The sequence below is a fragment of the Natrialba taiwanensis DSM 12281 genome (assembly GCF_000337595.1).
Taxonomy (GTDB): domain Archaea; phylum Halobacteriota; class Halobacteria; order Halobacteriales; family Natrialbaceae; genus Natrialba; species Natrialba taiwanensis.
The window spans coordinates 111916-167346 of the sequence record NZ_AOIL01000013.1 but is presented as its reverse complement, the minus strand read 5'-3'; the positions used below and the strand labels follow the sequence as shown (position 1 = coordinate 167346).

The window sequence follows — 55431 nt, the reverse complement described above, 5'->3', positions numbered from 1 at the left end:
GAGTTTTGAACCGTCTCCGCGACGCCGAGTGCGTCGATCGAGACGGCGACGCCGCGACTTCGCTCGGTGTAGGCCTTTACTGCCTGCGGAACGTCGTCGACGGCCGTCGCGTCGACGGTCTCGACGGCACCGACTTCCTCGGCCATGGCGAGTTTGTCGGCGGCGATGTCGACGGCGATTACGTTCGCTCCGAGCGCGCTCGCGACGTGGATCGCGGAGAGTCCGACGCCACCGCAGCCGTGGACCGCAACCCAGTCGCCGGCAGTGATGTCCACGCGGTGAACGACGCCGTGGAAGGCGGTGGCGAACCGGCAGCCGAGTCCCGCGACTTCCGCGGGGTCGACCGAGTCGGGAACCTGAACGAGGTTCTGGTCGGCGTTTCGAACCGGGTACTCCTCAGCGAAGGCACCCTGCTGGAACGGGACGAAGCCCATCGGCACGGACCGCTCGCAGATGTTCGCCCGTCCCGCTCGGCAGTGCGGACACGTCCCGCCGCTCAGGTTGAACGGATTCGTCACGCGGTCGCCCTCGCTGACGCGGTCGACGTTCTCGCCGACCTCGACGACGCGACCGACGGGTTCGTGGCCGAATATCAATCCCGGCGACGGAACCAGTCCGATCCAGTCCCAGTCGCCCTGCCAGGCGTGCCAGTCGCTGCGACAGATGCCGCAGGCCTCGGTCTCGACGACGACGCCGTCCGCCTCGCACTCCGGCCGATCTACGTTCTCAACCGCGAGCGGTTCATCCACGCCCTGGAACACGACTGCTTTCATAGCCGGTCACACGAGGCCCGTACCCATAAAATTAATTATTTATTATTATGTAATGGCCGAAGCTATCGACGCATCGTAACCGCATCACCCCAGGCGAGTCGCCGACCGCTAGCGTTCGGTCAGCCCATCTTCGGAACGCCGCCCAGATTCACCTTCACCGTCTTCACCTGCGAGTACTCCGCGAGCGCCTCTTCGGCGAGTTCACGTCCCGTCCCGCTTTCTTTGTAGCCGCCGTGGGGTGCCGGATCGAAGAGGTCGTTGTAGGTGTTGATCCAGACCGTCCCCGCCTCGAGTTCGGCGGCGAACTCGTGGGCGGTTCGGAGGTCTTCGGTCCAGACGCCCGCGGCGAGGCCGTAGGACGTGTCGTTCGCCCGGCGAAGGACGTCCTCGCGGTCGCGCCACTCGAAAACGGAGAGTACGGGGCCGAACACCTCCTCGCAGCCGATGCGGTCGTCGTCGCCGACGTCGGTCAGCACCGTCGGCCGGACGAAGGGCGCTCCCTCGAGTTCACCTTTGACCATGTCGGTTCTACCGGCGGCTACCGTTGCGCCCTCGGCGACGGCCGTCTCGACGTACTCGCGAACGCGCTCCCGGTGAGCGTGGTCGATCATTGGTCCGATGTCCGTTGTGGGGGCGAGCGGATCGCCGACGGTGAGGCTGTCGATGGCATCGCGAAGGCGTTCGATGAACTCGGCGGCGATGTCTTCGTGGAGGTACAGCCGCGAGCCGGCGGTACACTGCTGGCCGGAGTTAAAGAAGATACTTACGAGCGTTCCCTCGATCGCCTGCTCGAGGTCGGCGTCGGGGAAGACGATGTTCGGACTCTTGCCGCCGAGTTCGAGCGAGGTCGGCGTGATCGTCTGTGCGGCGTTCTCGAGGGTTGCGACGCCCGCCGCGCGCGAGCCGGTCAGACTCAGTTTGTCGATGTCCTCATGGGAGGTCATCGCTTCCCCGACCGCGTCGCCGGTGCCGGTGACGACGTTGACGGTCCCCGGCGGCAGCACTCGGTCGCAGATTCGCGCGACCGCGAGCGAGGAAAGCGTGGCTCGCTCGGAGGGCTTGAAGACCACCGCGTTGCCGGCCGCAAGCGCCGGGCCGAGCTTCCACGCGACGAACATCGCGGGGAAGTTCCACGCGGAGATCGCGCCGACGACGCCGTATGGCTCCCGGTGCGTGAAGACGCGTTTTTCGTCGCCGGTCGGCACGACGCGCCCGTCGTCGGTCGAGCGCGCGAGCGCCGCGAAGTGGCGGAACTGCTCGACCAGCACCTCGCAGTCGACGAACAGCGCGTGGAGGTTCGGCTTCCCGGTCTCGAGGCTGTCGAGTTTCGCGATTTCCGTCGTCCGGTCTGCAAGCCGGTCTGCGATCTCCCCGAGGCGGTCGGCCCGTTGTCCGGGCGTGAGCTGTCCCCAGCTCCCCTCGACGGTGGCCCGTGCGGCCTCGACGGCCCGGTCTACGTCTTCGGGGGTGCCGCTCTGTACGGTCGCGAGTTCAGCGCCCGTCGTCGCGTCGATGGCGACGCCGTCCTCGCCCGCCGCGGCGTCGATCCACTCGCCGTCGATCAGGTGCCCGTACCGCTCGCGCGAGACGACCGTCTCGGCCGCGGCCTGGTGGCGCTCGCGGACGGCGTCGCTCACCTCGTAGCGCGTCCGGTCGTAAAACTGCTCCTGCATCGACGATCACCAGCCCTCCGGCACGCGGCGGTCGCGGATCGGTGCCGGTTCGAGCGCGGTGATTGCCCAGCGTTCGGTTCGTGGTGGCTGTGTGGGAATCACATGCATCTATAGACAAGTCATCGTCGCTCCTGCTCGTCAGCGTGATCCCTCGGAAACGCGGGACTCTTTAAACGGGAATCGACCGCCTCACCGGATCGCATGCTCAATGCGACAGCGGTCGGCGACAGACGGCTCACAGCGCGTCGAGGCCGAGCAACTCGTTCTGGACGCGCTCGCCCACCCGAATCTCGCAATCCGCTCGCGGGGACGAACAACACAGCAGCACGTAGCCGTCGGCCTCCTGGTCCGGTGTGAGCGCCGTCCCGTCGCCGTCAAGGTCCCCCGCGAGCAGTTCGCCGGCACACGAGGTACACATGCCGTTCCGACAGGAGTGGGGCAGCTCGAGGCCGGCGCGCTCGGCCGCGTTGAGGACGAGCTCGTCGGGGGCGACCTCGATCGTTTCCGTCCCGTCCTCGAAGTGAAACGTGATCTCGTACATCTCCGTTTAGATCCGCTGGCGGAGCTTGTACAGTTCCAGCGCCTCCAGGCGCGGATCGCCGGTCCCCACTTCGTCGTGCTCGAGACTGGTGCCGCTGATACTCTCGTTGAACGAGGTGCTGACGCCCTCGTCCTCGAACGTCGAATCCATGATGTAGGCGACGTTCTCGCGGACCTCGTCGGCGCTCTGGCCGAGTTCGGCGGCGGCGTCCTCGATCGCCTTGGCCACCTCCTCCTCTGCGGCGGTGAACTCGGCTCCGCGCGCGAGTTCGGTGAGTTCGGTCGGATCGGCGTCGGTCGTAGTGGCGGCGTCGGCTGATGCGTCAGTCGCGTTCGTCGAGTTCGTGTCGTCCGTCATGTTATCGCCCTCCGTCGGCCGCGGCTTCGACGCCGCGCTTTCGCTGGTACAGGTCGCGATACGTCCGAACCGCATCGTCGATGTCTTTCTCGAGACACTCCTGGTGGCGGTCGGCGACGCGGCCGACGACGGTCCGGTGGTCCATGTCGAGGTCGAGCGCTTCGTTGAACTGGCCGTCGATGAGGTGGCCGACCCGCAACAGGAGGTCGTTAAAGTTGATCTCGAGGGGATCGTCGACGGCGTCCGTGAACATGTAGCCGAAGTCCGCGACCGCCGGGACGTTCTCGTACAGCACGTCGACGATCGCCTGGCTGACTCCCTGGAACTCGGGTTCTCCGGCGCGTTCCTTCGCGATCAGTTCGGAGAGCGCTTCGACGCCGTGGGTCATGTGTCGGCCCTCGTCGGTGCTGATGAACTTGAACCCATGATTCAAAAGCGGCAGCGGTGCGTTCTGGGAGAGTTTGTTGATCGAGTAGAAGCCGCCGCGAGCGAGCAGTCCCTCGACGATCATGTGGTAGACCGTCAGCGCCTTCGCGATGTCCACCGGATCCCTCGAGTGGGCGGCCCTGGCCGTGAGTTGGCCCTGCCGATCGAAGATTTCGCCGAGGCCGGTCGCTTGGACGATCGGAATCCGAGCGCCGCCGCGCTTCGGGTTGAGGTCGGCGAACACGTCCTGCTCGCCCATCACCTCGTGCATGTACACGTCGAGGAACTGCGTGTGCTTGTGCTCGGTCAGGGTGAACATCGTCATGTACATCTCCATCTCCTCGTTGTCGTCGAAACACGGCGCGCCCGCGATGCGCTGGAGGTGGTGACTCGCGTCTTCGCCGACGGCGAACTCGCCGTCGAGGAATCCCGACAGCAGGTATCGAATCTGCTTTCGCTCGCCAGGCTCGAGCGACGCCCAGATTTCGCGATCCTTCTCGAAACCGACCTCGTCGAACAGCTTTTCGACGTTCCACGTCCCGAGTTCGACCCCTTTCTGAAAGAGGTCGTACCACTTACTCGAGGTATCGATCCGTTCGGCCTGAAATCCTGATTGTGTGGTAGCTTGTGGCACAGGAACGCTTCGCCGCAGTTGTCAATGAGCGTACCCGCTCGAATACGCGGGAGTTGAAGTCCTCCCGCTCGCGTCTCTCCTTCGCCTCGCTCGACTGGGCGAGGGCTGTCACTCGTGCGGTGAGGGCTATGCGAGCGAAGAGCACGGGCGGGACACACGACGACGTGATCCACCGCGGTCCGCCGCTTAGAGCCGTTCAGAACAGGTACTGCGCGTCGGTCTCGCCGGCGACATCACCCATTGCCGCCGCCGCATCCCCGTAGTGAAGCACTCGCGTTACGTCCCCGTCGAGTTCCATCTCGTTCGACATCACCGACTCGATCACGTCGGCACCCGCGACGAGTTCGGTCCAGGTCTCGTAGGGCGCTTCGAGTTCGAACCCCGGGTCCCGGGCCGACGGGTCGGCGACGAGTTCCGCTCGCTCGCAGTCGCCGTCTTCGAGCGCGAGATGGGCGTACACCGTCGATCCGTCGACGACGTACTCCTCCAGTTGTGCGAGCAGTGACTCGAGATCGCCCCGGATATGCGTCTCGAGCGCCGGCCAGACGACGGTCGGCACGTCGGCGAGCGCGACGGTCGAGAGTGCCCGTCGGAATCGCGCTTGTTCGTCGTCGCCGTCGGCGGCGGCGAATCGCTCGTCGAAGGCCGGCGTCGCCGTCTCCCGTAACTGATCGAACTCGTCGGCAGAGAGCGCGTCGATCCGGTCGAATAGCTCGGCTGTCAACGCGTCGGGAAGGTCGCCGAGCGTCGTCTCTTCGAGGGGAAGGTGCGTCAGGACGAAGCAAAAGTCGCCGTCGAACTCGACGCCCCAGCCCTCGCTCGCCGCCGCGTACGCGTCGTCTTCGGCGAGGTTCCTGCGGTAGCTCTCGAGCCATTCTTCGGACGGAAACCAGTCAGCCATGCGTGTACGCACTGCAGTCGATCGCTTCAGCGTTCGTCCGCGAATCCGAGGGCGTATATATCGGTCTCCCGGGCACGACTGACGAGAGTAACGAAATGAGGTACGAATTGATAGGAGCAGCGAACGGAGTGTACGGACTGGCAGGCGGCGCAAACGAAGTCTACGGGCACCGTCCGTGATAAACCCCCTCGCATACCCGGAGAAATCACAACAAGCGTTCACAATGAGCACCGTTCTAGATCGGGTCCACCGTGGCCCGGAAACCCAGATGAGCACGCAACAACGCCGACCGATCGAACAGTACTTTCCGACGGAGCCGTGGCTCGAGCAGTACCGAACAGCGATCGACGAAAACGATGCCTACGCCGACCACTCGGCCGGCTGGGGCGTCGACTTCGACGGCTCGTTCGTCTTCCAGATCGAGGCCGTTCCGCTCGACTCCACGACGGTCGCTGACCTCCCATCCGAACTCGTCGAGGCGGTCGAGGACGACCTCTCCGCGCTCTCCGCCGACCGACTGGAAGCGATTCTCGAGAAAGCGCCGGCAGCTGATCGCGAGCGTATCGAATCCCGCAACGGGTCGCTCGAGGAGCGCGTTACCGCCGAGGTTCGAGGGACGACGATGGCGGCGCTTCCCGATCGTACCTGGCCGGCGCTCCGGACGGAACTGCCGGCCATCCTCGACGAACTGATAACCCAACTCGAGGAGAACGTGGCCGACGACGGCACGATCTACGCGTATCTCGAACTCTACGACGGCGAGTGCGAATCGGTGGATACGATGCTTGACCTCGACGACCGAGAGCACGGCTTTCGGCTCATCGGCGACTACGACACCTGGACCGACCTCGTCCGCGGCGAGGGCGACGTCATCAACATGCTGATGTCCGGCGAGTTCGAGATCGACGGCGACATGCAGAAGATCCTGCAGTACTCCGACGCGGCGGTCGATCTCGCGGAGATTGCCGCCGACGTCGACACGCGATTCATCTTCTGAGCCGGAGACGCGCCTCGTGCGTTCAGGACTCGAGAATCAGCCCGTACACCAGCCCGAGCGTCCCCCCGTAAATCGCCCACGCGAGGACGACGACGACACTGGCGACCGTGGCGTTCGAAAACGGCGTCGAGACGCCCATCACGACCGGGAGCCAGCCCGGGACGAGGAACAGGGAACTGACCGCACCCACGACGATCCCGTATCCGTTCCCGAGCGCGAACGTGGTCGTCGCGAGTGCGGACCGCTTGAGAAGCGGCGTGAGGAGCCGACGGAGGGACTCGTTGCGGCTCGAGAGCGCCATCACTGTCCCGATGAACGAATCGATCGACCGCGAGACGACCAAGCTAAACGGGAGCGCGAACAGCACGCCCAGCGCGAACATCGCGAGCCAGCCGCCGTCTAACGTCGGCGAGCCGAAACCTCCGCCGATCCGTCTGATCGCGTCAGTATCGTACAGCTGGAGCACCAGCGCTGCCTGAAACCCGCCCGCGAGACCACCCGCAACGGCGGCCTCGATCTCCCGCACGCTGAACTCAAGGGATGCGAGCCACTCGTCGATCGAGTTCAGGACGATGCGATACGGCGGCGCATCGGTGTCGGTGGTCGAGGCGGCCGGGGCGGTCGTATCGGCGTTAGAACTCGATCCGGCGTCGTGACCGGCACTGGTGTCTCCATCTGCCATACCCTGCTATCATGTTCGACGGTACCGCGCCTCAGTATTGTTCCGCGTATCCGGGGTCGTTTATACGGTGCAGTCCGATTCCGGATCGGCCCAAAAAGCGCCGATCGGCGGTTCTCACACCGGGACGCCCGCACTGGTTCAATAGCTCGCCGGACGTCCCCGACCATCCGAGTCGTCACGAGTGTCGTCCGACGACCGCAATCGTTTACTATCGGGATGTGGGCCCGAGAAGGTATGGACGAACTATTCGCACAGGACCTCGGCGGAAAGACCATCGTCGGAACCGACGGTACCGCGTTCGGCACGCTCCACACCATTACGATCGAACCCAAGTCCGGCGCGCTCCGCGATCTCGTCGTCGATCCTGGCGACCACTCCCCCTCGTCGATCACGCCCCGCACCGACGACGACCGGCTGCGAATCCCCGTCAGCCGGATCAAGCGAGTGAGCGACCAAATCGTCGTCCGCCCCGACGACGACCGCGGGCGGTGAACTCGCGGGACCGCCGGCCGATCAGTACGCGCTCATTCCGGTCAGTTCCTTGCCGACGATGAGCTTCTGAATCTCGGTCGTTCCGTCCGGGATCGTCATTACCCGGGCGTCGCGGTAGTACCGTTCCATCCGGTTCTCGAGATCGAGCCCCGCGGCACCGAGAACCTGGAGCGCGTCGCTCGTCGCTTCGATCGACTGCTCGCAGGCGTAGCCCTTTGCGAGCGACGAGAGCAGTCGAGCGTCGGAGTCGCCCTCGACGAGGGCTTCGGCGGCGCGCCGCGAGAGACCCCTCGACGCTTCGATCGCCGCCCGAACGTCGTAGAGTTTCTCCTGCACCAACTGGTGCTGCGCGATCGGGTCGCCGAACGTCTCCCGATCCTGGGCGTAGGCGAGCGCGTCGTCGAACGCGGCCTGCATGATCCCGACGGCCATGAACGCCATCCCCGTCCGCATGAACGAGAACATCACGTTCAACGGCTTGTGCTCGAAGAAGAGTTGACTGACGCTCTCCGGGAACGGAACGATTTCGGAGATGTCGTGGCCGTCGGCGATGGCGTCGCCGAAGATCGTCGAAAAGCGGTTTTCGACCGGAACGCGAACGTTGTCGAAGACCATGCGGCCGTTCGGGACGCCCTTCCAGCCCAGTTTGTTCATCTCCTCGGTCTCGAAGTCGGCGTTTGCCCGATCGACCAGGAACATGTCCTGGGCGTCCTCGGAGGCGTCGCGGGCGATAACAAGCGCGACGTCGGCGATCTGGGCGTTCCCGACCCAGACTTTCTCGCCGTTCAGCACGAACTCCTCGCCGTCCTTGCGCGCGACGGTGTTCGGGTGGGCCGTGTCGCTCCCGCCTTCGGGTTCGGTCACCGCGAGGCAGCCGATACACCGGTTCGCTTCGAGTTTCGGGAGCATCGCCTGGCGCGTCTCGTCGGCCGCAAACCGGACGAACAGAGCCGGAAACGACATCTGCAGGGCGACGTTCAGGCTCGGCCAGACGCGGCTGATCTCCTCCGAGGCGATGACGAACCGCCAGACGTCCCCGAAGTATCGGTGAACTGTATCCGGTGTAAAGCCGATCCCGAGTTCTTGCAGATCCTCGAGGTAGCCCACGAGTTCGTCTCGGGTCATCGGCCCGTTGCGATCCGCCTCGTCGACGATCGGCTCGATTTCGGTCTCGAGGTACGTACGGAGCTCGTCGCGAAACGCCGTCTGGTCGTCGGTCAGGCGCATTTATGACTCCGCGGATGCGGGAACCTGGTCGGACAGCGAGTTCATGATCGGTGCGAGGCGGGTGCCCTTGTGGACCGGGCCGTCCATCTGGTACTGCTGTTGCATGAACCCCTGAATCGGATCAACGCGGCCGACGATAAGCCCGACGAGCGTGTCCGCCGGGCCGGTGATCTCGAGCATCGGGTCGTCGAGCGTGCCTGCCCCGCCGGTCATCGTCTGCTCGGTTCCGTCGACCTCGAGGTGGCCAGCCATCGGGCAGTCATCGGCCTCGAAGGTGACGGTGATGTCGTCGTCGATGCTCTCTTTCACCTCGGGTGAACTCTCGACGAGGACGTTCATGCCGGCCCAGAGTAGTTCCTGGAACTGATCCGCAGTCTCGGGGTTCTCGGAGACGAACGACGCGATGTCCATCGTCTCCATCCGCGCTACCACGCGGCCGAACGTTTCTGGGTACTCGCGGACGAGATCCTCGGTCTGGCCCTCCATTCGTCCGAGCAGTTCCGGGAGGTCGTCTTCGAGTTCGTCGTCGGATTGCTCGAGCGATGCGTCGATGTCCTGAATCAGGTCGGTGTCGGTCATGGGTATCGATTCGGGCTCACCACGCGGATGAGTCCCGCTGATAGTGAATAGGGAACAACCGACGAACAGTGTGATCCGTGGAATGCGCGGACGTTTATAACGGTCCGTGCGACGGTCGGCGAGCGGTCAGTTGTTTCGGGAGCGACTGTCGCCGGACGGGGGTCGGAGATCGTACTTCCAAAGCCGGTCCGTTCCTGGCAGGTGGCTCCCGCCGACCTCGACGACCCCGTGTTTGGTCGCGAGGAGGTAGACGAACAGGGCCCCGAAGAACGTCGCCGGCGTCAACGCGAGGTGCCACCACAGCGACGATTCGATCTCGTACCCGTTCGCGACGAGCAGTTCGCCGACCGTTTCCAGTGCGAACAACACCGCAGGGTGGACGACGTAGACGCCGACGGCGTACTTTCCCCACGACGGTAACGAGGTCGACTTCCCGAGGGACGGCCGCGAGAGGAGAAACGCGAACAGCGAGAGCGTGACCAGTACGGTGACGACCGAGTAACTGGCTGTGTAGACGCCGTGTGCGAACGTCTCGTCGCCCACGACGTACCCCAGGACGTAGCGTTCGCCGACGTGGAGCGCGCTGAAGAGGACGGTCGCCCCGAGATAGCGCCTGCTCCGCTCGGGGGCCGGCTGCCAGTCTCGCGAGGCGATGTAATACCCGAGACTCGTATAAAAGAACCCGAAGAACAACGCATCCCTGATCTCGAACGGAACGTCCACGAACATCGTGTAGCTCGCCCCGAGCAGCCCGACGACGTGGAACAAGACCGAGATCGGCAACAGGTACGACGTTTTGTCCGCGAGCACGAACAGACAGATCAATCCGAGCGAAACCAGGAGCGCCGGGAGAAACCACAGGATTTCCGACACGGAATTCCCGTAGTAGAACAACGCCACCGGCGACGTGAACTCGAACAGTTTGCCGACAACGCTGGTCGCGACGGCGCGATCGTCGATCCCGGCGCGCGCGGCGGTTCCCGCGAGAAAAACCGGTGCGGAAAGCAACAGCCCGAACACATAAATCGAGGCGATCGTTGTCGCTCGTTTCACGAAGTAGCTGACGGGATCGCGATTCGCCGTCTTCCGGGCGAAAAAGTACCCCGACGTCACGAAGAAAAACGGGACTGCGAATCTCGCCGAGCTGTCGATTGCGAAATTTATCATATTTCCATATATAGTAATATTCCTGAATAGATTTGTATGAATGGCGACAACGAACAGCATCGCAATTATCCGCATCGAATCGATACTATAGATTCGTTCGCCCATAATCCGGCTATCCACATTTCTACCTATGATCCTTTTGCCTCAGGTAAACGGTTCGTCGACTTGTAATTTTGTCATCTATAGAATCATTCTGTGTATATTAAAGACATATGATATTCACCATGGCCGCTGCATCATGCGACAAACCGATTACTGAACTCGACTCGAGTTCAGCACGAATCGAGAGCAGTCGCTGAGACGGACTGTTGGCAATCAGTTTCGGCACATCCACGACCCGGTCCTGGGTTGTGTCGGGAAACCGGGACAGCAGATCGACTGAAACGACTCAGGTGTCTGCTTCGGCTGCTGTGCCCTCCCGAAGCGCCTGCTTGTCCGTCTTTCCGATATCAGTGAGCGGGATCGACTCGACGAACGTTACCGTCGACGGGAGCGCGTGTTTTGGTACTGTGCCCTCGAGATGGTCGCGAACGTCCTGTTCGGTTACGTCCGCATCCGGTTCCGGTTCGATGAAGATGCGGACGCGCTCGCTGCCCGGCCGCTCCGGATCGGGGACGCCGACCGTGGCCGGTCGTTCGACGCCCTCGAGACCGTAGAGGATCTCGTCGACTTCCTCGGAGTAGACCTTCAATCCCGAGACGTTGATCATGTTCTTGATGCGGTCGACGACGTAGAACCGACCGCTTGCGTCGACTTTCGCGATGTCACCCGTGGCGACGTATCCCTCCTCGTCGAACGGGTCTTTCTCCTCGTCGAGATATCCGGTCATCCGCTGTGGCCCTTTCACGAGGAGTTCGCCCTCGAGTTCGTCGTCGACGGCGCGGTCGATCGGAATCGCCTCGCCGGAGTCGATATCGCGGAGTTTGACGCTCGTGTCGGGGACCGGAATTCCGATGGTCGGATGGTCCAACCCGTTGTCACTCTCACCACCGGCGAGGAGTTCGTAGAGCCCGTGAACGTCGAAGTGAGTGATCGGGGACATCTCCGAGAGGCCGTAGCCCTGGGACACGCCGCCGGCCTCGCGTTCGAACTGCGACTTCGTCTCGACCGCGAGGGGGGCGGAGCCGGAGATGCCGACGACCGAGGATGCGACCTCCTCGTCAACCAGTTCCATGAACTGGGTCGGCACGCCGAGCATGAGCAGCGGTTCGTGGTGCTCGACCAGTTCACGCATCTGCACTGTATCCCTGGCGTCGGGAACGACCAGCATATCGAGTCCGAGCTCGAGCAGGCTGTTCGTGATCGAGTAGCCGTAGGCGTGATACATCGGCAGCGCCATCACGGCCGCCTCGCTGCCGCGCATCGCCGCTGCTAACTGGGACTGCACGGCGACGCCCTGGAGCGCGTTCGCCACCAGATTCCGGTGGGTCAGCAGACACCCCTTCGGCAAGCCGGTCGTCCCGCCCGTGAACAACAGCGTGTGCACGTCCGTTTCGACGCTGAACTCGACGGTGGGCGGGTCCGGTTCCGTCGCGTCGATGACCGGGCGGAGCCATTCGGCTCCGTCGATCGCCTCTCGGTCGCCCTCGTTCGGCGGGTCCGCCGAGTAGTCCTCGAGCGACGTCAGGAGTACGTGCTCGAGTTCGAGTTCAGTTTGGAGCGACCGGATGAGATCGAGGTGTTTGTCGTGGCCGATCAGTACGTCGGGATCGCCTTGCTCGAGTCGGTAGACGAGGTCGTCCTCGGCGTCGAGGAAGTCGTTCGGGATGTGGACGCCGCCGGCCCGCGAGATGGCGTGGGTGGCGACGACGAACTGGACGGATGTCGGGAGGATCGTTGCGACTCTGTGGCCCTTCTCGATGCCGCGCTGGCGCAGCGCCGTCGCCAGTCGGTCGACGTCCTCGCGGATGTCGGGGTAGGGGAATCGTTGGCCTAACTGGACGATTCCCTGCGCTGGATGCTCCTCTGCAGCGTCGTACAGGAACTGATGAACCGGTTCGTCGGGATAGGGTTCGAGCGATTCGGGGATGCCGAACCGTTCGTACGCCGCCGTCCAGGGTGTCGCGTCTCGGGACATTCGGTCACGCTATCACGCCTGCGTTGCTAAAGCGTACTCGCTGGGATACGCGGTCGTTGAAGACCGAAGCGGGAAACGGTCGCGGTCGGATAGTCGTGCGAGGATCCGTAGCCGGTCGACTGCGCGGTACCGGCCGCCTCCACACTGATATAAATCGCCTGCGATCCGTCGAAAAACGCCCTTCGTCGTCGCCGGTGGGGCTTACCGTATGGATTTCGGACTGGACGAGAAGACCGCTCTCGTGACGGGAGCGGGCGGGCGCATCGGCAGCGTCGACTGCGAGATACTCGCCGCGGAAGGGGCCGAGGTGATCGCGCTGGACATCGACACCGACGCGGCACGGACCGTCGTCGACGACATCGAAGACGCCGGCGGGACGGCGCGCACGCTCGAGTGCGACCTGACCGATCGTGACGCGGTCGCGGAGACGATTTCGGCGGTCGACGAGGACACCGGCGGGATCGACGTGCTGATCAACAACGCGGGGCTGGTCGACGCTCGCGACAAGGTCGAGGACTTCGACGACGAGATCTGGGACCGCGACGTGGCGGTCAACCTGACGGGAACCTACAACGTCACCCGCGCCGTCTATCCGGGGATGAAAGAGCGCGGATGGGGCCGCATCGTCACCATGTCCTCGGTCGCCGGCTGGCACGGCGGCTTCGGACAGGCGTCGTACTCGGCGACGAAGTCGGCGCTGATCGGCTTCGGCAAGACGCTCGCCTTAGAGGGCGCACAGCACGGTATTACGAGCAACGTCGTCGCACCGAGCATCGTCGTCGGCGCGCTCGCGGACCTCCCTCTCGAGCAGCTCGAACAGGTCGACGAACACTTCGCTCGAATCGCCGAGGCAACCCCGATGCGACGACTCGGCCGGGAGGAAGACGTCGCGAACCTGGTCGCGTACCTCTGCTCGGAGCAGGCCGATTACGTCACCGGACAGGTCGTCGGCGTTACCGGCGGTGTCGACCTCTTTACGTTCTGAGAGAGTGAGAGAGTTGACGCCGCATCCCGTCGATTTCAGCCATCACGGAACGATCTGAGCCAGCAGTTTCGATTCGATCTTTCGCAGGTGCCCCCCAACCGTTCCGCCAGTACAGCCGAGTTCATCACCGATATCCGCGTGTGTCACCTCGCGCGGCACGTTGTAGTAGCCCATATCGACTGCGGTCTCGAGAATCTCCTGCTGTCGCTCGGTGAGCTGTGAGAACAACCGATCCGTGTTCGGCTCGTAGGTCCCCGTCTTGAGGAGTTTGATCCGAATCCCGTCTGGAACGTCCGGAATCGCCTGCTGAAAGCTCCCCACGTCGCCGATCATCGTTACGCGCAACCCCCCGCGTCGCGTGTACTCGAGGGGCGTATCGAAGATGAACTCGAACTCGCGGAACATGCTCAAGAGTCCCACGAGCCTGTCGTGGGCTTCGACGTGGATGTAGGCGTGGATTGCGTCATCCGCTTCCGAAAGATGGTACATGCGAACCATCGACGAGTCAGTCAGAATCGACTCGAGCGCCGTTGCATCACCGGACAGTTGATAGAGCGTGACGATCGTATCGTCGGCGAGGAGATTGACGTTGTGGAGGAGTTCACGCGCGATATCGGGATGATCTGCAATCTGCTGGTCAACGGGGTGTAACCCCTCGTTGTCCGGGATAACGATGCACTTTGCGTATCTCATCTCGTGAGAGTCACCTCACTGTGAACATACTTCTTGGTATCGTTTGACAGAGTGTGTGACATCCAGGGTTTCGAATAGAAACCGAACGCGGGACTGGAAGCGGGACGAACACCTCTCATCGGCCGGCGGTCTTCACCTCGAACTCGACGGTTGCACATCGGCGAAACACCCCCATCACGCCGGCAACTCCGCAGTGAAGTCACCGTGCACTGCGAGTCCGCGGTCGAGAACGTCGTACTGGTGATAGAGCGTCACCCCCTGGTTGACCGACGAATCACTTTTCACACCCAGTGCGGAGGCAGCCTTAAGAAGCGGCGTGACGGCACGCGAGAGCCACCGTTGACGGCGGGACGACGGCATAATCCGGTCGTAGTGGTCGTCGAACGTCACGTTCGTAAAGCCGGCCGCTTCGAGTTCAGTTCTGAACTCGCTGACGTGTGCGAGTTCGGGAACGGCCCAGCCGTCGAGCACCGTTCGGACCGTCTCTTGCTCCGGCGCTGTCAGCGCCGTTCGGCTCATGTAGCCGTCGGAGAGCAGTACGCGTCCGCCCGGCGCGAGGACGCGGCGAATTTCCTCGAGTACGCGGTCCTTTTGCGCGGAGTGACAGACCGTTTCGATACCGGAGACCGCGTCGAACGTGTCGTCGGGGTATGGAATGTCGTGATAGGTGCCGACGCTGAACGCGGTCGATGCCGCCACGTCGCGTTCGCGAGCGTTCGCCCGGGCGTCGCGGATGTGGGACGGGTCGATATCGATGCCGTGAACGTCGGCGTCGCGTTCGGCCGCGATGTGGACCGGCAGCCCGCCGCGTCCGGTCCCGATGTCCAGTATCGTATCCGTCTCGTCGGCGTCAAGTTTGTCGGCGTAGACGCTGTTCGAGTTCGTCATGGCTTCTCGATGGCTCGTGTGTGCGTCGTCGTAGAAGCCGTAGTGCAGGTTGACCTCGCTCCAGAAAAACCGATACTCCCACGCGGTCTCGTTGTAGAACTCGATTATATCAGTAGTACTGAACGATTTCGGTTGCATACCCCGACACGCACCGGTGTAGCCGATAGTATTTCTCCCGCGTTTCCGCGTGTCTTTATACGTGCCCCGTGCTGACTGTCTCGGTCTTCGAACAGTAGTCAAAACGCCGACAGAACCCCTCACACTGGTAGTATTGAGACGAACAGTACTGTGGCCAATTGCGGCCGGAATATAAATGACACCGTATACGAGGAGGAAAAATGATTACAAATCATGTTGGGTGTGTGCTTGTGACACCCAACAACCACCGACAACGCGGACGAACTGTAAACGACGGCACGGGGCGGTCCCTGATTGACGGCGAAGGGGAACCGAACAGCACCGGAAGAGGTGCCTAACATGTACAACAAGAAACGGCTGCTGACCGGCACGGGTGCGTCGTTTCTCGCCGTCGCGTTCGTCGCGCTCATCGTGCTGTCATCGGGGACGGCCTACGCTGCGCCGTTGGCCGCCGGCGGCTTTACCATCGAGGCCGACGAGATCAGATCCGACGAGTTCCTCCTGTACCCCGGCGTTGGGGAGAGTAGCGAGGCCCAGGCGACGCCCGTCGTCGTCGTCGAACAGCGAGGCGTCGAGATCGACGGCCTGGTGCTGACGAAAGAGCAGTCCGTCGATAACCTGCCCGGGATCGACGGGACGATCGAGATCTCCTTTACCACGGACGAAACCGTGGAAGCGGACGAACAGTACATCAAGTTGACCGGGCTGAGCGCGGAGGAGGCGACGTTCAACGGCCAGGTGATAAACGACCAGTACAGCGACGATCCGAACCAGCAGTTCCAGCAGGCGGCCGGGGAGAACGCCGAACCCGAAGAGGGGCTGCTCACCGACGTAAGCGGTGACGCGCCCGGAATGGTGCAAGAAGATGTCGAGATCGAGATGGTGTATCTCGCGTCGAACGAGATCAGCCTGCCCGGTCTCGATGTCGATGTCGAGTACACGGACGAAGAGACGTGATCACTCATGGCAACCAAATCTAGCTACGACGACTCCACGAATACGACTGGACGGATCAAACGCCGTTGGGATCGATTTACCGCCTGGCGACTCCGGCGACCGTTCCTGGGTGGCATCCTGTTGTGTCTGGCCGGGATCATCATCACCTGGGTCCCGATGCAAATCCTGCCGGACCTTCTCTTCGTCGGCGGCGAGCTGACCGGCTTTCTCGCCATCGGCGTCGCGTTCGGCGTGTTGGTGTTCCTGACGGGCGTCTTCGCGCTGTACAAACCGGCCCACTCCGACGTGATCGGCGTCATTGGCATCGCCCTGTCGATTCTCTCGCTGGTCGGCTCGCTCGGCGGGTTACTGCTCGGGCTCCTATTCGGCATCCTCGGCGGTAATCTCTGTCTCGCGTGGAAACCCGACGAAGACCGCGTCCCCGACCACGTCACTGAACCGAGCCCCGTCGACAACGCTGTCGCGGGCGCTCGCAAGCGCCTCCGGGCTATCGTCGGTCCGATCGTACGCAGACTCCGTGACCGTCTCGCGGCCGCGACCGAGACCGGGTCCGCAGAACAGGGAAACGACCGATGAGTGAGAGCCATCGCCGCGGCACAACACGCGCCACCGAGCACCGAACCCGCGAGACGATCATCGCGAGAGAACACTGAGACGTGAGCTGACATGCTATGACTCGAACGACGTCCCTCCTCGTCGCACTCGTCGTCCTCGCCAGCGTCATCTCGGGAATCGGTACCCTTCCCGTGGCCGCCCAGGAGACGAACGACGGCACCGTCACGGTGGAACTGGGATCGATCGAGGACGCGACCGTTTGCGCCCAGCAACTCACCTCCGGCACCAACGAACTCCTCGTTCGGAACGGGAGTTACGACAACACCACCGTCTACCTCGGCGAGAACAGACGCGTCGAACTCGAACAGACCCGGCCGGATGCAACAATGCTGCTCCGTACCGGACATCAGAGCGAGGCGCTAGACAACCTCTCTGCGGCCGGCGACTGTCTCCCCACCGAGGAGACGAATCTGACGATCACCGCTACGTCGATTACGACGCAGGGTCTGTCGGTCAACGGCTACTCGATCGAAGTCGGGCCGGACAACGAGACGCCCGGAGCCGACGGATTCGGTGAACTCGATCTCGGTTCCCTTGAGCAGGACGAGGACTCCTCGAACGGTACCGACGACACTAACTCCTCGAACGACTCGAACGAGAGCGATGACGAAAGTGACGAACCCCAGCCCGATGACGACGACCGAGATACTGACAGCCGAAACGATTCCGGGGACGATACCGACAACTCGGACGAAGAAGACGAATCGAACGACGGGAACGATACGCCGACCGATGACGAGGAACCCGGGTCAGACGACGGTGACGGGAACGACACCGGCGAAAACGAAGGCGAGGACGAGAGTGGAGACGAGGGTGAAGACGAAAACGAAGGCAAGGACGAGAGTGGAGACGAGGGTGAAGACGAAAACGAAAGCGAACACGAGAGCGACGACCAGAACGACACCGAAACCGATCCGGTCACCGACCCCGCTAACGAAACGCTCAACCATACCGAAGAGACGGCAGCGGACACGCTCAATCACACCGAGGAAACGGTCGAGAGCACCCTCAACCACACCGAAGAGACGACCGAAGACACACTCGATCACACCGAAGAAACAGTCGAGGGAACGCTCGACCACACCGAGAACACCACTTCCGACGTAACGCAGACGATCGCCGAGAACCCGAACGAAACGGACGACCAACTCGAAGAATCCCTCGAAGAAACCGGTGCGCACCTCGAAGAGACGATAACCGAAACCGGAGATCACATCAACGAAACGGTCGCGGACACCGGCGAGCACCTCGAAGAGACGAGCAACGAGACGGGCGACCACGTCGAGGAAACAGCCACCAACAGCACCGAGTTTCTCCGGGAAACAACCGAAGAAACGACCGGCCTCCTCGCCCCGTGATCCGGAGTGTATGCGTCGAATCGATCACGAATCGCCACAATGCGAGGGCGATGACGACCACCGACGATGAGTAGGAAACACCGACCATGAGTGAGGACCACTCGTCCACTGCCACGGCTTCGGCGTTCCGCGCTGAACTCGACATGCAGATCCTTCTCGCAGCCGTCATCGCCGGCGTTCTCGTCGACCTCACCGCGCTGTTGGTGCCGTTGCTCGGACGTCTCGGTGGTGGCGTCGTCGCCGGATTCGTCGCCGCATACGCCACCGGACGGATCATATCGGGACTCATCCACGCGATACTCGCGAGTTCACTCGTTGGCATTGCTGCAGGAACGGTTACGGGAACGCTCGGTGCCGTTCTTGGATTGTACAACGAGCCGCCGCTGCTGGTGTTCGGTTCGATCGGCCCCGTGAGTCCGATGGTTTCGGGGCTCGGATTCGCGAGTATCGTCCTGCTCGCACTCCTCTTCTCGCTCTTGACCGTCGCCGACGGCGTGCTTGGCGGCGTGGTCGGCGGTGGGCTCCGGACGCTGCTGCCCCGGTGACGGACAGGAATCGCGGTCGCGGTCTCAACCCTGGTGGGTGCGGGTGTCGGCACCGTCGGAAAGCCGTCCAACCGTCACGAAGAACGGGACGGCTTCCGCTCGGCGATACTCTCTCTCTTCCATCTGGTCGATCACGTCCCGTCCCATCGACCGCCATTCGCTTCGCAATTCGTCGTATTCCGCCGCCGTCAACGGTCCATCGAGCATCGTTTCCCGGTCATCGGCTAACCCTGCTCCAGTCGCCTTCCGACGCGCAGCACGCACTGCACCGTCACTATAGGGTGGTTCGATCGTCCGAACGTGATCGTATCGGCGCGTCTCGAGAACCTCGAGTGTCGCGTCGTCGAAGGCCTCGCGGGCGTCAGCACCGAGCGCAACGTCAGTATCGATCCCGTCGAGGTAGGCGTCCCTGGCGCGTCGCTCGAGTGCGCCCTCGGCACGGACGCTCGATTCGATCTCGACGGCCTCGTTGTTCGGTTCGACGGCCGCGACGAGGTCCGTCGAGACGCGAGCGAACTCATCGAGCGCAGCCGCAGGGTCTGGCAGGTTGATCAACAGCGCCTGACAGACGACGAGATCGAAGGTGTCGTCGGGGAACGGCAACCGATGGGCGTCCCCAGCGACCGCCGGAACGAACTCGCCGGCAGCCCGCAGCAGTTCGGGATCGGCGTCACAGCCGATCACCGCACCAGGCGACTCCGCCGCGAGAACGCGGCTCAGTTCCCCCGTTCCACAGCCGACGTCGAGGATTCGCTCGCGCGAGTCGAGTTCGAGCGGGGAAAGCGCCGCCCGGGAATCGTCCCACATGCCGGCCCGGGTCCGTCGCAGGTAGTCTTCGGAGAACTCGCGCACGAGCCCCGATAGGCCGCTCGGGGGTAAAAGCAGGTCGATTTCGGCGACGAGGCCGGAAACGTGGCTCATACTGTCGGACAAAACGATTCACACGTCGATCGCACCCGAACGGTCGTCACCACAAGCGACGATCCGTGAGACGCGATCGAGTGTTCACTGACTTTTGTCCGGCAGTATCAGTCGTCGCGCAGTTCTTTTACTTTCTGGATGTTCCAGGCGAAGCCGCGGCCGTCCTCCGTCGGGGTCTCGAGCGCGAAGGGCAGGTCGCGCAGGTCGGGGTGGTTAACGATCGCCTGCATCCCGTCTTCGCCGATATAGCCCTCCCCGATGAGGGCGTGCTCGTCCTTGTGCGTGCCAACGTCGTGTTTCGAGTCGTTCAGGTGGATATACTGCAGGTACTCGAGGCCGACCTCGTCGTCGAACCGGGAGACCGTTTCGTCGACGGCTTCGGGCGTCGTGAGGTCGTTCCCCGCGACGAGCGTGTGGGCGGTATCGATGCAGATTCCGATGTCCGTCTCGGTCCGGTCGATGATGCCCGCGAGATGAGCGAACTCGCCGCCGAGTTTGGTACCGCTGCCGGCATCGGACTCGATGAGGATCTGTACGCCGTCGGGAACGTCGAGTTCGTCGATGAGGCTCGCGGCGTTGTCCAGGCCACCCTCGACGCCGGCCCCCGTGTGGGCACCGAGGTGAACGTTGACGTACGGAATGCCCAGCCGGGCAGCGGCGTCGAGTTCAGCCTGCATGCTCTCTTTCGATTTTCGGCGGAGGTCGTCCTTGGGGGTACAGAGATTGACGAGGTAGGCCGAGTGGATGACCCACGGCCCCTCGAGCTGGTCGTCGCTTTCCGCCCGAAATCCGTCGGCAGCCTCGTCGCTGATTTCTGGCTGTTGCCAGACCTGTGGCGAGGTTGTAAAGATCTGGCCGCAGTTCCCGCCGAAGGCGAGCTGTCGGTGGACAGCATTGCGAACGTCGTTGTACGGCGGTGTTTCGTCGTCGGAGGAGACGCGCGAACCGGAGATCGAAACGTGTGCGCCGACCTTCATGGTCATGGATTCTCGTCAGTACCGGTCCGTGATATGTATACCGGACCAGTGCGGACGGCGTCATCGCTCGGGAGCCAGCGATCGAAGATTTTCGAGTTGTACCTCGAGTGGCGGATGATGCCACCGGAGTCCGGGTGTCTATCGGAGCACGTCCCGCGGGTCCGACGATCACAGCTGAACTCTGCAGGCAACCGTCTGGAAAGCGGTCCGTATCGGGTGATTCATCGGCGCGTTCAGCGCTCAGGCGCGTCTGGTGCCTCTCGATTTCGAATCCAGGCGTCGGCTCCGTACTTCCGTGCCGCGAGTTCGCGAGCGTCCTCGAGTTCGTCCTCGTGCCACCCTCCGTTTGCGGCGTCACACCAGTCACCGAGCGCTGCGGAAAGCGTCTCGACCGCCTCCTCGCGATCGATACCAGCCTCTTGGCGGATACTCGTTACCCGGTCGGTGAACGTCTCCGTCTCGAGTTCGGTATCGAACGCACCGACGTGCCGGGTGGGCTCGCGGTCGTAGCTCAGCGACCCGTGCTGGATGACGACATCGCGCTGGCGGTACTGGGCGTTGCCGCTGATCTTTCGCGCCCGTGTGGCGTCGCTCGCTGGGGCGACGATGTCGTGTGCCGGATTGATATCCCGCAGATAGCACGACGGTTTGTAAAGCGACGACTGCTCGGTGCCGGCGAAATCGGCGTCGACGCCCATTCGCTCGAAGGCGTCGAGAATCGGCTCGCAAAACAGCGCGTAGCAGTCCATCAGGTCTCCCGGGACCTCGTCAGCCGGTGCGACGATCGTATAGGAAATATCAGCGTGCCGGTCGTGATAGATGCCGCCGCCACCGGTCTGTCGACGAGTCACGTCGATTCCGTTGCGCTCGCAGAACTCCCAGTCAACTGTTTCTGCCTCCTGGCGGTATCCGAGCGAGAGTGTGCTGGGTTCCCACGAGTAAACGCGCACCGTTCGAACGCCGTCTTCGATCGCCGTCCGGGCGGCGATCTCCTCGAGAGCCATCTGGGTCGGGCCGTCGCGGACCTCGTCCGTAATGAGTCGCCACTCGCGGTCGGCAAGTGCTGTCATACGCTGTCACAGAACGGCATAACGGAAAGCGATTCCGCAGTCACTCGACCGATGTGTGGCTGTCGAACTATACTACACTACTACTCTACCAGTAACGAGAAACCAAGCAAATGGTCGGGATGCTCCGACGGGGATTCGAACCCCGGTCATTGCCTCGAGAGGGCAATATGATTGGCCGGACTACACTATCGGAGCACGTCGCGGTTCGTCGCGAGTGCATCCTGACGTAGCGCAGTACGATGTTTAAGCATTCCGTTTCGAATCAGGAATGTCTCACAGTCTCACGCCGATAGCTCACTCTTCGAACGGCGACTTCGTCGCCTCCGGTTCGAAGCCATCGAGGCTGATAATGTTCTCTCGCCCGACACGTAGTTTGCTTATCGTTCCGTCGTCTTCCATCTCGGAGAGGAGCATACTCACCTTTGATTTGGACCATCCCGTCTCGTCGACGATGTTGACCTGCTTCATGCGACCACCGTTCTCCTGGATGAGTTTGACGACGCGATCCTCGTCGGTGAGCAGTTCCTCCTCCGAGAGCCCCACCGGCGTGGCGTTCGGGTCCGCCTCTGTATCGGGCTCCGTGGCACCCACACTACCCGCTGATTGTCTCTCCGAGTTCTGCTCGCCGGTCGCAGGCGTCTCGGATGGGGTCGCTGTGTTGGCGTGTGACCGTGATTGTGACCCCGACTGCGAGTCCGCTGTAGACGGTGAGTTGGCGGTGTTATCGCGCCCGACAAAGGGAATCACACCGGCCAATCCACCACCTCGAGACCGATATCGGACGCTGGCAAGGCCGAGCCCGAAGCCGACGACGAGCGTGAGAACGAGTGCGAGGACGAGAACGACCAGCGGGGAGGCAAACGCGTCCGTGCCGTCCTCGAAAACGCCCTCGAGAAAGCCGGTGTTCGAGGTGCCAGCCCCGCCTCCGGACCCCACTTGGTCGAAGACGACACGCGGCTGGCCGGGATAGAACTCTCGTTCCCCGCTCCAGCGAACGGATGTCCCCGTCGACGGCGAGCCGTTGACGACGTACTCGGGTTCGGGCTCAGCCTCCTGGATGGTCAGCCCATCGTCCGAGCGGATAACGAGCGATTGGTCCTCCATGATGTTCATCCCCTGGAAGACATCACCGACAACGAGCGTGCCGTTATCGGCTGCAGCGAACCCATGCCAGGTAAACGAGAGTTCAACGACGCCCGTCGGGTTGATCTGGTCCCGGACGAACGCCCGCCGCTCGAAATTCGAGGCGTCCATTTCCCGATCGGTGACGGTGGTGCCCGTTTGGACCAACGAGTTCGATCGATTGACGAACCGCTGGTAGAACTCGGTTTCCTCGGATTCGAACTCGTCGGCGAACGTTTCGAAGTTTTCGCGGGTAGCGGTCTCGCTTTCGTTTTCGTTTCCGTTCCCAGTCCCGTTCTCGGTATCCGAGCTCTCTTCGAGCTGTTGTTCGTAGCGAAACGTCCAGGTTGCGCTGCCGTTTTCGTGGACCGTAACCTCGAACGTCGTGTCGTCGAAGTTCCGGGAGTTGAACTGATGCTGCTGTGATTGGGGTGCTGTCGCTGTCGAACCGGACATCTGGTTCTGGCTCTGGCTCTGGATCTGACTCTGGTAGTCGAAGCCCTCGAACTGCGAGGTGGCTGTCGTGTCCGAAGCGGTACCGGTTCCGACGGGTCCGGCCGGGAGTCCAGTCATCGCGAGGCCGCCGCTGACACTGATAACGGAGAGAACGATGATAACGACGAATCCGACGGAAACCGGCCGATTCATTCGTCCGTCACTACGTGCCGGAGCTAAAAATGCTTGTGAATATCGGACCGTACAGGACGAGTTCGTATCACCGCGCAAGCAGAACTCGCCGAGGCGGTCCCTGTCGATACGCACAAACCCCTCGGTGGTGTATCCCGCGTATGGTCGTCAACCTCGCACAGGATGTGCAGGCGTTTACGAGCAACGTCTTTCTCGTCACCGGTGATCGAACGGTACTGATCGATGCCGGAGCGAACTTCGATGTCGTGGAGATGGTCCGCTCCCGAGTCGACGGACTCGATGCGGTCGTCCTCACGCATACTCNACTGATCGATGCCGGAGCGAACTTCGATGTCGTGGAGATGGTCCGCTCCCGAGTCGACGGACTCGATGCGGTCGTCCTCACGCATACTCACCCCGACCACGTCGGGAATCTCGACACCGTTACGAGCACCTTCGATGTCGATACCTGGGGGTACGATACGACCATCGACGGTGTGGACCACGCCATCGCGGACGAAGGAACCGTCGAACTCGGCGACCACGAGTTCACCGCGCTTCATACGCCCGGCCACAAGGATGACCACCTCTGTTTCTACGCTGCAGACCCGGGCATCCTCTTTGCGGGCGATCTGATCTTCCAGAACGGGGGTTTCGGACGGACGGATCTCGAGGAAGGGGATCGCGAGGCGCTGATCGAAAGCATTGATCGCGTGCGCGAGTGGATCGACGGGGAGTTCGAAGCGTTACACGCCGGCCATGGGCCGAGCGTGACGACCGATCCGTTCGAACACGTCGAACTCGCGGGGCGGATGGCACGACAGGTGTGAGTGCGGTGGCAGCCGAACTCGTCCTCAGTCGCCCTCGAAAAGGTGCGCATCACCGGGATCGAACCCGACCGTGATGTCGGTGCCGGTTTCGGGAACCGCTGGAAGCCGTAAGACGATCGGTGTCTCGTTCCACCGTCCGTGGACGCGCACGCTCTCGCCGAGGAACTCGGTCGTCTCTACGGATACTTGAAAGCGGTTCTGCGAGGCAGTCTGGGATAGTGCGCCCGGCCGAACGCAGAACCCCAGTCGCGTCGCGTTCGCGGGAACGTCCGCGAGTTCAAACGTGGCGGCCGTCCCGCGTGTTCCGTCGGTAACGGCGACCGATGCTCGCCCTTCCCCTTCGTCTCCGGTTCCGGTGCGGTCGACGACCGCGCCGTCGAAGACGTTGTTATCGCCGACGAACTCGGCGACGAACCGGGTTGCGGGTTCGCGATAGAGACGCTGTGGCCGCCCGATCTGCTCGACGTGGCCGTTTCGCATGACTGCGAGTCGATCCGAAATCGCGAGCGCTTCGGCCTGGTCGTGGGTGACGTAGATCGTCGTAATGTCGAGTTCGGTCTGAATCCGGGCGAGTTGTCGGCGCAAGGTCTCCCGAAGTCTGGCGTCGAGCGCGCTCATGGGTTCGTCGAGCAGGAGCAGGTCGGGTGCGGGCGCGAGTGCGCGAGCGAGTGCGACCCGCTGGCGCTGACCGCCCGAGAGTTGGTCGGGGGAGCGGTCGCCGTACCCCGCGAGATCGACGAGTTCGAGCAGTTCGGTAACGCGTTCGTCGACCGTCGTCCCCGCCGGCGGAGTTCGGAATCGCAGCCCGTAGCCGACGTTTTCGGCGACGGTCATGTGCGGAAAGAGGGCGTAACTCTGGAAGACGACGCCGACGTTTCGCCGCTCCGGCGGCACGCCGGCCATCGACTCCCCGTCGAAGGTGACGCTGCCGGCCGTGGGCTCCTCGAAGCCCGCGATGGTCCGCAGTGTCGTCGTTTTGCCACAGCCCGACGGCCCGACGAGCGTGAAGAACTTGCCGTCGTTCACGGTCAGGTCGACGTCCTGCAGTGCAACGGTCCCCGCCTCCGCCCCCGCCCCCGCATCGGCAGCGGTGTCGGTGCTCCCCCCACTCCCGCCGTATCGCTTCGAGATGCCGGACAGCCGAAGCGTCGTCACAGTTCGTACCTCCCGCCGACGCGGTCGATGACGACGAAACTCGCCGCCGTCACGGCTAACAGGAGCGTCCCCATCGCGATCGCCGGACCGGAGCGCCGGCCGAGATAGCGTTCGACGGCGACGGGCATGGTGTAACTGCCGTTGCCGGCCGCCAAAATCACCGTCGAAGAGAACTCGCCGATCGAGATGGCGAAGGCGAACGCCGCGCCCGCGACGATGCCGCTCGCGACGAGCGGGAGTTCGATATCGAGGAGCGCCCGGAATCGCGATGCGCCGAGTGCGCGCGCGGATTCGACCATCGCCGAGTTCAGGTTCGCGAGCAACGGCGAGACGTTTCGGGTGACGAACGGGTAGGCCGCAACGGCGTGGGCGACGACGATCGCGATCGGTCCCGTCACCTGGAGTCGCCAGCCGCCGGGCAGCGGGAGGCCGAAGACGAGCCCCTGCAGGAGGCCGATGCCGAACACCACGCCGCTGACGGCGAGGGGAAGCATCGCGAGCGTGTCCACGAGCGTGCCGCTACGGCCCGCGCGGACGGTCAGCACCGAGATCACGACGCCCATCGGCACCGCGACGACGAGCGTCGCGAGACCGAACAAAAGCGAGTTCCGGATCGCGGGCCAGGGTAACGCCTGGTACTGCTCGCCGCCGAGTTGGCGCTCCAGCAGGAACGTGTAGTTGCGAAGGGTGAACCCGCCGCCGTCGGTCACGCTCCCGACGACCAGACTCGCGATCGGGCCGACGAAGAGGACGAGTGCGAGGAGGCCGTAGCCGGCGATCGCGAGCCGGCGCGGCGACAGCGCCGTTTGCAGATCGGGGAATAAGGGCTCGGTCGGCGGTGCGGACGCCGCCTGCGAGAGTCCCGACCGGGCCGACTCGTACCGCAAATACGCGTAGGTCAGGCCGAGCGAGAGCAGCGTCTCCAGGACGGCAAGCGTTGCGGCGTCGGCGTAATCGAGGTTCTGAATCCGGTCGTAGATCCAGACCTCGACGGTCGCCAGTTGCAACCCGCCGAGTGCGAGCACGATCGGGAATGTCATGAACGTGAAGATGAACGTCAGGAGCGCGCCCGTGAGGACGGCCGGCGCGAGCTGCGGGACGACGATGTCACGGAACGCACAGCGCTTGCTCGCCCCGAGACTGCGGGCGGTTTCGACGGCCCGAACGTCGACGGACTCCCAGGCGGCGACAGTAACCCGCGCGACCAGCGGCGCGTTGTAGAACGCGTGTGCCAGGATCACGACCGCGAGCGGACTGGTTTCGATGAACGCGAACGGACCGATTCCCACCGCGCCGAGCACCGAGTTCAGCGTGCCCGTCCGGCCGAACATCGCGTAGAAGCCGACCGCGACCATGATTCCCGGCAGGACGAACGGCAGAATCGTCAGCGAGCGCAGCGTCCGCCGCCCGTAGAACTCGTAGTTCGCAAGGATGTACGCCGCGGGAAGGCCAATCGCGACGCTCGCGACCGTCGAAAGCGCCGCCTGGACGGCCGTGAATCCGAACAGTCCCTGCCGCACGGGCGGGACCGAAAGTGCGAACCAGGGGATCGGGACCGTACCGTCTACAACTGGAATCGGAACGCTGAACGCGACCGTCAGCGACACCGAAATCGCGGCGACCCAGCCCGCAAGCGACCGCAGGTGCGCTCCGATCGCAAGCGGGTCCGCGAATACGTCGGCCAGCACGCCGACGTAGAACGGGTCCGTGAGAACCCCGGCGATGTGGGCAAGCGTCGGCCGTCCGTTCTCGAGGACGGCGTTCACGAAGACGATCCCCGTCGGCACGTACAGCATCACGACGAGAACCGCTGCCGTACAGAGCGCAGTCAGCGCGAGCGCGTGCCGTTCGAGCCAGGTACGAAACCGGGACCTGATGGAGTCGGTGCCGGGTGGCCCCCTCGTCGTGAGGTGACCGTCGGTCGACCGGTCGGCTGAACTCGCTGATGCCGCGGACTCCGCGGACTCCGTTGACTTCGCCGACTCCGCCGAGTTCACCGACTCCCGTGACGATCGGTCCAACAGTTCCCGAAACCCCACGCGAACCACCTACTGACTCGCGAAGTCGCGCGCCCAGTCGTCGACCCACCCGTCGAGGTTGCCACGAAGGTCCTCGTAGCCGATCGTCACCGCCTCCGGCGGTTCGTGGGCGTACTGATCGAACTCGTCGTCCAAATCGACGTGATCGTCCGCGACCGCGGGGAACTGGACGTTTCGCTCGGCAATTTCCGCCTGGGCCGCATTCGAGAGCGCGAAGTCGACGAACTCGTAGGCGAGATCGACTTCGTCCGCACCCTCGAATATCGCCATCCCTTCGGGATTCGCGTACCCCTGGTCGTTCGGGAAGGCGGTCTGGTGTCGACTGAGGTCGTTCCCCTCCGCCGAGGCGAACACCTGATCGGTCGAGTACGAGACGATCATCGGACGCTCCTCGTTCATGTACGCTCCGTAGTAGGACTCAGTCCAGTCGTCGAGCACGCGAACGCCGTTGTCCGTGAGGTCCGCCCAGTACTCGAGGTAGCCGTCCTCGCCGAAGGCGTCGATCGTCCACAGCAGAAACGCCTGGCCGGGGTCGGAGGTCTGGGCGTTCTGGGCGATCAGCGCATCCTCGTAGGCCGGGTCGAGGAGGTCCTCGAACGTCTCCGGTTCGTCGACGACGGTTTCGTCGTAGACGAGACTGATGTAGCCGGTGTCGTACGCGAGGACGCGGCCGTGCGGATCGCCCATGTCGAGTCCGTCGCGGATGCGATCCGACCGCTCGATCCGGTCGAGATTGAGTTCGCGAAAGAGGCCGCCGTCGTCTAAGTTGTCGTCGACGGTCACCAGGTCATCGATGTTCAGACCGAGATACACGTCGGGATCGATCGCCCCACCCTGGGACGCCCGAGAAATGTAGTGATTGATCCCCTGGTCCGGCAGGAGCGTCCATTCGAGTTCGGCGTCGGGATAGGTCGCTTCGAACTCGTCTTTGAGCCACGGTCCCGCGGGGGTTTCGCCGTCGAGCATCGACTCGTAGGTGACGACCTCGAGTGTGCCCTCGAGATCCGGGTTGTCGGGTTCGGGGTCGGTCGTTGCGTCCCCGTTTGCCTCCTCGTTGTCGTCTCGCGTGAGACAGCCCGCGAGTCCGGCCGTGAGTCCCCCACCGAGTGCCGTAACGAACGGTCGGCGTTTCATTACCTGGTTGTTCCACTGCGTGGTTTTAAGCGCATCGTTCGCTTCGCCGACACCAGTGGGCGAGCGAACGGGACGGTGCAGTCGCTTAGTCCGCCGTTCCCGCACGCCGCGCCGCAGCGAGCAACGCGTCGTAGGCCGCCGCGTACGCATCCTCTATCCCGGCGGGATCACGTCGGTCGTCGCTCCCGAGCGGCGGGAGTTGCACCCGGTCGATGGGGTCGAGATACTCGAGGACATCCGGCACCCGCTTTTCGAGCGCGCCGTCTTTCGGACTCGAACTCGCGATTTCGCAGGCGCGACAGTACCGATCGCCCGGGTAGATCCGCGCGCGACCCGGCTCGACGGCCGCGACCGCGGTGACCGCCGCCGGATCGAGCGACTGCAACGGCTGGGCGATATCGCTGTAGGACTCGACGACGGCAACCTCCGCGGCCTCGAGTTCGTCCGCGAGTTCGGCGAACGCCGGGACGTAGCGCCGTTCGGCGAGGTCGTTGAACTCGTCGACGCTCTCGACGGGAATCGCATTCGCGAGCGGCAGCGCCTCGGCGACCGCCGGCGGCACGTCGGCGGTTGCGTTGCGCACGAACGTCGCGTCCTCGCCCCGCCCGAGACGGTCGACGATGAACTCGCGGTCGCGCTGACCGAGGAGCCCGGTTCCGCTGCCGGGCGTCGGTCGCCAGAGGCGGTGGACTGGATTGAGCCGTTCGGGCGTACGACCGCGTTCCTCCGCCCTTGCGAGTCTGCGCGCGTCCTTGCCGTAGAGTCGACCCTCGGCGAGTGCACGCCGGCAATCGTCGTGGTCGAACCAGAAGTCGTTGCCGGCGCGCGGTTTGTAGCCGCGGGCACCGGTTCGTTCGAGCAGGCCGACCGAGAACGTGGTCTTGCCGGCGTCGACCCGGTCGGCACCGACGACGAGGAGAATCATCTACTCGCCCGTTTTCAGCCCGTAGTAGCCGGGTTCGTCGTCGCTTCGTGGCTCGGCGACCACGAGTTCGGCCGCGTTGGTCATGATCCATGGGATGGCCCAGTCGAGCAGGATGGCTTCGGTCTCCTGTTCGATCTCCGCGTCGGGTTCGAGCCCCTGGAGCATGCGGGCGATTTCGTAGACGGTGTACATCTGGTCCGCTTCGAGCAGTTCCGCAGGGGTGTAGAAGTCACACGGCGGTAGACTGTCGAACTCGGATTTCGAAACGGGCATGATACTCGGGGGTACCGCGTTCGTACGCCTAAATCGTTCGCTCTCGGACTGCGCTTTCCCGTCCTGACCTGACCGGCTCCAGTTCGCACCGAAACAGTGGACTAGCGCTGGGTCACGTCGCCGAAAGAAGTCGAAATCGTCGCCGTAGCTGGGCGGTTCAGCGATTATTCGAACTGGTCAAGACACGTCTGATACTCGTCTTCGACCGACTCCCAGTTGATGACGTCGAAGAACGCGTCGATGAAACTGCCACGGTCCGGACCGTAATCATAGTAGTAGGAGTGTTCCCAGACGTCCAGTGCAAGGATCGGGTGGGAACCCCAGAGCGCGTGGAGGTCGTGGCGATCGACTTTCAGGTTGCGCAGTTGCTTTGCAACCGGATCGTACACCAGTAGCGCCCAGCCACCGGCAGCGCCCGCGGCGGCTTCGAACTCGCCCTTCCAAGCTTCGTAGGACCCGAAGTCCTCTTCAATGCGGGCAGCGAGGTCTCCCTCCGGCTCGCCACCGCCATTCGGGGACATGTTCTCCCAGAACAGCGTGTGCAGATAATGCCCACAGCCGTTGTGGGTCACGTTCTCCATCGCCGCGGGCGTCGACTCGAAATCACCGTCCTCGCGGTTCTGTTCGAGTTCTTCTTCCGCCGAGTTCAGGCCGTTGACGTAGCCCTGGTGGTGCGTGTCGTGGTGCCAGGTGAGGACCTGCTCGGAAATCGACGGTTCCAGTGCATCGTAATCGTACGGTAGTGGGGGGAGTTCGTGATCAGTCATGGATAACACCTGTGTATGATAGCAGTTCATTCCTGGAACGCGTACCGGAATGAGGGGGTATCATAGCGCACAGTTCTCGTCCGCGTACTGTTGCGTCCGAGTCCAGTTGCGTTGACACCGAGTATCGTGTTAAAACTTTCAGCGAACGTTCAGCGGTTCAGCGCTGGCGCTGGATCTCCCGGGTGAGGCCGTCCTCAACTACGATCGCTGTTCTTTGTGATACGCGTGTTCGAGCCACTCCTCCAACGTGGGTTGGGACCAGTAACGAACCGTCTCGGTACGCTGGTCCTGTTCAAGGACACCTGCATCCGCTAACTTTGGAAGGTGGACGTGTTGCAGTTCTGTTCGAACGAGCTGTTGCAAGTCATCGGTGGCCGTCGTCTCCGACGGTGTGAACTGTCGGTCGAACGCACAGATGCGATCCGTTAGTTCGTCGATCGTTGCGACACCGTCCGACTGCTCGTACAGCGTATACAGCGCGTATCGCCGCCGCCGGTTTGACAGCAGGTCGAACACGCGGTCGAGCGATGGCGTCGCTTCGACCGCTCGTTGTGTCGACTCCCGCTCCGTTTCACGCATCCACAGACCACCTACCGTATATTACCATTCGAAACCACCACGAGCCTATACTGCAGCCGGCACATTAGATGTTACGTCTACCTGTACCATACGTCGGACTAAATTCCTGTGCAAACGCCCCGAGTAGAACCGCTCTTTCCCCCGCAGATGACCGCTAGACTCATAACCCGGATCCGATGGCTACGCTCACCAGCGTTGATCGTTGATAGTTCCTGATCGACGAAGGACCCGCGTTGCCGCGAAAATCAGCCGAGTTCTGAAACTGCGTCTGAACTCGAACGGGTCGTCGTCGTTATTCGTAGAGCCACGTAGCGTCGTGCTGATCGTAGTCGATCAGTTCGGCGTCGTCGAAGTGGATCGAAATCTCGCGTTCGTTTGCGCCCTCGTCCTCGTGGTCGGCCGCGTGGACGACGTTGCGGCCGAGGTCGAGTGCGTAGTCGCCACGAATCGTTCCCGGTGCGGCTTCGAGCGGATCGGTCTCGCCGATCATCTGGCGGACCTGTCGGGTTGCGTCCTGGCCTTCCCAGACCATCGGGACGACCGGACCGCCCGTAATAAAGTCGACGAGGTCGTCGTAGAACGGTTTGTCTTCGTGTTCGCTGTAGTGTTCTTCCGCCCGGTCGCGAGGCATGTTTTCGACCTTGATACCGACGAGCTTCAGCCCGCGGTCCTCGAGTCGAGAGATGACCTCGCCCACGAGTCCGCGCGCGAAGGCGTCGGGCTTGACCATCACGAAGGTGCGTTCGTGGTCGCCCATCAGGCTTCACTCTCCTCGGCTTCGTCCGCTTCGGTCTCGTCGACGGTTTCGTCCCCGGCGGAAACGTCCGCTTCGTCATCCTCGGCGACTTCGGACTCGGTCTCGAGGTCCTCGTCTTCGCTGGCTTCGACGACCTCGTCCTGGTCGGCTTCTTCGCCGGCGGGCGTGTCGGCCTCGGCCGGGCCTTTGCCGGCACGACCTTCCTCGGTCCACTCGAGATCGCGCGGCTCGCGACCGAGTTTGTAGTTCTTCTCTGCCTTCGAGTCGACGAAGTGGAGCACGGTGCCGTCGGTCTTGACGTACATGATGCCCGTGCCGGGTTCGATTTCTTCGCCCGTGTAGTCGCAGGTTCGTTTCTCGACCATTGGTTACTGTCCTCCGATGGAGTCTGCCTCGCGGGCGGTCTCGCGAAGCTGGAGCACGTCCCCTTCGCGGACCGGCCCGAGACAGTTACGGGTAATGATGCGTCCCTGGTTCTCGCCCTCCTTGATCCGGCACTTGACCTGCATGGCTTCACCGTGCATGCCGGTCTTGCCGACGATCTCGATGACCTCGGCGGGCGTGGAGCCGCTTTCTTCCTCTTCAGCACTCATCTCTGATCACCTCAGTCGAGGTCCTCGACCTTGTCGGCGATGTCTTCGACGTCGCCTTCGGCCTCGCCCGTGTCGACGATCGCTGCGGCGGCCGAGCCGACCTCGAGACCGGCAGCGTGGCCGACGTCGTCCTGCGTCTCGATGAAGACGACAGGAATACCCTTCTCGTCTGCGAGTTCAGGGAGATGCATGACGATTTCTTCGGGGGAGACGTCCTCGGCGACGTAGACGAGATCGGCGTTGCCGCGCTCGATCGCCTTGGTGGTTTCGTTGGTTCCTTTCTTTACTCGGCCTGTGTCTCGTGCGACCTCGAGCGCCTCGAGGGCGTCATCTGCGAGGTCGGCTGGGATGTCGGTTGTGACGTAGACTGACATTGGTTGTTCACCTCTCCTACGCGTGGGCTCGCGCTCCCCTGCCTCGGGGATCCGGTTCGAACGCCGGTCCCGGATTCGATTTTGAGTTTCGGCATCGACTCCGGCTCCGGAAACCAGACCCCAGGCCGGGCGATGCCCGGCGGAGGTCCTGTAAGGCTAGGAGCATCATCAACCCCGCGTAGGGTGTACTACGTCAGTAGCGTTGCCCCCCTTAAAAGCGTGTTCAAAACGCTGGACGGTTGTGACCTCGACGCACAGTCGGCTCGGGCACGAAATCACACAGTATTACGGGTCCGCGTCCTAACCGCGAGTATGAACGTCGGCACCCTCGCAAGTTCACTTTCCCGCGAGGCTCGGGAGACGAACGAGCGGCGGGCGCTCGTCCTCGGTGGCGACCGTGAGCGGGGCTATGCCTGTCTCGAGGCGATCCTCTCGACGCTGCCGGTCGGCATCACTGACACAACGCTCGTCGGCCCCGAGGATCGGCTTCGCTGCGAGCAGATCAAACAGCCACATGCGGGAAGACTCCTCGGAACGACCCGGCAGGTGGTGATCGTCGACGCACACGAAGATCTGCAGCCGAACGCGCTCGGCCAGGTCGTCGGTGCCGTCGACGGCGGCGGTCTGCTGATCCTGCTCACGCCTGCAGCCGAGACGTGGCCCGATCGGCGAAACGGCTTCGACGAGTCGCTGGCCGTTCCGCCCTTCACGATCGACGACGTGACCGGCCGGTTCAGACGCCGACTGGTCGAGACGATCCGGGAGCACCGCGGCATTGCAGTCGTCGAGTTCAGCGACGGGGACACGGGCAGCGCCGAGCCGACGACTCCCGGCGATCCCACGGCGCTCGCCGAGGGCGAACTCGTCGAAACGGGATCGACGAACCCCGCGCCGATCCTGTCGTCCGCGGACACCGAACCCGATGCGAGCAGGTCGTCCGACGCCGCGTTTCCAGCGGCCGCCTACGACGCCTGCCTCACCGGTGACCAGGTCGGGGCGCTCGCCGCCTTCGAATCGCTCACCGAACCCGGCCGAGCCGTCGTCCTCGACGCCGACCGCGGCCGCGGCAAATCGAGCGCCGCGGGGCTGGCCGCCGGCTGTTTCGCGCTTGCAGGTGACTCGGTGCTCGTCACCGCACCGTCGGTTGCCAACGCGACCGAACTGTTCGCCCGCGCCGACGAACTCGTCGCTGAACTCGACGCCGAGGCAGCCGTCGCTGCGGATTCCCAGGACGTCCCTCGCGAGATAGACACGAGTTCAGGCGGGCGCGTCCGATTCCGTGACCCGTCCGCTGCGGTGAGCGAATGTGAGGCGGCGGACGTCGTCATCGTCGACGAAGCCGCCGCACTCCCGGTGTCGACGCTCGAGTCGTTCCTCGCCGCCGACCGCATCGCGTTCGCAACGACGATCCACGGCTACGAGGGGGCGGGACGGGGCTTTTCCGTGCGGTTTCGCGACCGACTTGCCGAGAGCGACCACGACGTGACCGAGCGGACACTCGCCGCACCGATCCGCTACGCAGCGGGCGATCCGATCGAGGTGTGGGCGTTCCGCGCGCTACTGCTCGACGCTCGGCCGCCCGTGGCTCCGCTCGTCGCCGACGCGACTCCCGATTCCGTCGAGTATCGCCGGCTCGACCCCGACGACCTGCTTGCAGACGAACGCTTGCTCCGGGAGGCCTTCGGACTCCTCGTCCTCGCCCACTACCGCACCGAGCCGAATGACCTCGCCAGACTGCTTGACGCGCCGAATCTCGACGCCCGCGCACTGGTTCACGACGGCCACGTCGTAAGCGTCGCGCTGCTCGCCCGCGAGGGTGATCTCGACGCCGAGACGCGAGCGATGATGTACGAGGGGGGGCGCATCCGCGGGAACATGCTCCCGGACGTGCTCACGAGCCAACTTCGCGACGAAGCGGCCGGCGAACCGGCTGGCGTGCGCGTCGTTCGTATCGCAACCCACCACGAGGTGCGCGCTCGCGGCCTCGGATCGCGCCTCCTCGAACACATTCGAGACGAGTTCGGTTCGACCGTCGACTGGCTCGGCACCGGCTTCGGCGCGACGCCAGGCCTGCTCTCGTTCTGGCGCGAGAACGGCTTTCGAACACTGCACGTCTCGACGACGCGCAACGACGCGAGCGGGGAGTACTCGGCGCTCATGCTCGATCCGACGAGCGACACAGGCCGTGCACTTTACGACCGCCACGCCGAGCGATTCGCCCGCCGATTCCCCGCGCTCTGTACCGATTCACTCGCAGATTTGGACCCCGACGTGGCCCGCGAAGTACTGCGGAGCACCCCCGACGAGGCCGCGCCGTCGCTCGAGTGCAGCGAGTACGAGTGGCGGATCGTCGCCGGGGCGGCCTACGGCCCCGGCCTGTTCGATGTCGATCCCGGTCCCTTCCGTGAACTCGTGGGTCGGTACTTCGTCACGAAGCCGGACGCTGTCGACCTCTCCGCGCGCGAAGAGCGACTGCTCGTCCTGCGAGTGCTTCAGGGGAAAGATTGGGCGACTGTCGCGCATCGGCTCGAGTTCCACTCGGCGGGGCAGTGCATGCGGGCACTCGGTAAGGCGTTCCAGCCGCTGGTGGACGAATACGGGTCGGCGGCGGCGCTGGAGGTCCGAGATCGGTTCACTACCGAGTAACGACTCAGGCGAACAGTCGTCTGAGCACCGATTCGGGGAGGGCCTGTAACGCCCACGCGACCAGCCGCCAGCGACGCGTCACGTAGGCGTGGTCGCGCTCGTCACGGATTGTAGCCGCGATTTGACTCGCCGCCGTCTCCGGTGAACTCTGCCAGAACGAGCCGTAAGAGAGTTCAGTGTCGACGAACCCGGGTTCGATGGTCGTGATCGTCACGTTCGCGTCGGCACCGGCCTGTCGGCTTCGCAGCCCCTCGAGATAGCGCGAGACGTACGCTTTCGAGGCGTTATAGGCCTGTGTCCCACCGTTGCCGAAGTGAGCGGCGACGGAGGAAATTCCGACGAGATGGCCGTCCGAGTCACCCGGGGTGGGCGACCGGCGCTCGAAATGGTCCATTGCGGCCGTCGCGAGCGCGGTGAACCCGCGTACGTTGACATCGATCGTCTGACGTTCGGTTTCCCAGTCGAGGTCGTAATTCGCATCGCCAACCCCGGCGCTGATGACGACGAGATCGACCGAGTTCATCGCGTCGGCAAGCGACCGAAACCGATCGCGGGCAGTGTCCGGTTCTGTGACGTCCATCGTTGCGACGTACGCTTTCGTCGGGAGCGACGCGCCGAGGTCTTTGAGGCGGTCCGTTCGTCGTGCGGCCAGCCCGATTTCGTAGCCGTCGGCGGCAAGTTCACGCGCGAGGGCGGCTCCGATACCGGAGGAGGCACCGATGATGATCGCGCCGCGCGAATCGGCCGTCTGTGCTGTCATGTCACGAGATGGTCACGCGGCAACCGTAACAGTACTGATGGCGGTACGGCTTTGCCGTTCGCTGCCGTGGAGAGTCGTATGGTAGATGCGGGACTCGTGCTTGCGGTCGCGGTGCTCCTCGGCGGTGTCCTTGGAACGGTGGTGCCGCTCGTTCCGGGAGGGGCGCTCTCACTGTCGGGCGTGTATCTCTACTGGTGGCTCTCCGGATTCACAGCGCCGGGACCGATTGCGCTCGTCGTCCTCACGATTCTTGGACTGGTGACCCTGTTTGTCGAACTCTTTGCGGGGTCGATCGCAGCGCGAGCGGGTGGTGCCTCCTGGGTGACGACCGGACTCGCTGCTGCGGTTGGGATCGTGTTGATGGTTGTGACTGGTCCGCTTGGCTTACTGCTCGGGTTATTCGGTACTGTCTTCGTCGTGGAGTATCTGCGAGCCGGGGATCTAGACCGGAGCACGCAATCGGCAATCTACGCGACGGTTGGTATCCTGGCCTCAACGGCGATCCAGGTGTTGTTGACGGTGTCGATTCTCTGTGGCTTTCTCATCGCGGTTGTCGTTCTGTGAGTGACAGACGATCGTTTCTGAGATTCTTCGGGACGTGACTGAATGTCCAAAAATACAACCATGTATGGTCTAAAAAACTGAGATAGTCATCAGTGTGCCGGATTTGATTTAACACTTGTGGGAGTTGTAGGGCGAGACATGGTAGAAAACGATTCCACGACGCGGCGGACGATCCTCAAGATATCCGGTGCCGTCGGTGCGGCCGGTCTTCTCGCGGGTTGTGCGGACAACGGCGACGGTGGAAATGGTGGCGGCAACGGCGGCGGAAACGGCGGCGGCAATGGTGGCGGTAACGGCGGCACAGATGTCAGCGAGTGGGAAGGAGTCAGCGAAATCGAACTCACCGGAGTGACAAGCGGTTGGGAAGGGAATTCGCCGAGTCCGATCGAGGGGGAGACCAATCCCTCGCTGGTCCTCTTCGAAGGCGAGTCGTACGAGATCACCTGGGAGAACGGCGATGGGGCCGGACACAATCTCGAGATTGTCGACGAGAACGACGAAGTCGTCAACGACCTCTCGACCGAGGTGATGAACGAGGAAGGCGAAACTCAGACCCTCGAAATCGAGGAAGTCACGAGCGAGATGGCAGAATACGTCTGCCGCCCACACGAGAACCAGATGCGTGGAACGATCGACCTGCAGCAGGGTTCGGACGGCAACGGCGGTGGAAACGGTAACGAGACCGGCAACGGTAACGAAACCGAGAACGGCAACGAAAGTATGGAGAACGGTAACGAGAGCGAAAACGGCAACGAAAGCATGGGGAACGGCAACGAAAGCGACGAATAACGCTCCCGTCGCACCCGCACCCGTACTCGAACACGAACTCGCCGAGCGATCGTCCCAACCGAAGCAATACTATTTTCGTCGATATCTGCGCTCGACCGGCGTTCCGATCCACCAGCGCCCCGGCGCAGGCTTCGATCGCGGATCGTGACCGGTCCGGTACATCAGTCGTGCGTGTAGTACGCTACCGTTTCGTCGCCATCGTGGTGATCGATTCGGGCGAATCCAACCCGTTCGAACTGCACCATCTCGTCCGATTCGAGTTCAGCAACACCGGGTTCCGCTCGCCCGGAGACGTCGCCCGTGATCGTTCGCAGCCGAACCGGGACGCTCTCGGCCGCTGGCACCCAGTGGACGACATCGACACCCTCCTCACGGACCACGTCGATATCCGCACCGGTGAACTCGAGTTCGTCCGCAGTGGCCTCGACGCAGCCGAGTCCCTTGAGCCAGACGCGCGTTCCGTTGTCGGGGACGTCTGCCGGTTCAAGCAAGACTGCATCGCCAACGGGGATTTCGCGGACGCCACGCTCTTCGTGGTCCGGATGGAGCGGCGGATTGGCTTCTGCGGGTGGGTCGCCGCCGAGTACGAGTTCAGTGCCGTCGCGGACGAGGAACCGACGGTCGGTTTCGTCGTCGATGAGTTCGCGGTTGGTCGCGTAGATAGCGCTCATCGCGAGGTCGACGTCGCTCGTCGAGGTGCCGAGTTCGACCATCGCATCGACGATGGCCTCGCCGCGAATGCCCCGGCGGCGGAGGCTTTTGAGCGTCGGCGCGCGCGGGTCGTCCCAGCCGTCGAGTTCGCCCTCGTCGATCAGTTCAGAAATCGTCGAGGTGCTCATCTTCACGTCGTAGGCGTCGACCTGAACGTGGCCCCAGTGGATGACTTCGGGGTACTCCCAGTCGAAGTAGTCGTAGACGAACTGCTGGCGTTTCGCGGAGTCCTGCAGGTCGATCCCGCGGATGATGTGAGAGATTCCAAGCAGGTGATCGTCGATTCCGGACTGGAAGTCGAGCATAGGCCAGCACCGGTACTCGTTGGCCTCCTCGCGGGGGTGGGGTGTGTCGATCATCCGGAATGCAACCCAGTCGCGAAGGGCGGGGTTCTTGTGCTCGATATCGGTTTTGACCCGGAGCACCATCTCGCCGCTCTCGTACTCGCCGGCGATCATTCCCTCGAACTCCTCGTGGACGGTGTCGGCGTCCTTGCCGCGGTGCGGACAGGCCTCGCCCGCGTTCTTCAGCTCGGAGAAGGCCTCTCCCGAACAGGAGCAGGTGTAGGCCCCGTCCATGTCGATCAGGTCGCGAGCGTGCTCGTAGTACGTCTCAAGCCGGTCGCTCGCTCGATACACGTCGTCGGGTTCGAACCCGAGGTAGTCGAGATCGTCGAGAATCGCATCGTAGGCGTCGAGATCCGGTCGCTTCGTCTCGGGGTCCGTGTCGTCGAACCGGACGCAGAACCAGCCGTCATAGCGATCGCGGTACGTGCCGATGACCGCCGGCATTCGCGCGTGGCCGACGTGCCACGGCCCGTTCGGATTCGGCGCACACCGCATGCGGACCTCCTCGACATCGTCCGCGTTAGGAAGGGACGGCAGGTCGTGTTCGTCCTCCTCGTCTTCCGCCTCGAGTTCAGCGAGTTCATCCGGCGCGAGTTCTTCGAGGCGCTCGCGTTTGGCGTCGTACGCGAGATCGTTGACCTGTCCGATGACGCCGCCGATGACGCCGGGAATGTCGTCTGCGTGCGCTCTGAACTCGGGGTTGTCACCCATGAGCGGCCCCATCACGGCACCGACGTTGGCGTCGCTTTCGTGTTTGACGGCGTTTAACAGCGCGTGTTTCTCGGCTTCGCGCTCGACGCGCTCGCGGAGATCGTCATTCATTACTCGGGGGTATTGGTGCCCGGACCAAAACCCTCGCGGTGTCGACTCGCCGTATCGGACGCTGATCGGGTAGCTGCCACAAAACGGGTGCGCGTTGCACGTCGGTCGACGCGGTGCGCGGTGCGCAGTGCTCAGTAGCCGCGTTCGATCAGGTAGTCCCCGAGTTCACAGAGCAGATCGCGAGCGTCGTTGTCCGGCAACACGTCGAGTCGGTTCTTGCCCTGGGTAACCAGATCGCGGGCGGTCTCGTTGGCGTAACTGATCGAGCCGGCGGCTTCGAGTTCGGCGACGGCGTCATCGATTTCGGCCTCGGTGACGGCGTCGACGTCCGTGGTGTCGACGAGGTCCTCGACAGCGAGCCCCTGATCGCGGGCGTGGACGGTGATGAGTGTCTGTTTCTCCTCGACGAGGTCGCTGCCGCGCTGTTTACCGAGTTTGTCGCTCGGGACGGTGAGATCGAGCACGTCGTCTTGGATCTGGAAGGCGCGGCCGATGTCGAGTCCGTAGCCGTAGAGGGCATCGATCGTCGACTGGTCTGCACCCTGCAGGATGGCCGGGAGACACGCGGAAGCGGCGTAGAGGACGGCGGTCTTCTGTTCGACCATCTCGAGGTACTCCTCGGGGACAATAGCGTCGCGCTCTTCGAAGGTTACGTCGAGCGCCTGGCCCTCACAGATCTTCGTACAGGTCGTCGCGAGCACGTCGAGCGCGTCGACCATTCGGGATGGGTCGGCACCCGTTTCGAGCATGATCTCGAAGGCCTTCGAGTAGAGTGTGTCGCCGGCCAGAATCGCCGTCTCGAGGTCGTACTCGCGGTGGACGGCGGGGACGCCTCGTCGGAGGTCGTCGTCGTCCATGATGTCGTCGTGGATCAGCGTAAATGACTGAATGACCTCGACGCTAACGGCGGCGTCCATGAGATCGATCGGCTCGCCGGTCAGCGTCGGGAACGTCCGATAATCAGTCGTCAACGGCTCGACATCCGCGAGCGCTTCGGCCGTTGCGAGCAAGACGGTCGGTCGCAACCGTTTCCCGCCCGCATCGAGGAGGTATCGCGAGGCCTCGTAGAGCCGTTCTGGCCGCTGGATTGGCAACTCCTCGGGAATCGCGTCGTTGACCAGTTCGCGGCGCTTTCGAACCGCTTCGAGTACCGCCTCCTCACGTGCCTTGGGGGTTGTCATATCACTCGACAAGCTGGATAAGGTTCCCGTTGCGCGTCGCGTGGAGATCCCGACCGAGCTGGTATCCCTGGTTCTCGGCGAGGTCGATGTACTTGGCCAGGTGCTCTAGGTCCTGGTGGGCAGGGATGATGTTCTGCGGCTGGAGCGCGTCGAGCATCTGATAGTGGCCTTCCTGATTCATGTGGCCGGAGACGTGGATATCGTCGTAGATACGGGCACCCTGCATGCCGAGCAACTTCTCGGCCTGGTAGCGTTGCCCCTCGTTGGTCGGTTCGGGGATAACGCGAGCCGAGAAGACGACCTTGTCACCGTTGTCCAGTTCGTATGGCGTCTCGCCGCGGGCCATTCGCGTCAGCATCGCGCGTGGCTCTCCCTGGTGGCCGGTGACGACGGGGAGGAAGTTCTCCTTGCCCTCGTTCATGATTCGCTTGAAGGTGCGGTCGACGGACTTGCGGTGCCCGAACATTCCCAGATCCGTCGGGAAGTCGACGAAGTCGAGTCGTTCCGCGGTGCCGGAGTACTTCTCCATCGAGCGTCCGAGCAGGACCGGCTGACGACCGATATCGTCTGCGAACTCGACGAGGCTCTTCACGCGGGCGATGTGACTTGAGAACGTCGTCGCGACGATCCCGCCGTCGTAGTCCTCCATGCTGTAGAGGGTGTCCCGAAGGTGTTCACGCGCGACGTTCTCGGAGGGGGTGCGTCCCTTCCGGCCGGCGTTCGTACAGTCCTCAATATAACAGAGAACGCCTTCGCCCTCGCGACCGATCTCGCGGAACCGTTCCATGTCGATCGGATCGCCGAGCACCGGCGTGTGGTCCATGCGTTTGTCCAGCCCGTAGACGACCGCGCCTTCGGGCGTGTGAAGTACCGGGTTGATCGCGTCGATGATCGAGTGCGTGACGTTGACGAACTCGAGATCAACCTTGCCGGAGTCGCCGATCGACATCGTCTCGCCGGCATCCATCTTGACCAGGTCGTTCTCGACGCCGAACTTCTGTTCGCTCTCGATCTGTTGTTTGACCAGTTCGATCGTAAACGGCGTGGCGACGATCGGCGCGTCGTACCGGTGGGCCAACTTCGAGATGGCACCGATGTGGTCCAAGTGGCCGTGCGTGGGCACGATGGCCTGGACGTCGCCTTCGAGGTCGCTCATGACCCGATCGTCCGGGATTGCGCCCATGTCGATCAGGTCGAGACTGTGCATCCGCTCGGTTTCGACGTTGTCGTGGATCAGAACCTGCGAGAGGTTCAGTCCCATGTCGAAGATAACGACGTCGTCACCGGCGCGAACGGCAGTCATCTGCCGTCCGACTTCTTCGTAGCCGCCAATTGTTGCGATTTCGATTTCCATAGTTCGTAGCACTGAAAGTCCGTATGACTCTCATCGAAACAGTCCGCGGACTTCGATTCATCCGGCCCCGGCGTCTTACAGCACATCGGCCATCCCGCTATGCGTTCGGCAACCCATGATTAGCCGGCGTTCTCCGGCCAACCACACCGAGACGCACTTGCCCGCGGGTTTCGCTATCCCCATCTACACGCCCGGGTGTTAAAAACACAGTGGGTTACACATTACCGGTACCGAGGCGAGAAGCGGGGTCAGAATAGCTTTACTGCACCGTCGTTCCCGGGTTCTCGCCCGCAAGGAAGCGCTCGATCCCCTCGAGTCCGAAGATCGACGCCTCGGCGTCGAGTTCGAGAAGCGCTTGCACCTTCGCGGCCATTCCACCGGTCACGTCGGTCGACTCGCTTTCGCCGAGCACGTCCGCGACGGCGTCGAACGAGCCGATTTCGGGGACGACCGTATCCGCATCGTCGAGGACGCCGGGGACCGTTGAACAGAGGCCGATCCGATCCGCATCGAGACTGCAGGCGAGTTCAGCGACGAGTTCGTCCCCGCTGACGACGGTCGCGCCTTCGCCGACGTGTGCGACGAGGTCGCCGTGGAGGACCGGAACGAATCCCTCCCCGACGAGCGTCTCGACCTGCCCGCTCGGGAGCGCGAGTTCGCCGTCGGCATCGCGGTGGGCCGCAGAGAACGGATGCACCGGCACCGCCGGCACGTCGCGCTCGAGGAGGCGGCTCAGGACGAACTCGTTTAGCGTCGTCATCGCGCCGTGGATGTCGTGGATGGCGGCCGGATCGCGGCTTCCCGCAGTCGTGGTCACGCCGTGTTCGCTCGCGTTGTGGTGGCCGAAGCTGCCGCCGCCGTGGACGATGACGAGTTCGTCGACCGCACCGTCTCCGTCCGCACCGAACGAACTCGCGATCGCATCCGTCGCCGCGGCGAGTGACTGACCGTCGAGCGTTTCCGGGCGGTCCTTGTCGGTGATCGCGCTGCCGCCGAGTTTCAGGACGATCATTCGATCCGGCGCACCCCCTCCTCGGCGAGTTCGGCGCGGAATGCATCCTCGCAGCCCGGGGTGAACGACAGGGCCGTCTCGGTTTCCTCGGTCGGGTCTAGGGCGACGATACAGCCGCCGCCGCCGGCACCCGTCAGCTTCGCGCCGTCGGCCCCGGCGTCGCGGGCCGCCCAGACCATCGTCTCGAGCGAGCGCGAGGAGACGCCAAGCGCCGAGAGCAGCCCGTGGTTGAAGTTCATGAGTCGCCCGAGTTCGGCGACGTCGCCGTCGGCCAGTGCGTCCTCCCCGTTTCTGACGATGTCGCCGATCGCTTCGACCGTGTCCGCGGCGAACTCGTACTCCTCGCGGAGGGTGCGCACGCCGGAAACGAGTTCACCTGTCTCGCCGGCTCCGCCGTCGAAGCCGATCACGAGGGGAAGATCGGGTGCGTCGATCGATCGACAGTCGTCGCCCTCGACGCGGACTGCACCGCCCGTCGCCGAACAGAACGTGTCTGCGCGTGACGCCTGGCCGTCCTGAACCTCGTGCTCGGTTCGGTAGGCGCGTTCGGCGAGTTCGACCGGCTCGAGCGTCGTCCCGAGCGCGCGGGTGCCGGCGTCGATCGCCGCGACGACGACCGCCGCGGAGGAGCCAAGGCCCGCCCCGAGCGGGATATTGCTCTCGATCGTCACGTCGAAGCCGACATCCTCCTCGCCGGTAACTTCACGAACCTGCTCGATCGCGCTGTCGACGTACTGCGTTGCGGCCATGAGCAGCGACTCCGATGCGTTGACATCGGGCCGCTCGTCGGCCCCGCCGCCGTACTCGACCGTAAAGCCGTCCAGACTGAGATCCTCGGCGTGAACTCGCAGTTTGCTGTCGTCCCGGCGTTTGACGCCGACCCGTGCTCGCACCTCGATCGCACACGGCACGGCGGGTTCGCCGTAGACGACCGCGTGCTCCCCGAACAGATAGACCTTCCCGGGGGCGCTCGAGACTGTCATATCCGGCCGTTCGTACGACGACGATTAATACCTATCCTCTCGAGATCGTTCGAACCCCACGTCGCCGCCTGTAGTCGGACTTAAGCCAGTGTCGTTCGAACGCCGGCGTATGTCCCTCGTGCTCCCCAGCGAACTCGTCGTCGATCGATTTCTCCCGACAGTGCGGGCGATGCTCGCCGCCGAACTCGCCGAGCGCGGGATGACCCAACAGGAAATCGCCGCGAACCTCGGCGTCACCCAAGCCGCAGTCAGCAAGTACGTAAGCGGCGAGAGCGGCGGCGACGACCGCTTTCGTGACGACCCAGAAACCGTCGCCACGGTCGAGCGCATCGCCGACGGCCTCGCGAGCGGCGGGATGGACGGCTACGACGCCCTTGCCGAACTCCTCTCGCTCGTCCGCAGTCTCGAGGACCGGGGCCCGATCTGTGAACTCCACGAGGAGGAAATGCCCGCGCTCCGGGGCCTCGGCTGCGATCTCTGCGTGCGCGGCCTCGATCCCGAGGTCAGCGCCGAGCGGGACGTGCTCGCGACCGTCCGAACGGCCGCCCGAACGCTCGCCGCAACGCCGGGAATGGTCGACTGCATTCCGAACGTCGGCACGAACGTCGGGATGGCGCTTCCGGACGCGCGCGATGAAACCGATGTCGCCGCCATCCCCGGCCGTATCTACGCCATGGGCGGGCGTATCGAAATCCCGGCACATCCCGAGTTCGGCGCGTCGAAACACGTCGCGACGGCTATCCTCGCCGCAGGCGCGATCGATCCAGCCGTTCGCGGCGCGATCAACATCGCGACCGACGATGCGATCCTCGAGGCTGCCCGCGAGATGGAACTCGATCCACTCGAGTTCAGCGCGGACTACGAGGACCGTGGTGAGCACCTCCGAACGCGGTTCGAGGAACGAGGCGGCGTGCCGCGAGTCGCCTATCACAGCGGCGCGTTCGGTATCGAACCGGCGACGTACGTGTTCGGTGAGAGCGCCGACGATGCGGCCGCTCTGATCGGGGAACTGCTCGACGCATCGATGGCATAGTACTGGCGACTACCGCTGTCGTCTCTGTCGTGATCGCTATGCCTCGGGAAGCGTTCTCGAACGAAATAAGCGAAATAATTGAAATAAGCGAAGTAAGCGAAATGAGTGACAGGCAACTGTTACAGATGGTTTCAATCTGTGCGACCGTTCTACTGACCCGATAGTAAGGACTGCCGTCCGAATAGTTGCAGCCGGGCACGAGGATGGATTTCGTTATTACGATTCAACACGCGGCGAACGTCCACTTCTTCAAGCACGTCGTCACTGAACTCGAGGCTGCAGGGCACGACGTGTACGTGTCCGCTCGTGAGACGGAGTCCGCCCAGTAGCTGAGCTGAACTCGTGGAATCTCGGCGCTATCACTGACACACGGCCACCTGTCGGCTCAGTGGCCGTAATCGGCAGTTGTGACGGTCGGAGCGCGCTCAGAAAAGCACGACCGCCAGCCCGCGATAGACCAGTCCCAGCGCGAAGACCGCGATCAACCCCGCCGTTGCGAACACGACGGCCGGTGAAAGCCGCTCCTCTTCCGCGGTAAACAGCCAGTCTGACATCTGTATACCTGAACTCGTCGGGGGTCACACCTAACTTCTTCGCTCGAAGACAGACACTCGACGCGACCTGCGTGAGAAGCGAGGAAACTGAGACGGAACAGTTCGATTCGAAAACCGAATCTAGACGCCGCTTTCGAAGTCCTCGAGCGAGTAGGATGGCTCGGCACCGCGGCGGTCGAGAACCTCGTTTGCGAGCAGCCAGTAGACGACCGAAAGGGCCTTTCGACCCTTGTTGTTCGTCGGAACGACGAGGTCGACATTGCTGACTTGGTTGTTCGAGTCACACATCGCGATGACCGGGATACCGACCGTGATGGCCTCCTTGACGGCCTGGGCGTCGCCGATCGGGTCCGTGACGACGACAACGTCGGGTTCGATGTAGCCGTCGTACTTCGGATTCGTCAGCGTGCCCGGGATGAAGCGACCGGTGCGAGCACGAGCGCCCACGGCTTCGGCGAACTTCTCCGCCGGGAAGCGCCCGTACTGGCGGCTCGATGTGACCAGAATCTGCTCCGGGTTGTAGTTCGAGAGGAAGTCCGCAGCCGTGCGGATACGACTGTCGGTCTTCGAAACGTCGAGGACGTAGAGTCCGTCGGTCCGGACGCGGTGGATGAACCGCTCCATGTCGTTGGTCTTTTGCTGGGTCCCGATGTGGACGCCAGCGCCGAGGTAGTCCTCGACGGGGATGAGCAGGTCGGCTTCCTCGTCGGACATCACGTCATCGTCGAGGGTTGGACCGGATGCTTCCTCCTCGTCGGTTGGTTCTGCCGCGGCGTCGGCCTCGTCGGCCTCGGCGGTGGCGGACTGTTCGTCAACTGGCTCGACCTCCTCGTCGGGATCTGCGGCGGGACCAGCGCCCTCGGCTGGCTCCTCCTCGATCTCCTCTTCGGCAGCGTCGAGCCCTTCCTGGGTCGTATCGTTATCTGTCATGTCGCGTCGTCTGCGATTCTGATGAGCTCGTTGAGCTTTGCGGTTCGCTCGCCGCCGACGGCACCCGTCTTGATGAAGGGAGCGTCGGTCGCGACGGCGAGGTGTGCGATCGTCGTGTCCTCCGTTTCGCCCGAGCGGTGCGAGACGACCGAATCGTAGCCGTTTGCGGTCGCGAGTTCGATCGCGTCGAAGGCGTCGGTCAGCGTGCCGATCTGGTTCGGCTTGATCAGGATGCTGTTGGCTGCGTCCTGTTCGATTCCCTCGCGGAGGCGATCCGTGTTGGTGACGAACAGATCGTCGCCACAGAGCAGCGTCTGGTCGCCGACTCGATCAGTCAGGTCGGCAAAGGCCTCGTAGTCGTCCTCGTCGAGCGGGTCCTCGACGTACACGAGGTCGTACTCCTCGACGAGGTCGGCGATGTACGCGATCTGCTCGGCTGTATCGCGCGTGGTATCGCTGTACTCGTAGGTTCCGGAGTCGGTGTCGTACAGCTCTGCGCCGGCGACGTCGAGCCCGAATCCGATCTCGAAACCGACTTCGTCTTCGACGGCCGAGACCGCTTCGTCGACGATCTCGAACGCCTCCTCATCGTCGATCGAGGGGGCCCACGCGCCTTCGTCGCCCTTGCCGCAGGGGTGATCGCGTTCTGCGAGCAGGTCGGCGATAGCGGCGTGGACGGCTGCGTTCGCGAAGACGGCGTCTTCGACGCTCGGTGCGCCGACGGGTGCCGCGAGGAACTCCTGGATATCCGTTGCGTCGGCGGCGTGTTCGCCACCGCCGACGACGTTGCCGAGTGGAATCGGGAAGTTCTCGCCGCGGAAGGTGCCACCCAGGTGCTGGAACAGCGGTGCACCAAGCACGTCGGCCCCGGCCTTTGCAGCAGCCATCGAGATGGCGACAGCGCTGTTCGCGCCGAGTTTCGAGAAGTCGTCAGTGCCATCTGCCGCGTGCAACAGTGCATCGACCTCGCGCTGGTTGCCGGCGTAAGCCTCTCCCACGAGCCGCGGAACGGCGTGCTCACGGGCAGCGGCGATTGCCTCGCCGGGCGGTCGCTCGACGGCTTCGTACTCGCCGGTACTGGCACCGCTTGGCGCTGCAGCGCGACCGAACCCACCGCTCTCGGTGAGCACGTCCGCCTCGACCGTCGGATTGCCCCGCGAGTCGAGCACGCGTCGGAGTCGAACGTCGGTGATGAGCGTCATTGGTTACTCGCCTCGCTTGACGGTAAACGGCAAGACACCGGCATCGTACTCCTCCGCGGCGATCAGGATCGGCTCGGTCTGCTCGGTCTCGATCAACACCGGCGCGCCGTAGGAGACCTGCAGCGCTCGCGCACCGAGGATACGGGCTTTCTCGTAACGATTGTGGTGCTGTTGTTGCATGGTTACTGATAGGGGGAGACGACGTCAACCAGGTCAGTGTGACTGACGAGCATCCGCCGACAGCAGTAGCGGTCGACACCGAGTTCGTCGAGGACCTTCTCGGGGTCCTCGTCGCCCTCGTTTGCTCGTTCGTCGAACTCCTCCCAGTGTTCGCCGACGACCGTGCCACAGGTGAAACACCGAACCGGTACCATCATGCTTGAATCACCTCAGCGGTAGGATTTCTGGTAGCGCGCCCGAGCGCCCGGGCCGCCCCACTTCTTTGGTTCGGACTGTCGAACGTCGTTGACCAGCAGCGAGCGATCGAACTCCATGAACGCATCGCGGAGTTCGGCGTCGTTCGTGTGCTGGACGATGCCGCGTGCGATGGCAGTGCGGACGGCGTCTGCCTGGCCGCTGATACCGCCACCCTCGACGTGGACTTCGATGTCCACGCCGTCACGCAGGTCGTCGCCTGCGATGCGGAACGGCTCTAGCATCTTGAGCCGGGACATCTCGGGTTCGACCAGTTCGACTGGCTTCGAGTTGATACGGACGCGACCCTCGCCCTCACGAACGGTTGCGCGGGCGACGGCCGTCTTCTTCTTGCCACTCGTATTGGTTACCATGTAACGTTAGCACCGAGTTGGTCTGAGACTTCGCCTAGGTGGACGAAGCGAATGTTCGAAAGTCGGTCCAGCGACGTTCCTTCGAGGATCTCGGCCTCGAGTTCGTCATCGTCTTCGTAGGGATTGCCGACGTAGACGCGGACGTTGTCGAGCGCTTCGCGACCGCGGGGCTTCTTGTACGGAAGCATGCCGCGAACGGAGCGCTTGAAGATTGTGTCCGGCCGTTTCGGGTAGTACGGCCCGCTGTCGGAGCTGAGCTGGAGCCGCTTGCGGTAGGTGCCGAAGATATCTTCCTTGTCGCCGGTGATCACGGCGTCTTCGGCATTGACGATCGCGACGCGGTCGCCGTCCAGGGCGCGCTGGGCGACCTGGCTGGCGATGCGACCGAGAATACAGTCGCGGGCGTCGACGACGACATCTGCATCGAACTCTGCGATACTTGCACTCATCGAATCACCCGTACGTCGGAGCCGTCTGGGTTTTCTTCGAGCACGTGCTCGAGCGGTACTGACTCGCCGACCTGTTCGATCTTCGTCTCTGCGGACGAGGAGAAATCGACGGCAGCGACGGTTACGTTCTTCTGTAGTGCGCCCGATCCCAGCACCTTGCCGGGAACGACGACGGTCTCTTCTTCGCGTGCGTATCGTTCGATACGGCCCAGGTTTACCTCTGCGTGGGTGCGCCGGGGCTTTTCGAGACGATCCGCAATGTCCTGCCAGACGTCGGCGTCCGCTTCGCGGGACGTCGACTTCAGCTCGGCGATAAGATCGTTGAGCCTCGGATTGGTCTTGCTACTCATTGGTTTCCTCCAAATCTGCGAGATCGACACAGAATTGAGTGCCGTGTCGAGTGGAATCGAGTTCCGATACGAGAGATCGCCGACCGGGATGGCGGTGACGGTGACGATGATGATAGCGATCGTAATCGCCATTGGCATCGGAATCGTCACCACGCCGGTCGACGGACGAGAACTGATGCAGGGAGCAGGATTTGAACCTGCGGACTCCTACGAGACAGCGCCCTGAACGCTGCGCCGTTGGCCTGACTTGGCTATCCCTGCTCGCACTCTCGTCTATCCGTCGCCCCTTCAAACCCCTTTCGATTCCAGCTTGAATACGCGAGCCGGTGCCAGTCTCGTCGCTGGCGGCGCTGGCAGCCGGTCCGCGTTCGTATCGGTTGGATCGGGGGCGTCGGATCATTTGCTCTATAGCTGTACTGCGTCTTCGAGTTCAGTCGCGCGAGATTCGATGGTCTCGGCGGCGCGGGTGACCAGGTCTTCGACCGTGAACGAGCCGTCGGTCTCGACGTGGAAGACGAAGGCGTTCGGCACGTCCTCGACGGTCACGTCCTTGCCCGGATAGCGGTTCGAGAGGTCGTGGTCGAACTCGCTCGTGGGAACGAGTTCGCCGTCGTCCTCGATCACGCCGCGGACGATCCGGCTCTCGGGGTCTTCGAACTCGGGGAGATCCTCGACGGCGGCGACACGCTGCAGGTGGCGGTAGCCGACTGCGACACCACCTTGGTGCTTGGCGTGGTCCTTGCCGCGGTCGAGCACGGCGTCTGCCTCGGCCTCGAGACGCTGATCGTCTTTGAGGTCGATGATCGGCACGTTCTCGTCTGCGGGCTGGACGAGTTCGTCGCTCGAGATGAGATCGCCCGAGTAGGCGGTCGCTGGCCCTTCGACGTCGATCGAGAGCGTGACGGTATCGTCCTCACCGAACTCGCCTTCGGGCGGGGTCGAAAGCGGGACGAGCCCGAGCCGAAGCGCGAGTTGCTCGTCGAACATGACTGACGAGTTCTCGACGAACCGAACGGTGTCGATTGCCATCGTCGGCACGTCGGCGAGCATCGCGCGACGGATGCCATTAGCGAACGCGGGCGTGATGCCGCGGACGAGGAACCGAGCGTCTCGGTCCTCGCGTTCGACGAACTCGACGTCGTACGCTGCACTCATGGTCTAGTAGCCGCCCTTGCCTTTTGGTGCGCGCGATCCGTCGTGTGGGATCGGCGTGACGTCCTCGATGCGCCCGATCTCGATGCCCGAGCGGGCGAGCGCACGGATCGTTGCCTGTGCGCCGGGACCGGGGGACTTCTGGAGATTGCCGCCGGGGCCGCGCACGCGAACGTGCAGGCCCGTGATGCCGGCGGCCTTGACTTCCTCGGCGACGGATTCGGCCATCTGCATCGCGGCGTAGGGCGAGGCCTCGTCGCGGTTTTGCTTGACGGCCGTCCCGCCGGAGGACTTGGTGATGGTCTCCGAGCCCGTGAGGTCCGTCACGGTCATGATGGTGTTGTTAAACGATGCGTGCACGTGGGCTACGCCCCACTTTTCGTCGTCCTGACTCATGTTACTGACCCTCCGCCCGCTCCGGGTGGAGTTCGTCCGCGAGTGGACTGTTCTCGTCGAATGCGACGAGGTCTTCCTCGTCGACGTCGACGACGTACGATGGGATTCGCTGGCGCTGGTCTCCGACGACGATGTGGCCGTGGGAGACGAACTGTCGCGCCTGCTGGGTCGTGTTTGCGAGTCCCTTGCGGTAGACGACCGTCTGGAGGCGACGTTCGAGGACGTCCTCGATTTCGAGCGAGAGGACGTCACCGAGTTCGTCCGCCTCGTCCAGAATGCCGACGCGTTTGAGCCGTCCGAGGAATTCCTCGGAGCGACGGATGACGGCTTCGTCGCCCTGGGCCTGGCCGAGCAGGTCGCGGGCCTCGCGCCGGTAGGAGCGAAGCTGGGACTGCGCGCGCCAGAGTTCCTCTTTGTTTTTCAGGCCGTAGCGGTCGAGCAGGGAGTGTTCGGTGGTGATGCGTTCACCCTGGTAGGGGTGATTCGGCGTCTCGTACTGCTTGGTGTCGGTGCCGAGTGGCATTAGTCCTCACCCTCCTCTTCGGCGGCTTCTTCGGCCGCTTCTTCGCGGATCTCTTCGACGTTGACTCCGATGGTGCCCTCCGTTCGACCGGTGGACTTGGTACGCTGACCGCGAACCTTCTGGCCGCGCTTGTGGCGCGTGCCTTTGTAGGAGTCGATCATCTTCATCCGGTTGATGTCGTGTTGACGACTCAGCTGGAGATCGTTGCCGATCTCGTGGGTCGTTTCGCCGGTGTAGAAGTCGTGCTGGCGGTTGTTGAGCCAGTCGGGGACTTCGTCGGCGTAGTTCTCTACGAGTGAAACGACCTCGTCGATGACGTCGTCGTCGAGTCGGCCGAACGTTGCCGTTCGATCGACGCCCGCTTTCTCGGCGATGAGTCGGGCGGTTCGGCGACCGATCCCGTTCATCTCCGAGAGCGAGCGCTCGACGGACTTCGTCCCGTCAAGGTCGGTTTGACCGATACGGACGAAGTACTGAAGGTCTTCGTCCTCTTGCTCTTGGGGTTCTTCCGCGCTCATATGTCGTGTATCTGTGTCTGGTCTGCAGCGGTGCAATCGACTGGCGAAGGGTGCCAGTCTCGGGTATCCGACGTCGTGGCGGGGATTTGAACCCCGGAGGCTTGACGCCACATGGTTAGCAACCATGCGCCTTGGGCCGCTTGGCTACCACGACACCGTGTCTCTATCATCGCCCGTCTGGACTCGGGGACTGCTCCCCTACACGTATCGCAATCGAACGTACCCCCGTCTGGTACTTAAGGGCAACGAAAGGCACCGGCAACCGCTCGGTTACGCAAGCGAGTGCGCCCCGCGTTATCCGCCCGACGCCGTTCTATCGAGGTCCGACTTCCCTGTGAATGGATCCCGCGGTCGATGGACCCACTTATTACTGATGCGACACAACGTCCCCGAAACTGGTGTCCCGAAACGACCTCCTCGTCCGAGTCGCCGCCGCACTCGGCGGTATCGTCGCGATCGCACTTGCAGCAGCGACGATCGATACGCCGATCGATACTGGCGGCTCGGGCGGCAGTTCCTCCGGAAGCGGTGCCGGGACCGGCACCGAGGGTATCGTCGACCAACCGGGTTCCCCGAACGACGTCTCTGGCGGTGGCGGCGTTCCGCCGTTTCTCGAGTACCTCTTCTACGCGCTCCTCATCATCGTCGTGATCGCACTCGTCTGGTATCTCCTCGCCAACCGACGCGAGGCCGTCTCGTTGATCGCCGTTGCCCTCCTCGCCGCACTCGGCGGAATTCTCCTCCTCTCCTTCCTCGAGTTCGATCTGGCGAGCGGTCCCGCCGAAATGCTGAATCGGAGCGCCGGCTCGGGGACCCCCGCCGCTCCGGGAAGCGGTGACGGCGAGGCCAGCGACGTGTTCCCGACCAATCCGTTATTTGCCGCGCTTGCTATCATTACGACGATTTTCGTCGGCGGCGTGTTGCTCTCCCGCGGATCCGGGACGGACGACGGCACGGCAACAGCCACGGCGCAGGACGAGGATGCGACCCGAGGCGCAGACGCCGCTGCGGTCGGTACCGCCGCCGGCCGCGCCGCCGACCGAATCGACGAGTCGACCGACCTCGACAACGAAATCTATCGCGCCTGGCGCGAGATGACCCGGCCACTCGACATCGACCGTCCCGACTCGAGCACGCCGCGCGAGTTCGCAAGCGCCGCCGTCGACGCCGGCCTGACTCGCGAGCACGTCGACGAACTTACCCGGCTCTTCGAGGACGTTCGATACGGCTCGACGGAGTCGACGCCTGAACTCGAAGACCGGGCGGTCACGATCCTTCGACGGATCGAACGCGAATACGGCGACACGGCGGAGTCGGCAGCCGCCAATTCGGAGCGGTCGGCAGCGACGGACGCCGAGCAGTCGGGCGCTGCCGGACAGCGTCGGTCGGACCAAGCAGGGCAAGGGCAGTCCGACCGCTCCGGGCGACCGAATGGCGGTGAGAACCGGTGAACGTCCGACGGATTCCGCTGCTGCTCGGCTTCCTTGCACTCGGGTGCGGTCTCGCCGTCGCAACCGGGGCTCTCGAACTCAGCCTCACCGACAGTGCGATCGGTGTCGTCGCACTGATCGCAGTTCTGGTTGGTCTGCGATCACTCGGACGGCGCTCCAACCGGCGTGAACGACCGAATAGCGCCGAGGCAGCGCCCGAGCGACGAGTCAACGTTCCCGTTCCCGGTCACTCGCTCTCGAGTTCGGTCGCCGACTTTCGGCAAGCGACTGCCGAGTATACGACCCGTGGGCGGCGGACGGTTGACGGGCTCCGGGCGGCGGCCATGGCCGTCCTCACGCGGTTCGAGGGTGACACCGTGGCGGCTGCAACCGACCGCATCGAAGCGGGGACCTGGACCGACGATCCGATCGCCGCCGCGTTCCTCTCGGACTCGGTCGACCAGCCGAAGCGGTCGCTTCGAGCGCGACTGCAGCGCATCACCGACGGGGAAACCGCCTTCCAGCGGGGCGTTCGCCACACCGCCGCCGCGATCGCGTCGGTCGGCTACGACCGGGCTGAGAGCGACACTGAAGCCGACTCCGCGGCGCCGGGAACGAGTTCCGTCGAGACCGGTACGGTTGCGCTCCCGGAATACGACTCCCAGCGCGGAACGACCGACGACTCGACGCCAACTCCGCGCCGAACGACGACGGAATCCGTCACCGGCGTCCAGGACGCTCGGACCAGATCGACCGACTACTGGCTCGGCATCGGTGTCGTCGCTCTCCTCGCCGTCGGGATCGGCGCGCTCGTCGAGTCGGCCGGCGTCGTCCTCATCGGCGTCATCGGCATCGGCTACGCCGGCTTCGCCCGGGCACTCGAGCCGCCCGAACTCGAACTCGAACTTGAGCGCACGATCGAAGACGACGCGCCTGACCCCGGCGATGACGTCGACGTTACCGTCACGCTCACGAACGCGGGTTCGGGCTTCGTCCCGGACCTTCGGTTCGTCGACGGCATTCCGGCGGGCCTCGCCGTGACGGGCGGTTCGAGCCGGCTCGGGACCGCACTTCGGCCGGGCGAGTCGGCCACGCTCGAGTATACGGTGACCGTCCAACGTGGAAACCACCAGTTCGATCCCGCGCTCGCGATCGTGCGTGACCTCTCGCGCTCGACGGAACGCGAGTACCTCGTCGGCACGGAGACGACCGTCACCTGCGAACCCGAACTTCGGCCGACGGCTGCGCCAGTCCCGCTTCGGACGACCGCGGCCGCCTTCGCCGGCCGGCTAACGACGGCGGAGGGCGGAACGGGAACGACCTTCCACTCGGTGCGGGAGTATCGGCCGAACGACTCACTCTCCCGTATCGACTGGAATCGTCGCGCGAAGACGGGTGAACTCGCGACGCTCCAGTTCCACGAGGAGCGGGCTGCTCGTGTCGTCGTCCTCGTCGATGCGCGGCGACAGTCGTATCTCGCTCCGGCACCGGATCGGGCGCACGCGGTCGATCGCTCGGTAACCGCGGCGGGTCGGATCGCCGCCTCGCTCCTCAATGCGGGCGATACCGTCGGGCTCGCCGGACTCGGTCCGACCGATCGCGAACAGGGGAGTTCGAGAACCGGGCGGCGACGGACGGAGCCGTGCTGGCTCGCGCCGGCGTCCGGTCGGGACCACGAGATCCAGTTTCAGGAGTTGCTCGCGACGCATCTGCAGTTCGAGACGCTCCCGCCGGACCAGAACAGTCGCTGGTTCTCACAGTTTCGGACGATTCAGCGCCGGCTCTCGGCCGAAACGCAGATCGTCCTTCTCTCGCCGCTGTGTGATGCGATGGCGGCCGATATCGCCCGGCGACTCGACGCCGGCGGCCACGCCGTGACGGTCGTGAGCCCGGACCCGACTGCGGAACGAACGGTCGGCCATCGCCTCGCGGCCGTCGCCCGACGCGTTCGTCGGTTCGATCTCGAACAGGCGGGGATTTCGGTCGTCGACTGGGGACCTGACGAATCGATCGATGCGGTCTTTGCGCGCCACGCTGCGGGTGGTTCTCGATGACGCCGCCACCGGAACAGCACGGTCGAACGCAGGAG

At 63.6% G+C, this 55431-nt stretch carries 60 protein-coding genes, 3 tRNA genes and 2 pseudogenes (2 of these 65 cut by a window edge); 16 read left to right on the top strand and 49 right to left on the bottom strand.

What is annotated here, in order from left to right; all coding sequences use genetic code 11:
- The 6 genes from C484_RS04520 to C484_RS04495 form a co-directional block, all read right to left on the bottom strand.
- On the bottom strand, positions 1 to 773 hold the 5' portion of the coding sequence (locus C484_RS04520; RefSeq protein ID WP_006824769.1) for a zinc-dependent alcohol dehydrogenase family protein. 295 nt of this gene lie to the left of the window's left edge; the window shows 773 of its 1068 coding nt (coding positions 1-773); it begins with the start codon at positions 771 to 773; the stop codon falls past the left edge of the window.
- Between the two features lie 119 nt (positions 774 to 892).
- On the bottom strand, positions 893 to 2446 hold the full coding sequence (locus C484_RS04515; protein ID WP_006824768.1) for an aldehyde dehydrogenase family protein: 1554 nt from the start codon (positions 2444 to 2446) through the stop codon (positions 893 to 895).
- Between the two features lie 235 nt (positions 2447 to 2681).
- Positions 2682 to 2987, bottom strand: coding sequence for a 2Fe-2S iron-sulfur cluster-binding protein (locus C484_RS04510; protein ID WP_006824767.1), 306 nt, complete (start codon positions 2985 to 2987; stop codon positions 2682 to 2684).
- A gap of 6 nt (positions 2988 to 2993) precedes the next feature.
- On the bottom strand, positions 2994 to 3344 hold the full coding sequence (locus tag C484_RS04505; RefSeq protein ID WP_006824766.1) for a hypothetical protein: 351 nt from the start codon (positions 3342 to 3344) through the stop codon (positions 2994 to 2996).
- Position 3345: 1 nt separating this feature from the next.
- Complete coding sequence (locus C484_RS04500) at positions 3346 to 4404, bottom strand: ribonucleotide-diphosphate reductase subunit beta (protein WP_006824765.1); 1059 nt, start codon at positions 4402 to 4404, stop codon at positions 3346 to 3348.
- A 196-nt stretch (positions 4405 to 4600) separates the two neighbouring features.
- A complete protein-coding gene (locus C484_RS04495; RefSeq protein ID WP_006824764.1) occupies positions 4601 to 5305 on the bottom strand; it encodes a hypothetical protein in 705 nt (234 codons plus the stop codon).
- Between the two features lie 268 nt (positions 5306 to 5573).
- On the opposite strand from C484_RS04495, the gene C484_RS04490 reads away from it, so the two are divergent.
- On the top strand, positions 5574 to 6302 hold the full coding sequence (locus C484_RS04490) for an SCP2 sterol-binding domain-containing protein (protein WP_049915021.1): 729 nt from the start codon (positions 5574 to 5576) through the stop codon (positions 6300 to 6302).
- Positions 6303 to 6324: 22 nt separating this feature from the next.
- Here the strand turns inward: C484_RS04490 and C484_RS04485 are convergent, their stop codons facing one another.
- Positions 6325 to 6984, bottom strand: coding sequence for a hypothetical protein (locus tag C484_RS04485; protein ID WP_006824762.1), 660 nt, complete (start codon positions 6982 to 6984; stop codon positions 6325 to 6327).
- Between the two features lie 234 nt (positions 6985 to 7218).
- On the opposite strand from C484_RS04485, the gene C484_RS04480 reads away from it, so the two are divergent.
- The gene (locus tag C484_RS04480) at positions 7219 to 7476 is read left to right on the top strand and encodes a PRC-barrel domain-containing protein (protein WP_006666080.1); all 258 of its coding nucleotides are present in this window, start codon (positions 7219 to 7221) and stop codon (positions 7474 to 7476) included.
- 21 nt (positions 7477 to 7497) lie between these two features.
- Here the strand turns inward: C484_RS04480 and C484_RS04475 are convergent, their stop codons facing one another.
- The 4 genes from C484_RS04475 to C484_RS04460 form a co-directional block, all read right to left on the bottom strand.
- Positions 7498 to 8703, bottom strand: a complete 1206-nt coding sequence (locus tag C484_RS04475; protein ID WP_006824761.1) for an acyl-CoA dehydrogenase family protein — start codon at positions 8701 to 8703, stop codon at positions 7498 to 7500.
- The gene (locus tag C484_RS04470) at positions 8704 to 9282 is read right to left on the bottom strand and encodes an SCP2 sterol-binding domain-containing protein (RefSeq protein WP_006824760.1); all 579 of its coding nucleotides are present in this window, start codon (positions 9280 to 9282) and stop codon (positions 8704 to 8706) included.
- Between the two features lie 126 nt (positions 9283 to 9408).
- The gene (locus C484_RS04465) at positions 9409 to 10554 is read right to left on the bottom strand and encodes an acyltransferase (RefSeq protein WP_193364799.1); all 1146 of its coding nucleotides are present in this window, start codon (positions 10552 to 10554) and stop codon (positions 9409 to 9411) included.
- 283 nt (positions 10555 to 10837) lie between these two features.
- Entirely contained in the window at positions 10838 to 12526 is a 1689-nt protein-coding gene (locus C484_RS04460; protein ID WP_006824758.1) for an AMP-binding protein, read from the bottom strand.
- Between the two features lie 208 nt (positions 12527 to 12734).
- Between C484_RS04460 and C484_RS04455 the strand changes: the two genes are divergently transcribed.
- On the top strand, positions 12735 to 13511 hold the full coding sequence (locus C484_RS04455; protein ID WP_006824757.1) for an SDR family NAD(P)-dependent oxidoreductase: 777 nt from the start codon (positions 12735 to 12737) through the stop codon (positions 13509 to 13511).
- Positions 13512 to 13553: 42 nt separating this feature from the next.
- Here the strand turns inward: C484_RS04455 and C484_RS04450 are convergent, their stop codons facing one another.
- A complete protein-coding gene (locus C484_RS04450) occupies positions 13554 to 14204 on the bottom strand; it encodes a helix-turn-helix domain-containing protein (protein WP_006824756.1) in 651 nt (216 codons plus the stop codon).
- Positions 14205 to 14378: 174 nt separating this feature from the next.
- Positions 14379 to 15230, bottom strand: coding sequence for an SAM-dependent methyltransferase (locus tag C484_RS04445; protein WP_006824755.1), 852 nt, complete (start codon positions 15228 to 15230; stop codon positions 14379 to 14381).
- 339 nt (positions 15231 to 15569) lie between these two features.
- Between C484_RS04445 and C484_RS04440 the strand changes: the two genes are divergently transcribed.
- The 4 genes from C484_RS04440 (at position 15570) to C484_RS04425 (ending at position 18705) form a co-directional block, all read left to right on the top strand.
- A complete protein-coding gene (locus tag C484_RS04440; protein ID WP_006824754.1) occupies positions 15570 to 16187 on the top strand; it encodes a DUF6230 family protein in 618 nt (205 codons plus the stop codon).
- Positions 16188 to 16193: 6 nt separating this feature from the next.
- Positions 16194 to 16763, top strand: coding sequence for a DUF6114 domain-containing protein (locus C484_RS04435; RefSeq protein ID WP_006824753.1), 570 nt, complete (start codon positions 16194 to 16196; stop codon positions 16761 to 16763).
- A 95-nt stretch (positions 16764 to 16858) separates the two neighbouring features.
- Complete coding sequence (locus C484_RS04430) at positions 16859 to 18160, top strand: hypothetical protein (RefSeq protein WP_006824752.1); 1302 nt, start codon at positions 16859 to 16861, stop codon at positions 18158 to 18160.
- A gap of 86 nt (positions 18161 to 18246) precedes the next feature.
- Positions 18247 to 18705 carry a hypothetical protein gene (locus C484_RS04425; RefSeq protein WP_006824751.1) on the top strand — a complete coding sequence of 153 codons (459 nt, stop codon included), beginning with the start codon at positions 18247 to 18249 and terminating at the stop codon, positions 18703 to 18705.
- A 24-nt stretch (positions 18706 to 18729) separates the two neighbouring features.
- On the opposite strand, the gene C484_RS04420 is transcribed toward C484_RS04425, so the two are convergent.
- The 5 genes from C484_RS04420 to C484_RS04400 all read right to left on the bottom strand — a co-directional run bounded on the left by C484_RS04420 (position 18730) and on the right by C484_RS04400 (position 23443).
- Complete coding sequence (locus C484_RS04420) at positions 18730 to 19557, bottom strand: class I SAM-dependent methyltransferase (protein ID WP_049915039.1); 828 nt, start codon at positions 19555 to 19557, stop codon at positions 18730 to 18732.
- 176 nt (positions 19558 to 19733) lie between these two features.
- Positions 19734 to 20603 carry a deoxyribonuclease IV gene (locus C484_RS04415; protein WP_006824749.1) on the bottom strand — a complete coding sequence of 290 codons (870 nt, stop codon included), beginning with the start codon at positions 20601 to 20603 and terminating at the stop codon, positions 19734 to 19736.
- 233 nt (positions 20604 to 20836) lie between these two features.
- Entirely contained in the window at positions 20837 to 21673 is an 837-nt protein-coding gene (locus C484_RS04410) for a lipoate--protein ligase family protein (protein ID WP_006824748.1), read from the bottom strand.
- Positions 21674 to 21793: 120 nt separating this feature from the next.
- Positions 21794 to 21868: transfer RNA gene (locus C484_RS04405), tRNA-Glu, on the bottom strand.
- Between the two features lie 99 nt (positions 21869 to 21967).
- The gene (locus C484_RS04400) at positions 21968 to 23443 is read right to left on the bottom strand and encodes a helix-turn-helix transcriptional regulator (protein ID WP_006824747.1); all 1476 of its coding nucleotides are present in this window, start codon (positions 23441 to 23443) and stop codon (positions 21968 to 21970) included.
- A gap of 140 nt (positions 23444 to 23583) precedes the next feature.
- On the opposite strand from C484_RS04400, the gene C484_RS04395 reads away from it, so the two are divergent.
- Positions 23584 to 24252 carry an MBL fold metallo-hydrolase gene (locus tag C484_RS04395; RefSeq protein ID WP_006824746.1) on the top strand — a complete coding sequence of 223 codons (669 nt, stop codon included), beginning with the start codon at positions 23584 to 23586 and terminating at the stop codon, positions 24250 to 24252.
- 24 nt (positions 24253 to 24276) lie between these two features.
- Here C484_RS04395 and C484_RS04390 read toward each other — a convergent pair whose 3' ends face one another.
- The 11 genes from C484_RS04390 to rpl7ae form a co-directional block, all read right to left on the bottom strand.
- A complete protein-coding gene (locus tag C484_RS04390; RefSeq protein ID WP_006824745.1) occupies positions 24277 to 25407 on the bottom strand; it encodes an ABC transporter ATP-binding protein in 1131 nt (376 codons plus the stop codon).
- Positions 25404 to 27455: an ABC transporter permease gene (locus tag C484_RS04385; RefSeq protein ID WP_006824744.1), complete on the bottom strand. Its 2052-nt coding sequence runs from the start codon at positions 27453 to 27455 to the stop codon at positions 25404 to 25406. The genes C484_RS04390 and C484_RS04385 overlap by 4 nt, the downstream gene beginning before the upstream one ends.
- Positions 27456 to 28580 (bottom strand): thiamine ABC transporter substrate-binding protein, encoded by a 1125-nt coding sequence (locus C484_RS04380; RefSeq protein ID WP_006824743.1) that lies wholly within the window; start codon positions 28578 to 28580, stop codon positions 27456 to 27458.
- 85 nt (positions 28581 to 28665) lie between these two features.
- Positions 28666 to 29505, bottom strand: a complete 840-nt coding sequence (locus C484_RS04375) for a hypothetical protein (protein ID WP_006824742.1) — start codon at positions 29503 to 29505, stop codon at positions 28666 to 28668.
- On the bottom strand, positions 29506 to 29778 hold the full coding sequence (locus C484_RS04370; RefSeq protein WP_006824741.1) for a DUF5827 family protein: 273 nt from the start codon (positions 29776 to 29778) through the stop codon (positions 29506 to 29508).
- A 164-nt stretch (positions 29779 to 29942) separates the two neighbouring features.
- Positions 29943 to 30545: a superoxide dismutase gene (gene sod / locus C484_RS04365; RefSeq protein WP_006824740.1), complete on the bottom strand. Its 603-nt coding sequence runs from the start codon at positions 30543 to 30545 to the stop codon at positions 29943 to 29945.
- Between the two features lie 198 nt (positions 30546 to 30743).
- Complete coding sequence (locus C484_RS04360) at positions 30744 to 31124, bottom strand: DUF7344 domain-containing protein (RefSeq protein WP_006824739.1); 381 nt, start codon at positions 31122 to 31124, stop codon at positions 30744 to 30746.
- 292 nt (positions 31125 to 31416) lie between these two features.
- The gene (ndk, locus tag C484_RS04355) at positions 31417 to 31881 is read right to left on the bottom strand and encodes a nucleoside-diphosphate kinase (protein ID WP_006666055.1); all 465 of its coding nucleotides are present in this window, start codon (positions 31879 to 31881) and stop codon (positions 31417 to 31419) included.
- A complete protein-coding gene (locus tag C484_RS04350) occupies positions 31881 to 32246 on the bottom strand; it encodes a 50S ribosomal protein L24e (RefSeq protein WP_006824738.1) in 366 nt (121 codons plus the stop codon). Before C484_RS04350 ends, ndk begins: the two co-directional genes overlap by 1 nt.
- A 3-nt stretch (positions 32247 to 32249) precedes the next feature.
- Positions 32250 to 32474: a 30S ribosomal protein S28e gene (locus C484_RS04345; protein WP_006064297.1), complete on the bottom strand. Its 225-nt coding sequence runs from the start codon at positions 32472 to 32474 to the stop codon at positions 32250 to 32252.
- A gap of 11 nt (positions 32475 to 32485) precedes the next feature.
- Positions 32486 to 32848: a 50S ribosomal protein L7Ae gene (gene rpl7ae, locus C484_RS04340; RefSeq protein WP_006108361.1), complete on the bottom strand. Its 363-nt coding sequence runs from the start codon at positions 32846 to 32848 to the stop codon at positions 32486 to 32488.
- A gap of 312 nt (positions 32849 to 33160) precedes the next feature.
- Here rpl7ae and tmcA point away from each other — a divergent pair, with 312 nt between their 5' ends.
- Positions 33161 to 35494, top strand: coding sequence for a tRNA(Met) cytidine acetyltransferase TmcA (tmcA, locus tag C484_RS04335; protein WP_006824737.1), 2334 nt, complete (start codon positions 33161 to 33163; stop codon positions 35492 to 35494).
- A gap of 4 nt (positions 35495 to 35498) precedes the next feature.
- On the opposite strand, the gene C484_RS04330 is transcribed toward tmcA, so the two are convergent.
- Complete coding sequence (locus tag C484_RS04330; RefSeq protein WP_006824736.1) at positions 35499 to 36254, bottom strand: SDR family NAD(P)-dependent oxidoreductase; 756 nt, start codon at positions 36252 to 36254, stop codon at positions 35499 to 35501.
- A 78-nt stretch (positions 36255 to 36332) separates the two neighbouring features.
- Between C484_RS04330 and C484_RS04325 the strand changes: the two genes are divergently transcribed.
- On the top strand, positions 36333 to 36818 hold the full coding sequence (locus C484_RS04325; protein ID WP_006824735.1) for a DUF456 domain-containing protein: 486 nt from the start codon (positions 36333 to 36335) through the stop codon (positions 36816 to 36818).
- A gap of 138 nt (positions 36819 to 36956) precedes the next feature.
- On the top strand, positions 36957 to 37607 hold the full coding sequence (locus C484_RS04320) for a plastocyanin/azurin family copper-binding protein (RefSeq protein ID WP_006824734.1): 651 nt from the start codon (positions 36957 to 36959) through the stop codon (positions 37605 to 37607).
- Positions 37608 to 37768: 161 nt separating this feature from the next.
- Here C484_RS04320 and C484_RS04315 read toward each other — a convergent pair whose 3' ends face one another.
- The 5 genes and pseudogenes from C484_RS04315 to mvk form a co-directional block, all read right to left on the bottom strand.
- Entirely contained in the window at positions 37769 to 39487 is a 1719-nt protein-coding gene (locus tag C484_RS04315) for a glutamate--tRNA ligase (RefSeq protein WP_006824733.1), read from the bottom strand.
- 131 nt (positions 39488 to 39618) lie between these two features.
- Positions 39619 to 40668, bottom strand: a complete 1050-nt coding sequence (gene idsA3, locus C484_RS04310) for a geranylfarnesyl diphosphate synthase (protein WP_006824732.1) — start codon at positions 40666 to 40668, stop codon at positions 39619 to 39621.
- 1 nt (position 40669) lies between these two features.
- Positions 40670 to 42022: a ribonuclease J gene (locus C484_RS04305; RefSeq protein WP_006108369.1), complete on the bottom strand. Its 1353-nt coding sequence runs from the start codon at positions 42020 to 42022 to the stop codon at positions 40670 to 40672.
- A 259-nt stretch (positions 42023 to 42281) separates the two neighbouring features.
- Complete coding sequence (locus tag C484_RS04300; protein WP_006824731.1) at positions 42282 to 43034, bottom strand: isopentenyl phosphate kinase; 753 nt, start codon at positions 43032 to 43034, stop codon at positions 42282 to 42284.
- Positions 43031 to 44020, bottom strand: a pseudogene (gene mvk / locus C484_RS04295) (mevalonate kinase); the annotation flags it as partial. The gene C484_RS04300 and the pseudogene mvk, both read right to left, overlap by 4 nt.
- 106 nt (positions 44021 to 44126) lie before the next feature.
- On the opposite strand from mvk, the gene C484_RS04290 reads away from it, so the two are divergent.
- Positions 44127 to 45050 carry a thiamine-phosphate synthase family protein gene (locus tag C484_RS04290; RefSeq protein WP_006824729.1) on the top strand — a complete coding sequence of 308 codons (924 nt, stop codon included), beginning with the start codon at positions 44127 to 44129 and terminating at the stop codon, positions 45048 to 45050.
- 203 nt (positions 45051 to 45253) lie between these two features.
- Positions 45254 to 45361 (top strand): annotated as a pseudogene (locus tag C484_RS24555) (DUF354 domain-containing protein); the annotation flags it as partial.
- A gap of 114 nt (positions 45362 to 45475) precedes the next feature.
- On the opposite strand, the gene C484_RS24550 reads toward C484_RS24555, so the two are convergent.
- The 14 genes from C484_RS24550 to C484_RS04225 all read right to left on the bottom strand — a co-directional run bounded on the left by C484_RS24550 (position 45476) and on the right by C484_RS04225 (position 52066).
- The gene (locus tag C484_RS24550) at positions 45476 to 45604 is read right to left on the bottom strand and encodes a hypothetical protein (RefSeq protein WP_006666041.1); all 129 of its coding nucleotides are present in this window, start codon (positions 45602 to 45604) and stop codon (positions 45476 to 45478) included.
- 120 nt (positions 45605 to 45724) lie between these two features.
- Positions 45725 to 46534 (bottom strand): 30S ribosomal protein S2, encoded by an 810-nt coding sequence (rpsB, locus tag C484_RS04285; protein ID WP_006666040.1) that lies wholly within the window; start codon positions 46532 to 46534, stop codon positions 45725 to 45727.
- The gene (eno, locus tag C484_RS04280; protein WP_006824727.1) at positions 46531 to 47736 is read right to left on the bottom strand and encodes a phosphopyruvate hydratase; all 1206 of its coding nucleotides are present in this window, start codon (positions 47734 to 47736) and stop codon (positions 46531 to 46533) included. The genes rpsB and eno overlap by 4 nt, the downstream gene beginning before the upstream one ends.
- A gap of 3 nt (positions 47737 to 47739) precedes the next feature.
- The gene (locus C484_RS04275) at positions 47740 to 47916 is read right to left on the bottom strand and encodes a DNA-directed RNA polymerase subunit K (RefSeq protein WP_006666038.1); all 177 of its coding nucleotides are present in this window, start codon (positions 47914 to 47916) and stop codon (positions 47740 to 47742) included.
- Between the two features lie 2 nt (positions 47917 to 47918).
- On the bottom strand, positions 47919 to 48113 hold the full coding sequence (locus C484_RS04270; RefSeq protein WP_004213962.1) for a DNA-directed RNA polymerase subunit N: 195 nt from the start codon (positions 48111 to 48113) through the stop codon (positions 47919 to 47921).
- Positions 48114 to 48125: 12 nt separating this feature from the next.
- Positions 48126 to 48524: a 30S ribosomal protein S9 gene (locus C484_RS04265; RefSeq protein ID WP_006824726.1), complete on the bottom strand. Its 399-nt coding sequence runs from the start codon at positions 48522 to 48524 to the stop codon at positions 48126 to 48128.
- Positions 48518 to 48973, bottom strand: a complete 456-nt coding sequence (locus tag C484_RS04260) for a 50S ribosomal protein L13 (RefSeq protein WP_006108383.1) — start codon at positions 48971 to 48973, stop codon at positions 48518 to 48520. The genes C484_RS04265 and C484_RS04260 overlap by 7 nt, the downstream gene beginning before the upstream one ends.
- On the bottom strand, positions 48970 to 49323 hold the full coding sequence (locus C484_RS04255) for a 50S ribosomal protein L18e (RefSeq protein ID WP_006824725.1): 354 nt from the start codon (positions 49321 to 49323) through the stop codon (positions 48970 to 48972). Before C484_RS04255 ends, C484_RS04260 begins: the two co-directional genes overlap by 4 nt.
- Before the next feature lie 176 nt (positions 49324 to 49499).
- Positions 49500 to 49584, bottom strand: a tRNA-Leu gene (locus C484_RS04250).
- 144 nt (positions 49585 to 49728) lie between these two features.
- Positions 49729 to 50478, bottom strand: a complete 750-nt coding sequence (locus tag C484_RS04245) for a DNA-directed RNA polymerase subunit D (protein WP_006824724.1) — start codon at positions 50476 to 50478, stop codon at positions 49729 to 49731.
- A 3-nt stretch (positions 50479 to 50481) separates the two neighbouring features.
- Positions 50482 to 50871, bottom strand: coding sequence for a 30S ribosomal protein S11 (locus C484_RS04240; protein WP_004213955.1), 390 nt, complete (start codon positions 50869 to 50871; stop codon positions 50482 to 50484).
- Between the two features lies 1 nt (position 50872).
- A complete protein-coding gene (locus C484_RS04235; protein WP_006666033.1) occupies positions 50873 to 51394 on the bottom strand; it encodes a 30S ribosomal protein S4 in 522 nt (173 codons plus the stop codon).
- The gene (locus C484_RS04230) at positions 51394 to 51912 is read right to left on the bottom strand and encodes a 30S ribosomal protein S13 (protein WP_006108387.1); all 519 of its coding nucleotides are present in this window, start codon (positions 51910 to 51912) and stop codon (positions 51394 to 51396) included. The genes C484_RS04235 and C484_RS04230 overlap by 1 nt, the downstream gene beginning before the upstream one ends.
- A 71-nt stretch (positions 51913 to 51983) precedes the next feature.
- A tRNA-Ser gene (locus tag C484_RS04225) sits at positions 51984 to 52066 on the bottom strand.
- Between the two features lie 244 nt (positions 52067 to 52310).
- Between C484_RS04225 and C484_RS04220 the strand changes: the two genes are divergently transcribed.
- The 3 genes in view from C484_RS04220 to C484_RS04210 are tightly spaced (each overlapping or abutting the next) and all read left to right on the top strand, a layout consistent with a single transcriptional unit that may run on beyond the window.
- A complete protein-coding gene (locus C484_RS04220) occupies positions 52311 to 53363 on the top strand; it encodes a DUF4129 domain-containing protein (protein ID WP_006824723.1) in 1053 nt (350 codons plus the stop codon).
- Complete coding sequence (locus C484_RS04215; RefSeq protein ID WP_006824722.1) at positions 53360 to 55396, top strand: DUF58 domain-containing protein; 2037 nt, start codon at positions 53360 to 53362, stop codon at positions 55394 to 55396. The genes C484_RS04220 and C484_RS04215 overlap by 4 nt, the downstream gene beginning before the upstream one ends.
- On the top strand, positions 55393 to 55431 hold the 5' end (the start) of the coding sequence (locus C484_RS04210) for a DUF7519 family protein (protein ID WP_006824721.1). The gene runs 750 nt beyond the window's last position; only the first 39 of its 789 coding nucleotides appear in the window; its start codon is at positions 55393 to 55395; its stop codon lies beyond the right edge, outside the window. Before C484_RS04215 ends, C484_RS04210 begins: the two co-directional genes overlap by 4 nt.

Coding starts and splice junctions, on each gene's coding strand:
- C484_RS04515 (WP_006824768.1), bottom strand. CDS start 2,446: ATGCAGGAGCAGTTTTACGACCGGACGCGCTACGAGGTGAGCGACGCC.
- C484_RS04510 (WP_006824767.1), bottom strand. CDS start 2,987: ATGTACGAGATCACGTTTCACTTCGAGGACGGGACGGAAACGATCGAG.
- C484_RS04505 (WP_006824766.1), bottom strand. CDS start 3,344: ATGACGGACGACACGAACTCGACGAACGCGACTGACGCATCAGCCGAC.
- C484_RS04495 (WP_006824764.1), bottom strand. CDS start 5,305: ATGGCTGACTGGTTTCCGTCCGAAGAATGGCTCGAGAGCTACCGCAGG.
- C484_RS04490 (WP_049915021.1), top strand. CDS start 5,574: ATGAGCACGCAACAACGCCGACCGATCGAACAGTACTTTCCGACGGAG.
- C484_RS04485 (WP_006824762.1), bottom strand. CDS start 6,984: ATGGCAGATGGAGACACCAGTGCCGGTCACGACGCCGGATCGAGTTCT.
- C484_RS04480 (WP_006666080.1), top strand. CDS start 7,219: ATGGACGAACTATTCGCACAGGACCTCGGCGGAAAGACCATCGTCGGA.
- C484_RS04475 (WP_006824761.1), bottom strand. CDS start 8,703: ATGCGCCTGACCGACGACCAGACGGCGTTTCGCGACGAGCTCCGTACG.
- C484_RS04470 (WP_006824760.1), bottom strand. CDS start 9,282: ATGACCGACACCGACCTGATTCAGGACATCGACGCATCGCTCGAGCAA.
- C484_RS04465 (WP_193364799.1), bottom strand. CDS start 10,554: ATGGGCGAACGAATCTATAGTATCGATTCGATGCGGATAATTGCGATG.
- C484_RS04460 (WP_006824758.1), bottom strand. CDS start 12,526: ATGTCCCGAGACGCGACACCCTGGACGGCGGCGTACGAACGGTTCGGC.
- C484_RS04455 (WP_006824757.1), top strand. CDS start 12,735: ATGGATTTCGGACTGGACGAGAAGACCGCTCTCGTGACGGGAGCGGGC.
- C484_RS04450 (WP_006824756.1), bottom strand. CDS start 14,204: ATGAGATACGCAAAGTGCATCGTTATCCCGGACAACGAGGGGTTACAC.
- C484_RS04445 (WP_006824755.1), bottom strand. CDS start 15,230: ATGCAACCGAAATCGTTCAGTACTACTGATATAATCGAGTTCTACAAC.
- C484_RS04440 (WP_006824754.1), top strand. CDS start 15,570: ATGTACAACAAGAAACGGCTGCTGACCGGCACGGGTGCGTCGTTTCTC.
- C484_RS04435 (WP_006824753.1), top strand. CDS start 16,194: ATGGCAACCAAATCTAGCTACGACGACTCCACGAATACGACTGGACGG.
- C484_RS04430 (WP_006824752.1), top strand. CDS start 16,859: ATGACTCGAACGACGTCCCTCCTCGTCGCACTCGTCGTCCTCGCCAGC.
- C484_RS04425 (WP_006824751.1), top strand. CDS start 18,247: ATGAGTGAGGACCACTCGTCCACTGCCACGGCTTCGGCGTTCCGCGCT.
- C484_RS04415 (WP_006824749.1), bottom strand. CDS start 20,603: ATGAAGGTCGGCGCACACGTTTCGATCTCCGGTTCGCGCGTCTCCTCC.
- C484_RS04410 (WP_006824748.1), bottom strand. CDS start 21,673: ATGACAGCACTTGCCGACCGCGAGTGGCGACTCATTACGGACGAGGTC.
- C484_RS04400 (WP_006824747.1), bottom strand. CDS start 23,443: ATGAATCGGCCGGTTTCCGTCGGATTCGTCGTTATCATCGTTCTCTCC.
- C484_RS04380 (WP_006824743.1), bottom strand. CDS start 28,580: ATGAAACGCCGACCGTTCGTTACGGCACTCGGTGGGGGACTCACGGCC.
- C484_RS04375 (WP_006824742.1), bottom strand. CDS start 29,505: ATGATTCTCCTCGTCGTCGGTGCCGACCGGGTCGACGCCGGCAAGACC.
- C484_RS04370 (WP_006824741.1), bottom strand. CDS start 29,778: ATGCCCGTTTCGAAATCCGAGTTCGACAGTCTACCGCCGTGTGACTTC.
- sod (WP_006824740.1), bottom strand. CDS start 30,545: ATGACTGATCACGAACTCCCCCCACTACCGTACGATTACGATGCACTG.
- C484_RS04360 (WP_006824739.1), bottom strand. CDS start 31,124: ATGCGTGAAACGGAGCGGGAGTCGACACAACGAGCGGTCGAAGCGACG.
- ndk (WP_006666055.1), bottom strand. CDS start 31,881: ATGGGCGACCACGAACGCACCTTCGTGATGGTCAAGCCCGACGCCTTC.
- C484_RS04350 (WP_006824738.1), bottom strand. CDS start 32,246: ATGGTCGAGAAACGAACCTGCGACTACACGGGCGAAGAAATCGAACCC.
- C484_RS04345 (WP_006064297.1), bottom strand. CDS start 32,474: ATGAGTGCTGAAGAGGAAGAAAGCGGCTCCACGCCCGCCGAGGTCATC.
- rpl7ae (WP_006108361.1), bottom strand. CDS start 32,848: ATGTCAGTCTACGTCACAACCGACATCCCAGCCGACCTCGCAGATGAC.
- tmcA (WP_006824737.1), top strand. CDS start 33,161: ATGAACGTCGGCACCCTCGCAAGTTCACTTTCCCGCGAGGCTCGGGAG.
- C484_RS04330 (WP_006824736.1), bottom strand. CDS start 36,254: ATGACAGCACAGACGGCCGATTCGCGCGGCGCGATCATCATCGGTGCC.
- C484_RS04325 (WP_006824735.1), top strand. CDS start 36,333: ATGGTAGATGCGGGACTCGTGCTTGCGGTCGCGGTGCTCCTCGGCGGT.
- C484_RS04320 (WP_006824734.1), top strand. CDS start 36,957: ATGGTAGAAAACGATTCCACGACGCGGCGGACGATCCTCAAGATATCC.
- C484_RS04315 (WP_006824733.1), bottom strand. CDS start 39,487: ATGAATGACGATCTCCGCGAGCGCGTCGAGCGCGAAGCCGAGAAACAC.
- idsA3 (WP_006824732.1), bottom strand. CDS start 40,668: ATGACAACCCCCAAGGCACGTGAGGAGGCGGTACTCGAAGCGGTTCGA.
- C484_RS04305 (WP_006108369.1), bottom strand. CDS start 42,022: ATGGAAATCGAAATCGCAACAATTGGCGGCTACGAAGAAGTCGGACGG.
- C484_RS04300 (WP_006824731.1), bottom strand. CDS start 43,034: ATGATCGTCCTGAAACTCGGCGGCAGCGCGATCACCGACAAGGACCGC.
- C484_RS04290 (WP_006824729.1), top strand. CDS start 44,127: ATGTCCCTCGTGCTCCCCAGCGAACTCGTCGTCGATCGATTTCTCCCG.
- C484_RS24550 (WP_006666041.1), bottom strand. CDS start 45,604: ATGTCAGACTGGCTGTTTACCGCGGAAGAGGAGCGGCTTTCACCGGCC.
- rpsB (WP_006666040.1), bottom strand. CDS start 46,534: ATGACAGATAACGATACGACCCAGGAAGGGCTCGACGCTGCCGAAGAG.
- eno (WP_006824727.1), bottom strand. CDS start 47,736: ATGACGCTCATCACCGACGTTCGACTCCGACGCGTGCTCGACTCGCGG.
- C484_RS04275 (WP_006666038.1), bottom strand. CDS start 47,916: ATGCAACAACAGCACCACAATCGTTACGAGAAAGCCCGTATCCTCGGT.
- C484_RS04270 (WP_004213962.1), bottom strand. CDS start 48,113: ATGATGGTACCGGTTCGGTGTTTCACCTGTGGCACGGTCGTCGGCGAA.
- C484_RS04265 (WP_006824726.1), bottom strand. CDS start 48,524: ATGGTAACCAATACGAGTGGCAAGAAGAAGACGGCCGTCGCCCGCGCA.
- C484_RS04260 (WP_006108383.1), bottom strand. CDS start 48,973: ATGAGTGCAAGTATCGCAGAGTTCGATGCAGATGTCGTCGTCGACGCC.
- C484_RS04255 (WP_006824725.1), bottom strand. CDS start 49,323: ATGAGTAGCAAGACCAATCCGAGGCTCAACGATCTTATCGCCGAGCTG.
- C484_RS04245 (WP_006824724.1), bottom strand. CDS start 50,478: ATGAGTGCAGCGTACGACGTCGAGTTCGTCGAACGCGAGGACCGAGAC.
- C484_RS04240 (WP_004213955.1), bottom strand. CDS start 50,871: ATGAGTCAGGACGACGAAAAGTGGGGCGTAGCCCACGTGCACGCATCG.
- C484_RS04235 (WP_006666033.1), bottom strand. CDS start 51,394: ATGCCACTCGGCACCGACACCAAGCAGTACGAGACGCCGAATCACCCC.
- C484_RS04230 (WP_006108387.1), bottom strand. CDS start 51,912: ATGAGCGCGGAAGAACCCCAAGAGCAAGAGGACGAAGACCTTCAGTAC.